The organism is Blautia caecimuris, from assembly GCF_024622975.1.
GTDB classification, from domain to species: domain Bacteria; phylum Bacillota; class Clostridia; order Lachnospirales; family Lachnospiraceae; genus Blautia_A; species Blautia_A caecimuris.
This window is the reverse complement of the sequence record NZ_JANJZT010000011.1, coordinates 57,672-101,128: the sequence shown is the minus strand read 5'-3', so window position 1 is coordinate 101,128 and position 43,457 is coordinate 57,672. Positions and strand designations below refer to the sequence as shown.

Genomic DNA, 43,457 nt, shown 5'->3' with positions numbered 1-43,457 from the left:
TTATTGGCAGCATCGACAGTTGCCTGAAGTGTTTTTATCATCTTTTTGAGATCGTTTATCATGTCCTTCAGCTCACGGAGCTTGATATCTTTGGAACTGTCTGCCACTGCTTTTTCCTCCTGTTTCTGATGTTTCCATTATACCAGAAAACAGTGGCTTTTCCCAGCAAAACAGCGGATTTACCAGACCTTGAAAGTGCCGAAAATACAGCAAAAAACAAGAGTTTTATGTGCATCTTTTTTACGTTGCCTTGATCGCTTTTGGCTGCTCAATATCAATGCCAGACATCAGCCAGTCGAACTCCCGCCATGTAAGATTCCGGACCTCAGATTTATTCCTGGGCCACCGGTAAGATCCCTGGGCGGTCAGTCTTTTGTAGATCATAACGATCCCGTCAGGTTCTTTTAAAATAGCTTTGATACGGTCGCATTTACGACCGCAGAAAAGAAAAAGTGCATGGTCGATCTCCATCGAAAACTGTTCCTGGATGATCGCACATAATCCATCAATGGACTTGCGCATATCTGTTCTGCCACAGACGATATAGATCGCATCAACACTTGAGATGTCCGCTAACATAACGACTCCTTAAGCGTATCCATAAGCATCTTCAGAAGTAATGGTTTGATCTCATTACTCATTCGTATAAGCAATCCGTCTGCTTCGATTTCAATCGTATGTGAATTGTCAAGGTGCATAGGACTGTTTCCATTATCTGGAATCAGTCCTGCCGGAGAATACTCCGGTTCTATAGCAATCTGGACTACATCCTGTTTATGGGACGTAAGGTCAAGAGTGCTGGCTTTTCCAACTGGATCCGGTATCTGACAGGCTTTTTTACGGAGACGGGTAACTGCATTGTAAAAACAGCTGGGAGATATCCCATGTTCATTACACCATGCAGCATCTGTCAGGCCACTTTGTCTGCATTCGGTGACCAGTTCCATCCATTCGTCCAGGGAACGTCCTGGAGCACGTTTATTACTCATAATGAAACCTCCAAATGTAGTAAATTTCTATCTCCTATCAAGCGGAGTGTAGTAAAAATCTATTTACTATCATTATGAGTTTAAAAACGTAGACAGTAAAGCTACCCAAGATTTAAGCGCTTACCCATTTCTCATTAAATTCTCTTAAAAAAGGGTATAGAAAAGGAAGCGGCAGGGGAACCGCCTCCTTAAAAACTAATGTTCTGATATTATTATTTACAATCAAACTAATCAGTAGTCTAATTTTCCCCAATAAGATTCATAATATCTTTTCAGTATTTTTTGACACTTTTTATTTTCGGAAAAAGCATCATAGAGCTTTTTATTTTTTAGAAGATATGACATATAAGTCAGCCATTCATTATCCTTTAACAGAATCGCCTGCTTTACCTGATAACCAACAGCATACACTAGCAACTGAGAATCCATTTTTTCCAACCTCTCCATGATCAAAAATGCTCCCGGCCAATTAAGATCCCGCAGCCACTTCAACATCTCGCATATGTATGTATCTAATTCTTTATCTGTTTTTTCACAGATTACTTTTGCGCAATTTTCCCATGACCATTTATATTCTATAGGTTGCATAAATACAGATAAGGATTTTATCTTTCTCGCTTCTCTAAGGGCAGCTTCCTGAACCTCTGTCGGTTGCTCCTCATCTAGCATTACAAATAAAGTATCTATATCTACTGTCATATCAATGTCCTCCATCCCATTTTACAACTACGCTTTTTACTGCCCGGGTCCAAATAGAATTTGAACCCGTGTCTATCCAAGTTTGTAACGGTACTCCCACCGGAAGTACTGTCACATGAGTAGGCTTATCTCTATATGCATATACTACTCCTGTTGCGTTCAACTTGTTTATGGTTGTAACTGCTGCTGCACGTCCAGGTCGTGGGGGAATTGTTGAAAACGAATGCCCTGTGTCCCAATCCTTCTTTTGGGGAGTTAAATTACCTGGGGTTGTTCCACCGTATCTATAAATTGGAAAATCTTTCCTCTGCTTCTTAGACCGCAGTATAGCGTCTGCGTCTATCTTGACTTCTTCTTTTTCTTTCGAAGCAAAAAATCAATTGACCCTACGAAATCTATAGCTTTATGTGCCACAAATCCTGCAACAAATCCCGCAACTGCTGATGCCACTTTTTAGCTACTGTTACTACAAATTTTTTACCGTACCAGCTAACAAAGCACCTATTGAAGCCGCAAAACATCCACTGTAATCCACAAGATTAGCCGGATTCGCAGTATGCATACATATTTTTCCCGTGGCTTCCGGTAATACTTAAACTCTTACTCCAGCTGTCATAAGTATAGTTTACCTCTGTGTTTCCATAAAAGAACTATCGTTTCGAACCTTTGGAAATCCAATTCTTTTGTCTCCTAAATTCTGAACCATTCCCTCTCCCTTTTTTTTATTTCCTCGACCTCTTTCTCAGCTTTTCTTTAGACTTTACCATTACAACATACATAAATGAAAACTCTTCAAACCTATCAAAAATTGGGGATTTCATCTTCTTATATTTGTCATAAACAAATCTCTTCTTCATCTACGGTAAACTTATCTATAACCTCCTCAAAAACATTTCTCATTCTTTGATAATTTTCTGTTTCCTGATTCTCCCCGCTTTTAGAAATGTATATTTTTTGTTCTTTTAATACAATTCCAGCTGTCAAAACACAAACAGATTCACTCTGACTATTCTGCTGAGTTATCATATCTATTAAAAATGGTGATAGCTTATCCACATAAAAAATGTTCGTTATACATATTGGCACTACAGGAAGTCTATCTATATGCTTTTTTACATATTTTTTTAACTCTTCTTTCAATAGTTTTATGTGCCTCTCTGTAAGCTCTGAAACACAAAGCTGTACTAATATCTGAGTTTTGTAGTTTTTTCTATCTTCATAAATATGTATAGATATTTTATTATGTATGTCATCTAAAAGTCTCTCTTTTGTTTCCACTACTAACTCATAATAATCCATAAACGCCCAACTGGCTATTTCCATTAAATCTTTATCCCTCAAAAAAGTTTTTATAATTTCTATTTTTTCTGAATGTTTTTTAGATGTCTGAAATATTTCACCATCAATAAATAACTTATAAAGTTGTTTTCTACTTCGATTTAAAATATTATTATATTTCCAGCTTACAAAACACCGAAAAACCGCTCCTAGTATCATCCATGCATATATAATTACATAACAAAATACTAACAATTTTGATATATACATTTGATTAAAACAGACCCAATGCACAGCCGTAACCAAAGATAATATAATTAAAGCTAAAATTTTTATTAAAGCCTGAACTTGTAAAACGTAAAAGCCTTTTAAATTCGACATCCATTTTCTTTTTCTGTGTTGTGCTATATACCCATACTGAAATAATGGATTAGACTTGTCTTCTCTTTCTGCAATCTGTGCATTCATACCAGAAAATCCTGGTATGTTACTATTACGAGCTGGACGCCAATTAACTGAGATAATCAGAATAATACTTAAATAATTATATGACATCCTCTTACTAATCATATTTGTTCCAATAAAACCAGTTATACATAAAAATGCACCAATGATACTTATAATTAGGATAAAAGAAAACAAACTATTTGTATCCATCTCAAATACCCTTTTTTTATTATCTTTTCTTTTCATACACCCTTTCCTTTCTATAATTTATTACGAAAAAACATATCTTCCAAAATATAATACTGAAAAAAATATCGAGGCTTTTCTTTCAGGTACAAAAATGCAGAAGTCAGATTTCCGTATTCTCTGTACTTAAATCTAAACACACGATCCATTTTTATAGGCTTTCTTTTATAAAACTCACCTCTTTTCATATTACCTACAAGCAGGTCAATTACAGGACTCGGTGTATGTGCTCCCAAATCTGCATTCCTATATTTCCCATATCTATCATATTTCATCTGAGTATCCTGAATCCGAAACAACTCACCACCAATATCCTGACACATTTTCTGTAAAATCAGATATACTGCACACTTTTTCATAAACTCTGAAATATATTTTTTCATCATATTTTTCTGCCTGACTATACTAAATACAGCTTACTACTATATTTCCAGCCCCGTCAATAAAAGTAACCATGTTATTCTAATACCTCTATATCCTCCATACTACCTCGCTCCACTTTCTGCTGTGTCCTTTAATATATCTACTGCCTTTTTTATCATGGAAGGCATAGGAACTCCCATCATCCCTGCATTCTCCACAATAGAAAGTACTTCATTTGCTATAAATCCGATGCACACTGCATTTCTTATGTATTCCACTCCCAGAACCATATCCAGACGAGCTGCGATCAGGACATACAATAAAGTCATTCCTTTCCTGCAAAGCCCTTTCCATCCGGCTCTGCTCTCCAACGCTCCGTTAGGCGACTTTGGACTTTTGCGGAACACAGCCGGAAGTATGATTCCGCCTGTAAGCCAGTCCAAAACCATAAAGATCAATAATGTCTTTAACGCGGTATCCCAGCCTCCAAACAGTTCCGCTACCGTACTGCCTAGAAAGGCAATTACTGTAAAAATCTTATATTTCATGCTTGCTTTCCTCCATTTCTCATGAAATCCCCTTAAAAAAGGTATAGAAAAGGAAGCGGCAGGATAAACCGCCTCCTTAATTGATTTTATAAAAATTACTGTAATTTTACATAATACCATAATGGATCGAGTTGCTTAATCTCTATTTGTTCATAATATAAATTATTCCTTATTATCTTTTTTAATTGGTTCTCTTCCTGACAACTATATATATACATTGTAGATCCGCTACTAACAATCCCTCTGGTTTCCCAAAATCCAAAAACGCTATCACTCAAAGGACTTTCCAAGTATAAAATATCACCGCCACTGGAAATTATTTTATACTTCTCGGGCAAATCAATTAACTTAGAACTCACTTCTTTTTTAATTTCTCCTTCTAAAATCATTTTCACTACTTCTTCTCGTTTTTCTTTGTATACTTGATACTTTAAATCATCAATTCCTCCATTTAACCACCAAATAAAATACCCTAAAGCCACAAGTAAAATAAACTTTTGCAAAATATTGTACTGTTTTACAAACATTCTTCTAAAAAGCATAAATATTAATCCCAAACTCATAATCAAGCAAATCAGAAACAGCAGTAAACCTAATATAAAGAACTTTTGTACAATATAATCTGAATGCCACATATAAATAAAGTGTCCTACTATAAACCAAAAACTGAACCTAATAAATTTATTATTTTTCATATATATACCCCGTCTTTCTGCGAAAGGCACCTATGAGGAGAATAAACCCCTTTGTCCGACTCTCACTTCCTAATCTACTTCCAATAGCCATACTAAATACAAGCTAACTCATTTCTTTTCCTTTACAAAAGGATTGCAGGAACTGTCTGACAGTCTTACAAAATTTCGCTGTACTGACGTTTGCATGGACTCTACCGGCAAGTACTGGATTTCTGTTTTAAATATCTTAGAGAATGATAATCTTTCGATTACTCTTTCTCAAACAATATACACGAAGCCCCAACAAAAAAATAAATCTGACCGTTACAAGTGTATAAAAGCACACCATGGTCGTAAGAAAACCATCCTTATAATCTGCCGTATACTCCTGAACTGCTATCTGGCACATACCCTCAGCTGTATAAACCATATACAACTGAGGGTTTTCTTAAATCACATCCTGAAAATGAATCAAAAATATCGACTACTTCACAGACTCTTAATTCACTATAGTAACGTGGGTATACCATCGAAGATAATATTATCCCCAATTTCTGATTAGGTATTGTGTCTATATTTACTTTTTGAATCCACCCACATGATGGTTTACTATACAGGTTTCTTTTTACTAATCACTATTTCTTTGTTTCAAACTTTTCCCTCTTAATCTACCTTCATAGAAGCTTCGATGCAGGTAAGCTACTATTTCTTATTAAAACCAATCTCTATTATCTCTATCCCACAAAACAGTTCCATATAAAACCATTAACTGGTCTTGCGGATCATCAAACGCTGCATAAAAATGATTCCATTGAATATCCGGAAAATCTGTCTTAATCTGATATAATCCGCCACCTAACACTAAGGTTATTGCTCCAAACAATTCACGCCCCACATAACCATAATGAATGTTACCTATATCATCCTGACGCACCGAATCTCCATTATAAATATAAGTACTATTTTATTACATACAGACTATTTGATCATAAATAAACACATAACGAACTCCCTTTTCTCTTTTTGGCTTAGTTCCAAGAATTTCATGAGTACCCCGTTGAGCAGTCAGGGAATTTTTCCCCGATGCCCAATAACTATCATACTGTCTAAAAGTTCAAGCAAGGAAGCGGCAGGGGAACCGCCTCCTTGGAAATTGATATTCACTTTACAATTTTTTAGCATTTCTTTTCTTTCTATATGTATGTGCCCAGCCACAAGGCAACATGATTCTGTCTTTCTGGGGATCTGTTTGTGACAGAATCTCAAAAATATTTTCTTTCATTCTTTCATATTCCTTATATCCAAATCCCTTCTGCATTCCGGGAATATACATTTTTTCTTCCTTTAAAACCACCCCAACAGGAAGGACAAAGAAACTGTTGCGCTGATGAATCTCGCCACAAAATATCTCTTCAAAAACTTGCGATTTTTCTTCTACATAAATAAAATATGTTACACAAGGAAATCCTAATGGCAAAGTTCTTTTGGAAGCATAGTGAACTTTTTTACGGACAAGCTGGTTCATCATTTCAATGTGCTCTTTTTTTAAACGGTGCTGGTACATTTGAACAAGTATTTGTACATTATTATTTTCACGGTCTTCTGCTGCGTCCAGTTTTATGTTATTCCCCATATTCCCGCCTGTTCCTAGCAGCAAATATTCCGTACCATGAAATCTTTCCTGAAAAGCCACCTCAGTTTCACCAAATATTTTAAAATATTCCGAGAATCTTTTATAAAAAAATATTCCATAATTATCATTGCGGAGGCATTTTCTGCACATTGCTTTTTCTTTAAAAAATGCACCTTGGTTCTTTTTTCTCTCAGCGTTAATAATTCCGTTATAGTATATATAAAATGCCAACCACAAAATCCTGCTAATCACTAGCGAAGAAAAAATCATAAGATCAGGCCATATAACAGAATAATACCTTCCCACATTTTCCAATTTGGTAAAAATAACAATAATATATATACTCCTTATTATCATTACAGGCATTTGAATCATTGCAATAATCTGGCAAAAATAATAACCTTTCAGCTTTGCCATTTTGCTGTTAGGATTCCTTTTATAATTCTTCCGAAAACATCCTTTTACATACAAAGGATTTGACGAATCCTCCCGCAGGGCGACCCATGATGCTTTATACCTATCACGTCCAAACTCATTGGCCTGTGACATACGAAATTCATATCCCCAATTACCAACCAATACCACAGGTAAAAAAACAACATCCAAAAAAAGTCCCAGATGTCCTCCCCAACTTCCCCGCATTACATAAAATACAAGTAAAATCACAAGCATCAAAAGAAATATAATATATTCCTTTAAAGTATCAACAACATCCCTAATAACCATTTTATAATGCTTCACTGTTTTTCTGCGCTTTACTACAGACTTCATTCACTTTCCCCCATAAATATGAGATATTCCCTCTATATAGATATCAAATATTTACAAACTCCATACCCCATACAAAGCTGTTTATATAGAATAATTCCTCTGATCTTCAGTCAAAATAATTTGGAGGGTATTTCCACCTCATAGCATTTTTCCCTGTATCTGAGCATTTTCCCCGCTGGATATGACATATATTTTGGCTACTTATCATTTTCTTTTGATCCAAATCCTGGCCTAAAGTATATCCATATATACATCCATTTTTATCATATTCTATTGTAAACAAATTCTGGCAAAATTTTCCTTCTTCTATTCCCAATCCTTTCTCCGGAAAAAGATATCGCTCCCACACCCATTTATTCAAAAAATTATCTTTATAAATATAATGTTCTCTTTCAATAGAAGCAATCATTGAATCTGATATACAGTTTACTTTTTCCAAATATTCCGGTTTATTTTTTTCATATTTTATAATGTACAAATACGATAAAAAGCTGATATCTTCTTCCAACATCCCTACAACTGAATATTTCAAATAAAAAATATATCTACCAAAATATAATACTGAACAAAAATATCGGGGCTTTTCTTTCAAATACAAAAATGCAGAAATCAGATTTCCGTCTTCTCTGTACTTAAATCTAAACACATGATCCATTTTTATGGGCTTTCTTTTATAAAGCTCGCCTCTTTTCATATTACCTACAATCAGATCAATTACAGGACTCGGCGTATGCACTCCCAAATCTGTATTTCTATATTGCCCATATCTATCATATTTCACCTGAGTATCCTGAATCCTAAACAACGCACCACCAATATCCTGACACATTTTCTGTAAAATCAAATATACGGCACACTTTTTCATAAACTCTGAAATATATTTTTCCTGTTTTTCATCATATTGTTCTACCTGACTATGTCCTGGTGAGTTGTTGCCTGCTCTGTATTTTCTCTTCTTGTCACACTGCTTCTGAACATCCAGCAACTCAAAGATTTTATTTTTTCGTCTGTTACATTCATCCTCATCTAAGTCTTTTGTCTGTTGAATTGCTATAATCTCAGGACACTCAAGAAAAGCATTCAGACAATTATAGGATTCCTGATTAAATTGACCCTGTGTATAAAATTCACTAACAAGCTCCTGCCAAAACTTATTTTCATTGATTTTCTTCATTCAATCCCCCCCTTCTCCACTACTATTCTCCCTGACTCTGCACCGCCTGTTCTTTTTAAAACGATATGAAAATAAGACAAAAAGCTTCTGCTGGATGAAACAACACTGATCTGATTACAAAGAAGCAATACTACATCCAAAATACCGCTGCTACTAAAAGCTTATCCCAACTATGCTAAATACAGCTTACCACTATATTTACAGCCCCGTCAATAAAAGTAACCATGTTATTCTAATACCTTTATATCCTTTTTTATAAAGAAAACGGCTGAATTTTCAACCGTTTTCTCTCACATCATAAATATCTGAATCTCCAGTCCTTATCATCTTCCAACCCCAGAATCACATTTACCGGAACTTCCAGAACTCTGGATAATCTCATTAAAAATTCCACGTCCATTTTTGTTATCCCGTTCTCAATCCGTGAGATCGTCATCGTTGACACGTCCATAGCTTCTGCAAGAGATTCCTGACAAAAATCACAGCGTTTCCGCAATTTTCGGATCCTTTCTCCCATTTCAATTCTCTGCTGATTAAATTCCTTCTGCATCAACTGTTACCCCCTTCAGATTTTTCTTCTGTAAAGTAAAATATAAACCATAGCCTCCTTCCTGATATACAAACATTTGTTTGTATATATTTTATAAGAAACATATGTTTGTGTCAACCCAATAAAACGGACTGAACTATATTTATTTATAAAATTTTTGTTCTGATATCTCTTTTTCTGCTTTTCCCAATTACCTTCTATGCCTCTGTCAGATTTTATAGCTTCGGTATATCCTCCATACTACCTCACTCCACTTTCTGCTGTGTCCTTTAATATATCTACTGCCTTTTTTATCATGGAAGGCATAGGAACTCCCATCATCCCTGCATTCTCCACAATAGAAAGTACCTCATTTGCAATAAATCCGATGCACACTGCATTTCTTATGTATTCCACTCCCAGAACCATATCCAGACGGGCTGCGATCAGGACATACAATAAAGTCATTCCTTTCCTGCAAAGCCCTTTCCATCCGGCTCTGCTCTCCAACGCTCCGTTAGGCGATTTCGGACTTTTACGGAACACAGCCGGAAGTATGATTCCGCCTGTAAGCCAGTCCAAAACCATGAAGATCAATAATGTCTTTAACGCGGTATCCCAGCCTCCAAACAGTTCCGCTACCGTACTGCCTAGAAGGGCAATTACTGTAAAAATCTTGTATTTCATGCTTGCTTTCCTCCATTTCTCATGAAATCCCCTTAAAAAAGGGTATAGAAAAGGAAGCGGCAGGGGAACCGCCTCCTGATTACTATTTATCACCTGTTTTCTAACAATTCTCTCCAATCTACTTCTATCTCATAATCATCAATGTAAAGTTTATAATCTGAAGGTACCTCTTTTAAATAAGAGTAGTATATGCTAACATTTAAGCCTTTGCCCAGTTTTGATTCAAAATAAATAAAATTACTATTCTCTGAATCTTTAACATTTCTCTTTTTCCATCCATTCTCTGTAGAATCCCACAGGAAAATATAACAACTATCTGTATTTCCATCCCATGTAATACCCGCTCTATAATCAGCAGTATTTTTGTCCATTGCTGAATTTCCTGCTGCATTTCCGTTTCCACCTAGTAAGAAGTCTTGGGGAAGTTTCCACTTATCTTTTCTTTTCTCATAAATGTTCACGTATATTATTCCCTCATCAGATTCAGGCACAAACGCTGTCTCTTCTCCAATAAGCGGATGTCCTTGTTGATTCGTCTTTCCATAAAATGAGATTGCTTTTTCCAGAGAAGTAAAAGATATTGTATTACGGACTATATTTGTAAGAAAATATGATGCCAACATAATAATAGAAATATACAGTATCCATTTTCTTACCTTTCCTGTTACAGCCTTTTTCTTCTTTCTGTTAATCAGCCAGACAGCGGCGCAGCAGACCACCCAGAAAAACATTATATTTCCGATTATCGTTTCAAATCGCTGAAAGTCCAATTCCCTTATCTCCTTTTCTTTTATTTCTCAAATATCTTTTCACGTCAGAATAATCACATTATTACTTATAGATTCCAGAAGAACAATCTTTTCCAGACCTTTTCACTGATTATCTTTTAGTAACTTTTCCCAACCTACTTCTATCTCATAATCATCAATATAAAGTTTATAATTTGACGGCGTATCTTTTAAATAACTGTAATAAAATTTATTTACTACACCTTCTACTGGTTTCGAACTAAAATATGTAAATCTGCTATTCTCTGAATCTCTTACATTCCTCCTTTTGCAGTCCTGGCTCCTTGTCTCCCAAAGTATTATATATCGACCATCTGTGTTTCCTTCCCATATTACACTAACCATATATTTGTTTGTATTTTCATCTATATCATTATGTATTGAATCTTCATTTAAAAGCCAACAGGGAAGTTTCCATTTATTTTGTTTTTTATGATAAATGCTTAATTCCAATCCGTCATTAAGTTGAGGAACAAGGGCAGTCTCTGTTCCTATAAGCGGTTGTCCCTGAGGCTTTGTATTTCCATAAAATGAAACTGCTTTTTCCAGAGAGGCAAAAGATATGGTACACTTGACTAAATTTGACATAAAATATCCTGCAAAAACAATAATCGAAACACATATCATCCTCTTTTTTAGCTTTCCTGCTGTGACTTTCTTCTTTTTTCTGTGAATAAACCAGATAACAACACAGCAGATCACCCAGAAAAGAGCTATCGTTTCCACTATCATTTCGAACTTTTGAAAATTCAATTCTTTTGTCTCCCAAATAATGTTATTCTATTTATAACTCCTCTGAATCCTCATATCCCCAATAACTTCTATGATTGTTACACTCCTTCAATCCCATTAACTTAAGGAAATCTGCCCGCATTTCTATATATTTTTTCCGTTTTCGTTTCATAATACCAGAGCACTCCAGAACTCTTAGGGACGGTTTTCCAGAGTATATCTTGCCATTATCAGAAATCCCCTCAAATCTAAGTACTGCAGCCAAACGGTTTCGCCTTTTTTGTGGATTTACAGATAAAACTTTCCAAAATCTCTCTTCTAGTTCCTGGTTTCCCTGTTCCACACAGAGTAAAAAGCTCAAAGAAACATTATCCGTTTTATACTTATTCTCAATACATCGCCCCCAGAAATCTGCAAAAATATCGTTTTGTCTTTCCATAATATCTTCTGAGTAGGTTTGTATATATACTACCTGAAATATCTGTAATTCCCCTTTTTTTACACGAAGATAACTGTCTGTATATCCACCATATGTTTTAACAGTATTTGTATACTGATATCCCATCTTCTGTGTAGCTTCCCTCAAATTTCCTCTTATTTTCTCCTTAGGAACGTAATAATTGCAATCAAAAGGTCGATAATAACCAAATCCATGAGGCTTTGCTATATATCGGAACGGCATCCAGGTTCCATGTGAATCCTCCATATAACTGAAGTCTTTATAGTATTGTCTTCCATAATAATTAAAAATTATTATCCAGATAATATTACAGATCCAAAACAATATCCCCATACTGTGGATCATAAGTTTCGAATAAAAAAACACTGGCATCCTAAACACTATATCCGAAGAAACAATAGTAGGTATCCTAAGCATAACAACACGCTCACTCCAATCTACAGGACAGAACTGATAAGTAAAAACAATAATCCAAATACTTGCCCAAAAAACAATAATAGCCACTTGACAATAAAATATCCCTTTTAGAAACGACCAATATTCCGATTTTTCTGCATCCTTCCTAAAATATCCTCTGACATATAACGGATTATAAGAGCTTAATTCTCGGTCAGTATTTATTATATTTTTGTCAATTTGTGGCTTTAAATATACACCTGACAAAATGCATCCTATACAATAAAAGTAATACTTATCATCATATGCAAACCATGTCATTGCCAAATTTAAATTTATAAAATATACTACAAACCACACAAATATGTATGTAACTGACCTTGGCTTTTTCATCTCCATCCCCCTTTTTAATATTGGCAGGTTTTTGTCCCTGCCAATATCAATTTCTAATACATATAAACTATTGTATCATCCATAAATACCATTCTAAAGCTTGTACGTGAAGGAGTTCTATACGTCTCTCTTTTTATCTTATTAGAAATCATTGTACTTGCTGCATAACTTCCTGCTGTCCATATAGTTGCTTTAAGCATGCCCCCTGCATATCGCCGATTCTCCTCTTCTAAACGAGGTTTTTTTCGAAATTCTGACAAATATTCTTTTTTTATCTGTATTTTTTTATTTGTATGATCTCTCGAAAATTTCAAATAATCATTTATTTTTAGTGTTTCTCCTAATTTGTCAAAACCTAAACTCAGCCCTAAATCTATTGCCGCATTATAAACTGATCTTCCAAAAGTCTCTTCATCTTCTATATAACTGCTTGCAAAAGATCCAACTGCACCAACTACTGCTTGAATCATCCCCCAATTATCTGCCAAAATTTTTGTTTGAGGAATAAATAGTCCCATAGTTGTTGTCAGCCCAGATACTCCCGCGGAAATCCAACTTACTTCTTTAAAGGACTTACCATCTAATTTCATTTGACTTGCAACAGATGCTATTGTACCAGCAGCAAATGTTACTGCTGCTAAAATCCACAGTTCCCCGTCACCATCTCTTCGCGTCAGTGGATTTCCATCACAGTATACATACAGATTTCGGTTATGCAGTGTCTCCATAGATGCCTTGGCTACTCCAGTTTTATCCGCACAGATAAACCTTCTCAACTCCGGATCATAATACCGGTTCTTCAGGTAGTACATCCCTGTTTCTTTGTCGTAGTAGTATCCTCTGTAACGGAACGGGTTCTGCTGGCCTACGGTGTCCTTCAGGCTTCCGGTAATGCTTAGAATCTTACCCCAGCTGTCATAAGTATAGTTTACCACCGTGTTTCCATCCTCGTCAATAAGAGCAATGATATCGTTCTGGAGGTTTCTTACATAGAAGTAGTTCTTTCCTCCAATGATAATGGAAACAAGGTTTGCGTTGGAATCATAAGTGTACCAGAAGGTCTGTCCATTGGTGATCTCTGATACCAGAAGTTCCCCTGCCATTCGGTATTCGGTAGCTGTACCATCTACAACTTTCTTTGTTCTGGAGCCTGTATGATCGTAAAAATACTGGATGTTCTTTCCATTGTTTACCCCGGCAAGCTTTCTGCCCATAATCCAGCGGTAAGTAATATTTCCTCTGGTCAGCATGTTTCCGATTGCATCATAGGTCATTGCTGTGCCGTTCCAGTTCACAAGCTGGTCTTTCCAGACAGAAGCATAAGATCCTGTTTCTGTTCTTTCCGGGAAAGCAGGAAGCTCTCCTGCGGTATATGCATACTCCTTCACCTCAGTCAGATTTCCTCCCAGATCATACTCGTAGACAAATGTCTTATTCTGGGTCTGGCTGTCTTCACGGATCAGCTGGTTCCTCTCGTCATAGCAGAAAGTATCTGTCTTTACCGCGCCGGAGCCTGAGCGATCCTGGATCCTTGTGATATTTCCGTTTTTGTCATACTGATAGGTAAGCTTTCTGTCTCCCACAGTCAGACCTGACGGCATGGCATGTTCCTGATTTCCGTTTGCTGCCGGATAAGCCACCTTTACTGCAAAAGCCTTTTTGGTGCTGAGAGTTACACCTGCTGCCCTTCCCAGCTTATCGTAAGTGCTGGTCTTTGTATAGCCTCCGCGTACCTTTGTGGTCTGTTCCCTGCCGTCTTTATCATAAGTATAAAGAGTCGTAGTATGGGAAACGCCTGCCTTGTGGATCAGTTTTGTCATGTGGTTTGTTGCATCGTAAGTATACTCATAAAAAGAACCTTTTTCATCTCTTACACGCATCAGGCGGTCAAGGAAATCATAATCCAGATCATAGGTTTTACCTGCCATATGGTTCACAACCCGGCAAAGATTTCCCTCTTTATCATAGGTATAAGTATTCAGCTTCTGCTCTGTTCCGCCGGAAGATTCTCTGAAATAGCTTTCTGTCATCCGGTCCTGACTGTCGTAGGTGTACCGGATCTCATTTCCATTTGCATAAACAGTCCTGCTGAGATTTCCGTTTCCACTTTCATAAATATACTGTACCACCTGACTGCCTGCAATGGATGCGGCTGTTGTGTTTCCAAAAGCGTCATATTCAAATCCATAGCGGAAGCCGTTGTGGTCAATGGACGTCAGTTTGTCCTTTGTATAGCTATAAGTATTTTTTACCACCTGCTTTGTTCCGCCTGCAGTTACTTCCTGAGAGACGGAAGTCATGCGGTCTGCAGAATCATACTTATAACTCAGCCTGTTGCCCTGTCCGTCTGTCAGAGAATTAAGAAGATCTGACTTCACATTCCAGTCATACAGGGTTCTGTTGCCCTCTGCATCTGTGACAGACGCCACATGGTTTTTGTCTGTGGTAAAAGATCTTGTGATCCAGATACCTTTATCCTGAGCATCAGGCTGCACAGTACCGCTTTTTGTGATGTTTCCGTTTCCGTCATAGACCAGACGGTTCACCACGCCCATAGCGGAGGTTCCTTTCGTCACGTTATGTTTTTTATCATACTCATACTTAAATTTATTTCCCTTGGGATCCGTGATCCCGGTCAGGTCGCTGTTTTCATTATATTCAAACTTTGTTGCATTTTTCTGGGAATCCACGGCAGAGATTACATTGTTTTTGTCATCATAGGTGTAGCTCTGTCCGAATTCTTCCCGGTACAGGGAAAGTCCGTCAAAAAATGCAAGGTTGGCATTTCTGCAGTAAGTATAGGAAACCTTAATGCTGGTGTAATCCTGTTTTGCCACATACACGTCACCCAGGAACTGCCAGTCAAGAATATCCGGGCTGAAATTTGTATAATGAATGTCATTTTTTCCGTCTGCCCCTACAAAAACTACTTCTACGCCAAAGCGGCGGTATTTATCATTATCTGTTTCCGGAAGACAGGTTCCCCGACCCCAGGCATTAACCATGTAAGTGTCTCCTTTTTTGCCTGTGAGATCAAGGAGTTTTGTAAGACGCTTATTTACCTGAGTATCGCCTATGAAACGGTATATATATTTATCCAGCCCGCCTACTCTTTCGGGAACTATGGATACCGCACGTTTATCAACTTCTGTTGTCATATTCAGCTGGCAGTAACGTGCATTCAGAAAACAGAAATTTCTTCCGCGCTGTACTGCATACCATTTCTGATTTCCTGTCAGGCAAATTCCACGCACTGCAATTTTCTGACCTGCTTTTAATGTAATAACTGCTTTTCCTGTCAGCGATGGAGTATCAAATACTTTGTCTTCCTGCTTCATGGTGCAGACAGGAGCATTTACACTGAGACGGATCACATGATCTCTTTTTATATAGCCAAAATAACGTTTTTTATCGATCTGCATGGCTACATAGTACCATTTTTGTCCTCTTGAATCTGTTGTAATGGAACGGATTACCACACTGGTTCCTCTGGGTATCACTTCTTCTACAATAGCTCCACTGTCAGAAGCTGAAGCCCGCAAAATTGCTCCTGTAACCGCAACTGCCCCACAATTATCTCCATCATTTCCGCCAAGGTATGCAAATGCTCTGCTTGCCGGAAAATATCCCCGTTTTCCTTCTGCATTTTCCACCCTGTACCACTGGCTGTTTTCATTTGGAAGGGAAACAGAAGCATAAAGATGTGTCCATTTCTGTACACTTGCGACTTTTTTTCCATTCAGGGATGGTCTGTCATAAATATACGAAGTTCCTGCTGCCGTTACTGTTACAGCACGGTTTACCGGTCTTACATTTTCAGATCCGACTGATGTCAGGCCATCTTCATAATATGCCTTCTTTTCAAAATCCGTGCTTCCCAGCTGGAAGTCCCCGTTGTCGATCAGATTACATCTGCTTACAGTTGTTCCCGTTTCCAGCTGAGCCATATCACCGTATAACACGCCTGCAGCATGATATAAATAAAGATATACACGTACTGTAGGATCTTTAGAATCAGAGGGCACAGTAAAGGTACGGTAAAGACGTACGAAACCGCCTGTTGTTTCTTTCAGAATTTCACTGTCCAGATAAATCCATTTTCCATTTTTGTCAATATATCTGATCCTCAGCCTTGCGCCTCCATCTTCTGCGGCCTGCTTCATTTCTGTTTTTACATACATAGAAAAGGTATACGTCATTCCTGCTTTCAGCTTTACATCCTGAGCCCAGCTTACATACCCTTTCAGGGAACTGCTCTCCGCTTTTAAGGATCTGGTTCCTACTTTGCAGTGCTTCTGATCCGTATTGACAGATGCTGTTCCTGATGCGTCTGTTCCGATAATCTTTCCCCATGCTGACTTAGCTGCCTGAATGATCGGATCCTTCAAAAGCTGAACTACATTGGTCTGAAGCTTTGTGGCGTTTTCCAGACAGTTCACATGATTTCCGCTGGTATTGAATCGTGCGCTTGCAGCATGGCCAAAGCCGTCATGAATGTGCAGAAGGTTTCCGCTGTTGTTAAAGCGATAGATTTCGCTTCTTTTTTTATTGTCTGTGAATTTTGTGCTGTTATAGCCGTAAGTCAGGGTCAGACTGTTTCCTTTCACATTCCCGCCGAACTCTGTGATTCTTTTTACACGATAAGGGCTGGAAGTATAATATTCGTAATTGACACGGTATCCGTCAACATCCGTCAGGGAAGTAAGCATATGATTTTTATCATATGTATAATTTACAGTTTCATTGTCAATATCAATGATTTTTACCAGATCTCCATTGTTGTACCCGAACAGCTTCTTTTTACCGGAAGGTGAAGTGATCTCATGAAGATAGGTAAGCTTGCCCTGACTGTTTTTCAGATAAGTAAGAACTGTCTTTCTGCCTGCGCCGTCTGTAACAGAGATGACTCTTCCTTCATTCCAGGCAACAACTAGAGTATTTCCATTTTTGTCCTTTACTTTTACCAGATATCCATTTCGGAACATCAGCTGATTGTTTTCCTTATCGTGGATCACAAGCTGTTCACTGGCATCTGCGTGAATAGTCACATAGGATTCCGAACCACCTTCCTCCAGCCATTTGGATTTTTTGGAATCATAGTAAAAATAATGAACGGTTCCGTCTCCGTCTGTGTGCTGATAATAGTCAGTTCCTGCAATTTTTACTTTTTTCAGAGTCTGATGATAACTGAGGGCAAATCCGTATCCATAGCCCAGGTTCACCTGCCTGTTATTGGAATTGTATACATGGGCAAGGCTCATGGGTACGCGGCTTCCGCCGGTTGCCATGGTATCATGGATCAGGATCAGGTTTCCGTTATAGTCATTTACATGAACATTTCCCGCTCTTCCCACATCCTGGCTGTGATAGCTCCAGTAAGCCTCCAGACCTGAATAATTCACATAGGAAAGCTCGATTCTGGGGCGCATATCCTGAAATCCGTTGTCGCAGTCAGAGGACAGAAATTCTGTATATCCGGAAAGCTCTTTGTCATTTTTAAACATCAGTCCGTAGTTGCCGCCGTTCTGATACCAGTCCTTTACCATTCTGGTAATATCCAGGGTAATGTATTTCTGCTGGTCTCCTTTGTATCTGCATATATCCTCCACAGTATCGGAATAAAGAGGCTTATTGTACCAGTTAATGGAATCTGAGTTCCACGCATGAAGCACCTTATGCACTGCCACAGTACGTTCTTTTCCGTCCTCAGCCAGTGAAACAAGCACCAGTCTGGCATTGATGACCATATCTCCTGTTTTGATCTCCGGAAGCGCAAATCTTACAAAGCTTCTCTGTACCTGATCGCCTCCCTTGTTTTTCAGAATAATACTTTTCTGGAAGTTGTCCTCCTCATATAAGGAATCCACATGGGCGTCATAGATCTCAGAAGCTTTTTTGGAGGTAGTTGTTACAGGATCAATGACTACCGGAAACAAGCGGTTCTCAGATCCCAGCCATTCCATATCCGGCAAAAATGTGATCCTGCACACATCTGTGTCTGTTTCTGTAAGGCTCAGACGGATTGCCTCTGATTTTTCGCCGCCGGCGTCTTTCATGCAGGGCGCATGAACACAGAACACTTCCTGTTCCTCCCTGTCTAAAAAAGAAACCACATTGTTGCGCAGTACAGGACGAAGATTTTTCATCTGATAAAGACAGCTGTAAGTATCGGAAACCGCTTCCGGTTTATGAAGAATCAGATCTTCCTTCACTCCTTCCCCGTGAATCCGGCAGCGAAGCTCTGCCCCGTCAAAAATGTCCTTATAAGAAACTACGCTTTTTTCCTGTTTCCGGGCTTCTGCATAAGTACCTCCCTCCAGCCCCCAGGAAAGAAAGCTGTCTTTTCGGCTCAGGTACACTGTGGAAGCCGGTTCTGCTTTTTTGTTCAGGAAAATCTCCAGATCCCCTTTTCTGTTCAGAAATCCCGGGATTTTATTTTCCTGCACTGAGCTTTCCATATCCATTCCCGAAAAAATTTCTTTTTCACGGAATCTCTGTAAATTCTGCGGCGTTTCTGTTTCCTGAAGGGTATCATCCATTTCCTTCCAGTTTCCGCCTCTGTCCTGGTAGTGTACGGGCTCCAGATAAATCTCTACTGTTCTGGAATGATCCTGGTTTTCAAATACTTTTCTGTTTGCAGTACGCTGATCCGCAAGCTCTGTTCGTTTCATGTGTTTCATCTGCTTCATAATTTTGTTCTCCTTTATTCTTTTATTATTTATTTATTCTTGTAATTCAGGTCCGGCTCTGTTTTACAATCAGGATTATAACAAACAAACGTTCTTTTTCTCCATAACACATCTGTATACCGAAAGAACATTTGTTTGTATTTTATTATCAGAATATTTCCTGTTGACAAATACCCTTGCAGGGTATATGATAATAATACAAATAATACCCATAAGGGGTATGTTTATAAACAGAATTTATTTTTAGCCATAAATGAATCAAAGGAGGAATTTACAGTGACTGAAACAACATCCTGCTGCTGCACAAAAAAAACAGTACGTCCGGAGGAAGACCGGAAAAAGCTTGTAAACCGTCTGAAAAGAATTGAAGGACAGGTTCGCGGTATTATAGGAATGCTGGAAAACGATGCCTACTGCAATGACATTCTGGTTCAGTCCGCCGCAGTAAACGCTGCAGTGAATGCTTTTAACAAAGAACTTCTTGCCGCCCATATTAAAACCTGTGTGGCAAGGGATATCCGGGAAGGCAAAGACGAAACCATTGATGAACTTGTGGTTACTTTACAGAAACTTATGAAATAAGACTGTGTACGGAACAGACAGTCTGTACACAGCAGAAGGAGGAAATATGGAACAATATCAGGTAACAGGAATGAGCTGTGCGGCCTGCAGCGCCCGGGTAGAAAAAGCTGTATCCCACGTTCCCGGGGTAACCTTCTGCTCGGTCAGTCTGCTCACCAATTCCATGGGAGTAGAGGGAAGCGCCTCCCCTCAGGATATTATAAAGGCTGTTGAGGAGGCCGGTTACGGAGCCTCCCTAAAAGGCTCTGACAGTCAGCAGTCCTCTGCATCCCAGGCTGCGGAAGCTCTTGCGGATCACGAAACTCCCATTCTGAAAAAACGACTGATCGCCTCTGTGGGCTTTCTTCTGGTTCTCATGTATTTTTCCATGGGACATATGATGTGGGGCTGGCCTGTGCCTCAGTGGTTTGAACACAATCATGTTGCCATGGGGCTTTTACAGCTGCTTCTTGCAGGGATCGTCATGGTCATTAACCAGAAGTTTTTTATCAGCGGATTCAAAAGTCTCTGGCACAGATCCCCCAATATGGACACGCTTGTTGCCCTTGGCTCCATGGCGTCCTTTGTCTGGAGCGTGTATGTGCTTTTTGCCATGACAGGCGCTCAGGTCAGCGGGGACATGGCTGCTGTGGAAAATTACATGATGGACTTTTATTTTGAGTCTGCGGCAATGATCCTTACTCTGATCACTGTGGGAAAAATGCTGGAGGCCCGCTCCAAGGGAAAAACAACAGACGCGCTGAAAAGTCTTATGAAGCTTGCTCCGAAAACAGCCGTTGTGATCCGCAGCGGACAGGAAACCACAATCCCTGTAGAACAGGTTCACAAAGGAGATATCTTTGTTGTCCGTCCGGGAGAAAACATTCCTGTAGACGGAGTAGTTCTTGAAGGGACAAGCGCAGTAAACGAATCAGCTCTCACAGGTGAAAGCATTCCTGTAGACAAAGCAGCCGGGGATATGGTATCTGCAGCCACGGTCAACCAGTCAGGATTTATCCGCTGTGAAGCTTCCCGGGTAGGAGAAGATACTACTTTATCCCAGATTATAAAAATGGTCAGCGACGCTGCAGCCACCAAGGCTCCTATTGCAAAAATCGCAGACCGGGTTTCCGGGATCTTTGTGCCTGCCGTTATCACCATTGCTGTAATTACAACTATTGTGTGGCTTCTTACAGGACAGACCTTTGGCTATGCTCTTGCAAGGGGAATTTCTGTTCTTGTTATCAGCTGCCCCTGCGCACTGGGACTTGCCACTCCGGTTGCCATTATGGTAGGAAACGGCATGGGCGCCAAAAACGGGATTCTTTTTAAAACAGCCGTATCTCTTGAAGAAACAGGAAAAGTACAGATTGTGGCTCTTGATAAAACAGGAACCATTACCAGCGGTCAGCCGGAAGTTACTGATATTCTTCCTGCAGAGGGATTTTCTGAAGAGCAGCTTCTGACTCTTGCCTTTTCTCTGGAACAGAAAAGTGAGCATCCTCTGGCAAAAGCGGTTCTGAAAAAAGCTGAAGAACGGAAGCTTCACGCTTCTGAAATTTCTGATTTTCAGGCGCTTCCCGGAAACGGACTGTCCGGCATTATGAACAGTCAGACGCTTATGGGAGGCAGCATGAAGTTTATCAGCAGCCGTGTTTCTGTGCCGGATTCTCTGAAACAGCAGGCCGAACATCTGGCTGAACAGGGCAAAACCCCTCTTCTCTTTGCCTCAGACAACAAACTGGCCGGTATCATCGCAGTTGCCGATGTGATCAAGGAAGACAGTCCGCAGGCTGTTAAAGAGCTTCAGAATATGGGAATCCAGGTTGTAATGCTTACCGGAGACAATGAAAAGACTGCCCGGGCCATCGGAAAGCAGGCAGGAGTGGACGAGGTGATCGCAGGAGTTCTCCCTGACGGCAAGGAAAGTGTGATCCGTTCTTTGAAGGAACAGGGAAAGGTTGCCATGGTAGGAGACGGGATCAATGACGCTCCGGCTCTTACAAGGGCAGATATCGGCATTGCTATAGGAGCAGGAACAGACATTGCCATTGACGCGGCAGACATTGTTCTGATGAAAAGCCGGTTAAGCGATGTGCCTGCAGCCATCCGCCTCAGCAGAGCTACCCTCAGAAACATCCACGAAAATCTTTTCTGGGCATTTTTCTACAATGTAATAGGAATCCCTCTTGCCGCAGGCGTGTGGATCCCCATCTTTGGCTGGACCTTAAATCCCATGTTCGGGGCTGCCGCCATGAGCCTTTCCAGCTTCTGCGTTGTCACAAATGCCCTCCGGCTGAATCTTTTTAAGGTTCATGATGCAGGCCGGGACAAAAAAATCAAACAGGCTGTTTCCATTCTGCCTGAAAAAGATTATAATGAAAGTAATAAAGAAAAGGAGACTACTTCTATGGTAAAAATCACAGTAAATGTTGAAGGAATGATGTGCCCCCACTGCGAGGCTCATGTAAATGAAGCGATCAAGGCTGCTTTCCAGGCAGAGGATGTTGTTTCCTCCCACGAAAAAAAGACAACTGTTTTTACTTCTCCGGAACATGTGGACGAAGATAAGATCCGGGAAGTTATCAAAAATGCAGGATACGAAGTAACCGGAATTACTGAAGAATAAACCGGATACTACAAAATGTATCTGCACTGCTACTGAAATACAAAAAACGGGTCATGGTCATTTTTGTCCGTGATCCGTTTTTTACAGAATAAGGGGGAAATCATGGATACGACACAGAAAAACAGAGAAAATAAAAGCCTTCGTCTGATTCGCTTCTATGCCAGACGAATATGGAGGGATGCGTCAAATCTTGCAAAATGGCTTCTTCTGGCTGTCCTTACAGGTCTGGCAGTAGGAGCCATAAGCAGCGTCTTTGCAAGAGCCCTGAAATTTGTCACGGATTTTCGTATGCAGAATCTCCAGGTATTTCTTCTGCTTCCAATTTCCGGTCTGTGTATTGTATTCCTGTATCAGAAATTCGGAAAGGATGACGGAGGCACCAACCAGGTGCTTTCTACTATCCGTTCACAGGATGATGTTCCTCTGCGGTCTGCTCCTCTGATCTTTGTCTCCACTCTTCTGACGCATCTTACAGGAGGATCCGCTGGACGTGAGGGCGCTGCCATACAGCTTGGAGGAAGTATCGGCAATCAGCTTGGCACCTGGTTCCGTCTTGATGAAGAGGACAGACATGTGATTGTAATGTGCGGCATGAGCGCCGCCTTTTCTGCTGTTTTTGGTACGCCCATGGCTGCCGCTGTATTTTCCATGGAGGTAGTAAGCGTAGGGGTTATGTACTATGCGGCTCTCCTACCCTGTGTGATCGCCTCTCTGGTTGCCGCCAGATTTGCAGTCAGCTTCGATATCCATCCGGAAAGCTTTCATGTATCCGGGATTCCTGAGCTTTCTGTTGCTTCCGGGCTGAAAATGCTTCTTGTGGCAGTTGGCTGCGGGATCGTAAGTATTCTTTTCTGCGTTGCCCTGAAAGGCATTGGACAGTTTTATTCCCGTTTCCTGAAAAATCCCTATCTGCGTATTGTCGCAGCCTCCGGAGCTATTATTGTGATCACCCTTCTTCTCCAGTCAGCAGATTTTATGGGCGCAGGAAACGGGCTCATTGAAAAAGCAGTGGAGGAAGGACAGGCCAGACCCTTTGATTTTCTGAGGAAGCTGATTCTTACTGCAATTACCATGAAAGCAGGCTTCCGGGGAGGAGAAATTGTTCCCTCCTTCTGTATCGGCGCTACCTTTGGCTGTATTATGGGACAGCTTGTAGGACTTTCGCCTTCCTTATGCGCTGCTTCCGGAATGGCAGCCCTGTTCTGCGGCGTTACCAACTGTCCCATTACCTCCATCCTCATTGCCTTTGAACTGTTTGGATTTGAGGGCGTTTCCTATTACCTGATCGCAGTCTCCATCAGCTATGCTGTTTCCGGGTATTACGGACTTTATAAGGATCAGACCATTGTGTACTCAAAATATAAGGCACGATATATTAACAGGCACACCAAGTAACAAAAAACATCTCTGCCGGAACCGGGATTTTACTCCCCTGTTCTGGGCGGAGATGTTTTTTATCTTCTCTTTATGTGCAGTTATTTCGCTGCCCGCCAGCTATCCTGACTTAACAGGAAAGACTATTTTACATCTGTCTCATCAGATGATTCCAGTCCCTGCGCCTGGATGAATTTCACGGCTTTTTTTACGTCGGCTACATCAAAACTTCTGCCGATAAAATTTTAAGATCAATACTCTCCTACTACTGTAGCCTTAATAAGATTCGTATTTCCGGAACGCCCCAGCGGAACTCCTGCTGTCAGAACGACCACATCGCCTTTTTCTACATAACCGGCTTTTTCTGCCGCCTCTGTAGCGTGGAGCAGAAGGATTTCCATGCTGTACTCTTCTTTAATATGAACCGGCGTGATGCCCCAGGACATGTTCAGCTGTCTGCATGTATGTTCCTCCGGCGAGCATCCTACGATCATGCAGCCCGGACGGTATTTGGAAACCATTCTTGCAGTGTTTCCGGAACGGCTGACTGTAATAATAGCTTTTGCGCCAAGATCAATGGCAGTCATACAGGTTGCATGGGAAATCGCTGTCGTCATGTTTGTGGTAGTTCCATGATCTCTGGAAAGAATGTTAAATTCTTTATTATATGCAATATCGCTCTCTGTACGAAGGGCAATCTTTATCATGGTCCGAAGAGCTTCTACCGGATATTTTCCTGCTGCAGTCTCACCGGAAAGCATGATCGCGCTTGTTCCCTGATAAATGGCATTTGCCACGTCTGTTGTCTCCGCACGGGTAGGTCTTGGATTTTTCATCATAGAATCCAGCATCTGAGTTGCTGTGATTACCTGTTTGCCTGCATTATAAACCTTATTAATGATCTCTTTCTGGATAACAGGAACGTCTTCCAGAGGAATCTCCACACCCATATCTCCACGGGCGATCATGATTCCGTCTGCCACTTCCATAATGCTGTCGATATTATCAACGCCCTGCTGATTTTCAATCTTGGCAATAATATTAATGTCACGACCGCCGTTTTCATCCAGAATCTTACGGATCTCCAGCACATCCTCTGCTGTTCTGGTAAAAGAAGCTGCAATAAAGTCAAAGCCCTCTTTGATTCCAAAAAGAATATCCTCTCTGTCTTTTTTGCTGATAAACGGCATGTTCACATTTACGCCTGGAAGATTCACGCCCTTTTTATTGGAAATCACACCTCCGTTTATTACCACACAGTGGATTTCTGTTCCCTGGATCTTTTCAACCTTCAGGCCGATCAGACCATCGTCGATCAGAATACTGTCGCCGGACTTTACATCCTTATAAAGATCTTTATAGGTCACAGATACCTTTTCTTCTGTTCCCTGGATATCCTCTGCAGTCAGAATAAACTTCTGGCCTTCTGTTACAGTAACCTTGCCTTTTGCAAATTCCTGAATCCGGATTTCCGGTCCTTTTGTATCGAGCAGCGCAGCAATGGGTCTGTTGATCTTTGTTCTGATCGCCTTTAATCTTTCAAGACGGCCTTTCTGTTCCTCATGGGGACCATGAGAAAAGTTAAATCTTGCAACATCCATACCTTCAATGGCAAGCTGTTCAAGTATTCCTTCTTTATCAGTTGACGGACCCATAGTACAAATAATTTTTGTTTTGCGCATATCACACTCTCCTTCTCAAATTTTTACGAAATATAGATTTATTTTATAACAGAAACCATATTTTACACAAGCAAATTTATGTAAAAAAATCGTAGAATCATCTAAAAATTTATAAGATCCTTCAGAACCTCTCCTGCAATGATCAGTCCTGCCACAGATGGAACAAATGCCACAGATCCCGGAACGGACCGTTTCTTAGGGGCTGTCTCGGACTGCTCCTCACTGTAAGAATTAAGCGCCTCCTGAGAAGGCATGACCGGAAGTTCCTGAGAATAAACCACTTTCAGCTTTTTTATTCCCCGTTTTTTCAGTTCACGGCGCATGACTTTTGCAAGAGGACACACGGATGTTTTATAAATGTCAGCCACCTGAAAGGCTGTGGGATCCAGCTTGTTTCCTGCTCCCATACTGCTGATAACAGGAACTCCCGCTGCATTGGCTTCTTCAACAAGCTGAAGCTTGGCTGTCACTGTATCTACTGCATCTACCACATAGTCATACTGGCTGAAATCAAATTCATCCTTTGTTTCAGGCAGATAAAAACACTTGTGCACATGTACCTTTATATCAGGATTTATATCAAGGATACGCTCCTTCATTACATCCACTTTATATTTTCCTATCGTACTTCTCAATGCTATGATCTGCCGGTTCAGATTCGTAAGACTTACCGTATCACTGTCAATCAGATCAATCTCTCCAATACCGCTTCTTGCAAGGGCCTCTGCCGTATATCCGCCTACTCCTCCAATGCCGAAAACCGCCACACGGCACTGCGCCAGTCTGTCCATTGCCGCTTCCCCGAAAAGAAGCTCTGTTCTCGAAAACTGATTTGCCATAATTCCTTTACCCCACTAATTTTTCGTAATCTTCTTTTATAAAACGATGATAAACCGTATGTCCCATTTCCATTTTTATACAGTAATAATAAGGATCGATCTCTTCATCCTGAAAGTACAAAACATAATCAAAATCATTATCCTGTATTTTACAGCACACATAATCCGGACTGAACTCAGCAAAGCAGGCGCAGACGTCATCCACGGAAGGATTATGGCTGGTCCCGAAAAGCTCAATCACAGCCTTCAGAAAAGGCGGGTCTGAAATCTCCCGGTGAACGTACTCCGCCCCTTCCGGGGGAATGGTAACCTCCACCCTTCCTCTGCTTTCCCGGAAAGAAACCTGTCCCAGTCCTCCGGTCCCAAACCCGGCTGAACCATTCAGCTCATTAAGGATCCTTCTTTTCTGCTTTTTCCTTTCTGTCTCGGAGCAATTCCCGTCAGCCGGAAATAGTTTATCCTCTGAATGTATGCCTGAACCTTCTTCCTCCAGAGTTTCTCCCAGAAGAACCATAAAGGAGTCCCAGGGAAAATACAGCCTGATACTTTCCCGGACAAATCCCAGTTTCATCTGCGCTTCCTTGATCTGATCTGTAATATTTTTTATAAGTCTTTGTTTTTTCATGATCGCATTCTCCATAAAATCAGTTTTCCCAGATTGACAGAAACTTATGAACCTCCTGTGTTCCATACCTGTGAAAACCGATATTTTTATCTCTCTTTCAGCCTATTATTCAGGTATGTATTATATCATATCTGTATTCCGTTCACAAGAATCCTGTAATTGTCGTATAGACAGCTGCCATTTTACATTGTTTTGACTTTTTCTTTTCAATATCTACAAATTTTCGTGCTATCCTGTAAGAAATCTGATAAAATATAAAAAAGAAACGGCAGCTTCAGCCGGCTACTGTCAAAGCGCTGCCCCAAGGAGGATATTTATGAAGTTTAAGCTGAACGATATGGAAAAGAAATGGATTCTCTATGATGTGGGAAATTCGGCATTTACCCTTCTGATCGCTACGATCATGCCTATTTATTTTAATTATCTGGCAGATCAGGCAGGCATTTCCGAAGTAAATTATCTGGCTTACTGGGGATATGCCACCTCTGCTGCTACCATCATTGTGGCAGTTCTGGGTCCTGTACTTGGCGCTGCCTCTGACACAAAAGGACGCCGGAAAAAAATATTCCTGGTTTCTCTTCTGATTGGAGCTTTAGGCTGTGTTTTTCTTGGATTCACTCAGTCCTGGATCTGGTTTCTGCTGCTTTTTGTAATTGCAAAATCAGCCTACTCTTTAAGCCTGGTTGTGTATGACTCCATGCTTCCGGATGTTACCACCGATGACCGGGCGGATCAGGTGTCTGCCCAGGGCTATGCCTGGGGATATATCGGAAGCTGCATTCCTTTTATTTTAAGCCTGATGCTTGTACTTTTTTATGATAAGATCGGACTTACCATGAAAACAGCCATGGGAATTTCCTTCCTTCTGGTAGCTGTCTGGTGGATCGTAATGAGCCTTCCTCTGCTGAAAAACTACCGGCAGAAGCATTACCAGTCAGTAGCTTCCGGCAACAACCTGGCTGCCAGCTTCCGCCGTCTGAAAGGAGTTTTTTCCGAACTGAAAAACAACAGAAAAATCCTGTTTTTCCTGATTGCCTTTTTCTTTTATATTGACGGTGTGTATACGATCATTGATATGGCAACTGCTTACGGAACCGCTCTTGGCCTTGACTCTACAGGACTTCTCCTTGCTCTTCTGGTAACTCAGATCGTAGCCTTTCCGGCTGCTCTGATCTTTGGCAGACTGGCGGGAAAGGTCAGCGCTTCACGGCTGATCACTGTTTCTATCGGAGCTTATTTTCTGATCGCCCTGTACGGGATCATTCTCAAGGAACAGTATCAGTTCTGGATTCTGGCTGTTGTTGTGGGAATTTTCCAGGGCGCCATTCAGTCCATGTCCAGATCTTATTTTGTAAAGATCATTCCTGCGGACAAATCCGGTGAATATTTCGGAATCTACGATATCTGCGGAAAGGGAGCCGCCTTTGCAGGAACTATGGTTGTTTCTCTCATAAGCCAGCTCAGCGGCAGCGTAAACCTGGGCGTGGGCGCTCTTTCTGTTATGTTTCTGATCGGAATTTTCTTTTTCCTGAAAGCAGATAAAACACCTTTGAAATAAGAATAAAAAAACGGGGGCGTTATGCCCCCAGAAATTCTGCCAGCTCTTCCAGTGTATAAACTACTTTATCCGCTCCTGCATCCAGAAAACGCTGTGCTGTTTTTTTGCATTTTTCCTGCTGCTCCTGCCAGGAAAGAGCCTCAAATTCTTCCTGAGAAAGTCCAAGCTCAGAGCTTCCGACAATTACTCCCACGGAAAATGCGCCCGCATTTTTTCCTTCTTTTATATCAGAAACCGTGTCTCCCACCTTTATTACTTTTCTTACATCCATAATTCCAAGCTTTTCCATATTTCTGTATATCATATACGGATAGGGGCGGCCCTTCTGTTCTGTGGAATCTGGGCTGAACCAGCAGTCCGGCTCATAACCCTTTTCTTTTGCAGCCGGAGCTACAATCTCCATCATTTTGTCTGTATATCCTGTTGTCGAACCAATGGCATAGCCCTTTGTACGAAGACGGCTTATTACCTCCGGCACACCCGGTTTCGGATCTGCAAACATATGAAGAATACTCAGAAGCTTTTCCTCAAAAATCCCAAAAAGCTCTTTCACATTCTCTTCTGCGGGCTCATTTCCATACTTTTCTGTCCAGCATTTTTTTATTCTGGGCATATTGAGCATGGTACGGATATGATCGATTTTCAGCATCCCCATTGGTTCACGAACCTCCTCCATAGTAGGTTCGATCCCATAATGTTTAAATACTTCCACAAATGCCTGAACCGGCGCAAAGCATCCATAATCTACCGTTGTTCCTGCCCAGTCAAATATCACACATTCAAACTGTTTCATCTTCATTCCTCCTGATGATTCTTATAAAATCTGATCCGGGAATGTCCGGATGCAGGATAATCCTGTCCCTGATATCCCCTGGATCTTATTTCTGTATGCCTCCGTACAGTCCTTATTTTCCTGTACTGTCCAGAAACTCTTTTACAAGATTTACAACCCTTTCAATATCCTCTTTATAGATTTCTCCAATGTTTCCGATACGGAAAGTTTCCGCCTCTGTTACCTTACCCGGATAAATTGCATAACCTCTGTCTTTGATATAAGTATACATATCTGCAAATTTAAAATCATAATTCTCCGGATAAAAGAAGGTTGTAATAATCGGTCCCTGATGCTCTCCGTCAATATACGGGTGGATTCCAAGCTCTTTCATTCCTTTGATCAGAAGCTGATTGTTTTCTTTGTATCGTCTGCTGCGCGCCGGTATTCCTCCTTCCTCTTTCAGTTCCTTCAGAGCCTGGGCAAAGGCCAGAACCACATGTGTAGGAGATGTAAAGCGCCATTTACCGTCCACTTCCATGGTTTTCCACTGATCATAAAGGTCAAGAGAAAGACTTCTTGCTTTTCCTTTACTTTCTGTCAGAAGCTTTCTGTCTGCAATGATAAATGAAAATCCCGGCACGCCCTGAATACATTTATTTGCACTGCTGATGATAAAGTCGATTCCCCAGTCCTTTACCGGAATATCCACTCCTGCAAAGCTGCTCATAGCGTCCACAATAAAGACTTTTCCCATGCTCTTTACTACTTTTCCTACCGCTTCAATATCATTAAGGATACCGGAGGTTGTCTCACTGTGTACCATGGCAACATGGGTAATGGAAGGATCTTTTTCCAGCATTTCCCGGATCACCTCTGCCTTTGGAACCTGATCATAATGTTCATTATAGATCACATAATCCATTCCTGCGTGCTCCGCAATATCTGCCATTCGTTCTCCGTATGCGCCGTTTGCCGCGATCAGAAGCTTGTCCTCTTTTCCGATCACACTTGTGAGAACAGATTCCACACCAAAGGTTCCGCTTCCCTGCATCAGCACTGCCGTATACTCTTCTTCTGATACGTGAGCCAGTTTCAGAAGCTCTTTTCTAATCTCCTGTGTGATCTGTTTATAATCGTCATCCCAGGTACAATGGTCGAACATCATCTCCCCTTTTACAGTATCTGTGGTTGTAAGAGGTCCCGGTGTAAGCAGTTTATAATTTTTCATTTTCAGTTCTCCTTTTATCTGTTGATCTGTGTTTATTTTTCACTGTCTGCCAAGATACAGACTTAGTGTAAGCTCTTTATTTTTTACATTCTTCAGACAGTTTCTGATGTTTTTCCAGAAGCTCAACTGTCAGTTTCTGATTAAATACCTCAGGATTGGCAGAAGCATTTTCAGGATCTGTTATCTCATCTTTATAGAGAGCATTGGGGTATGTTTCCTGAAGCTTCTCTCTCCCGTTCTCGATTATGCACTGTGCCATTTCCATGGCTGTTTTATCTCTTTTTGATCCCTTATCCAACACTGCGACGGACTCTGTAAGGGAAAAATTTCCTTCCGCCGGATCTATATAATCTACAGGAAGTCCTGCCTTCTTGTCTGCCACTGCCTGATGCCGCAGGCCGAAGCCGATGGCAACCTCTCCTGCCCGGACTTTTTTCAGTGGTCCTGATCCGGAATCCTCAATATGAGGCCCTGCATTTTCATAAATCCGGGTGAGAAGCTCTTTTGCCTCGTTTTCTCCGTATGCGTCAATGAGTGCCTGCAAAAGCAGCCAGGCAGTAGATGAAGAAGAGACATCTGTAACAGAAATCATGTCCTTGTAAACAGGATCTGCCAGATCTTTAATGGATTCCGGCACAGGAAGTCCTGATGATTCCATTACTTTTGTATTTATGATAAGCGCTCCCTCCTGAGCTGTTACAGGAGCACAGTAAGAAGGAAACTCTTCTGTTGTATTCACCGGAAAGGTCAGATCTTTAAACATCTGATTCTGCTCCTGAGCGCTGTCAATATAAAAGGTACTCATTGTGATCAGATCGGCTTCCAGATTCTTTCCTTCTGCCAGAAGCTTGCCTCCCAGCTCTGATGTACCAAAAGTCTGCATGATATATTTTCCCCGGTATCCATTTGCATCAAGCGATTCTTTCATGGCCTCAACCGCCTCGTCATCTCCATTGGAATAAATCACTACCAGGTCACTGTTGCGTCCGCCTGTTCCCAGAGAAACTGCGGAAATCACCAGAATCGCTGCCACAGCCACAGCTATGATCCTTTTTGCAGTTCGGATCCCCGACGAAACCAACTGAACATTTCCTGCTTTTTTTAATGAATATTCTGCAGTTTTTGACTTACGGGAAGCAAGGTATCCAAACAATGCCTTTGCTGCAATATTTGTAAAAAGAAGCAGCAGCGAAAGAACAAAAATTTCATTGTATTTATTGTAATACTGAAGCTGTTTGATCTTTGTTGTAATCACCATCGTGCGGGCTCCGGCAAGGAAAATCACTGCACTGATGGTTACCATTGCATTAATAAAGTAATAGCTGAACACCCGGATTATGGTTGAAATGGCGTTGGGTGTAACAACTCTCAGGATCGTTTTGATCCAGCTGTCGCCCATGAGCATGGCTGTAGTTTCCCAGGAGGCATTCATCTTTGCAAGAGATTCTTTCATCATCAGATACGGCGTTGAAAAGAAATGAATCATATTGCAGATCACCATGATCAAAAATGTATTCTGAATACCGGTACCGGAAAAACAGAACAGAAATGCAAGCCCCAGAACCATTCCCGGTATTGTGTTTGTTACCATTGCGATACCGTCAATAATCTGTTTAAACCTTCTGCTCACCTTGCTTCTTGCTGTAACCAGAGCGCTTCCATATACAAGCAGCGTTCCAAAAACTGCTGTATAAAAAGCCACATAAAGGGAATTCAGATACACATTCGAAAGCTCTTTATCCCGCAGCACATTCCGTACGTTTTCCAGTGTAAAATGAATCTCATAGGGCCATTCCTCCACAAAAGGAATTACAAAGATCACTGCAAAAACTGAAAGCACACAAATGCAGATCGCCACAGAAAGTATTCCAAAAACAACATCCCTTACAGGACTTTTTTTCAGATCTTCCTGAGAGATTTTGTTATATCTGACATTGTATTTTTCCAGATATTTCAAAACTCCGATACTGATCACAGAAGGGATCAGCATAACCATTGCAACAACTGCGCCATTATTAAAATCCGGTACACTTCCAAGCATCTGATCATAAAGAACGCTTGCAATAACCTCAAATTCTCCTCCCACCGCTGCAGGAATACCAAAATCTGTAAAGCTCAGGAAAAACGCCTGAACAAAGGATGCTGCCAGAGTTCCCATCAGAGGACGCATCACAGTCATACGGAAGGTGGCAAATGCCTTATCTCCCATAAGTCTGGACACTGTCATAAATTTTTTGTCAATATATGCCATTGCATTTGACAGAAGTACAAAAGATACCGGAAGAGTATAAATCACATAGCCGAGAAGCAGTCCCTTAAATCCATAAATGGAAAACAGCTGCTTTCCCAGAAGCTTTGTAAGAAGTCCTTCTCTTCCAAAGGAATAAATAATTGCAAATCCATAAGTAATGGTTGGCAGAAGCATGGGAAGCACTGCGGCAGCTTCAATGAGCTTCTTAAAGCATTTATTTACATTTGTATAATGAACGGTATAAGCCATCAGAAATGCAAGAAAAGTAGTGACCAGAGCGCTTGTTCCTGCAATCAGAAAGCTGTTTCCCATAGCTGTTATAAAGCCTCTGGAGCCAAAGACCTCTTTATAAAAAGCAGTTGTAATACCACTGTCTCCAAGAAAAGATTTCGCCAGAAGTCTTGCCACCGGAACCACAAGGAACGCTCCGAACAGCAGAGCTACTGCAAGAAAAATAAGCTTTGTTTCTTTATTTCTTCCGTTCATTTTTTTGCCTGCCCCTGCCATCAGGCCGAAACCTCCTGCTGGCTCAGCATGGTATTGGCAAACAGCATATAAATATTATTTCTTTTAATCTCAAGCTGATTAAGGATAAACTTTTTCACAAAAGGATTTTCCGGATGAGTAATGATTTCAGACGGCTTTCCATATTGGGAGATTCCGCCTTTCTCAAGGATCAGAACTTTATCGGAAATAGTAAGAGCCTCCTCCGGATCATGGGTAACAATAATCGTAGTCAGATTATAATCCTTTGCGATCGCCCTGATTTTATCTTTAATCGACTCTTTGATCACACCGTCAAGAGCGCTTAAAGGCTCGTCCAAAAGAAGGATTTTGGGCTTCATTACCATTGTTCTTGCAAGTGCGGTTCTCTGTTTCTGACCACCGGAAAGCTGATCGATTCTTTTGTTCAGATGCTCTTCCAGTCCAAGAAGTTCTATCAGCTCCTGAACCTCCTCTTCTGTAGAAATGCCCGGATTGTTCCTTAATCCATACGTAATATTTTCATATACATTAAGGTTCGGGAACAGGGCATAATCCTGAAAGACAATATTAAATCCCCGCTTTTCCATTGGAACGTCTGTAATATCCTGACCGTTAAAAACAATATGTCCTCCGTCTGCCTCAGCAATTCCCAGAATAAGATTTAATAAAGTTGTCTTTCCACATCCTGAAGGTCCTAATATAGAAATAATTTCTCCGTCTTCAATATTCAGATTGATATTTTCCAGGATTGTAACACCGTCATATACCTTTTTCAGATTCTCAAGTTTTAACATATTCTTCTCCTTCTCGGGACTGTTTTTCACCCGTTCTGCTATCGAACATTTACCTGTCTGTCCTGAAACACCGTCATTATAGCAACAGTATTACAGCCCTCTCAATCAAGAAAAAATAAAGACTTTGTTAAGCGCTTGTAAACTTAACAAAGTCTTTACACTGTCAAAATGTAGTAAACTTACAAAGAAGAATATGCCTTATCGCGGACCCCTCTGCTGCTTTTATCAAGAACTGTACAAAAACGGTCGTAATCGGAAACGATCAGGCCCATATAGATCATATCCACGATCATCATCTGTGCTGTTCTGGAAAAAATAGCGTCTCCGTAAAAAAGCTGCTGTTGACTGGTGCAGATTACCAGATCTGCGTATTTCGTAATCAGAGAATCCCTGAAATTTGTGATTACAATGGTAACTGCTCCGCTTTTTTTCGCCTCTTTCATGACCTCTACCGTATCTCTGGAATATCCGGAATAGGAAATCCCCACTGCCACATCCTGAGAAGTCAGATTTCCCGCACTGATCTTCTGATGATAATAATCATCGAAATGTCTGCAGGAAAGCCCAAGATACAAAAGCTTTGTCAAAAGATCAGACGCCACTGCATTTGAATTTTCCACACTGTAGATATCTATGATCCGGGCATTTTTCAATGCGCCGATCACCTTTTTAAACACCTCCGATGACAGATTTTTCAGCGTTTCCTCCATCATCATCTGAGATGTCACTGCCACTTTTCCCGGAATATCCTCCAGACGATCCTTTCTGCTGAGGTTATACCCGTACATAGGATTTGCCCTGCCGTCCTCTTTCCTGCTTCCTGCAAGCTGTTCTACCACTGCATATCGGAATTCCTTATAGCCTTTAAATCCCAAAGCTTTGGTCATCCTTACAATCGTAGGCTGGCTGACTCCGCTGTTTGCGGCCAGCTTTTCCAGAGAAAGCTCCCGAACCTTATCCATATGCGCCAGCACATAATCTGCCGCCTGCTTTTCCGACGAACGCATATCCCCGTATTTTTCTTCTATTAAAATAGCGATCCTGTTTTTCATTTCACAACTCCTTGTAGAAATTCTACAGAAAATAACGCTTTTCGCAGAATTTTCTTTTTTATCATTTTATCAGACCTGAAATAAAGGTCTCTTACACGGAGTTGTTAAATCTTTGTAAAATTGCCGGATTTTTATTTCTTTCTGCCTTTATTCGTCAAAATTTACTTCAAAAACGCCCTCCGGCAGACGCATGGTAAGAATACCAAGATTAAAGTCCTGATCCATCACAGTGATGTGGTACTCAAAAATTGCGTCATCTTCAAATTTTGACAATAAAACATAGGAACCATTTTCCTTACCGTCAATCTGATCGCAGATATCCTCATAAACCGCTTCTCCAGAAATCGCTCTGGGATATCCGCAGCTTTTTATTTTTTCTTCTATTGCTTTATATAATTCTTCCATGTAATTTCCTCCTTATATGATCAGACATTTTTATTTTTCATAAGGACAGCGGTAGCGTGGCTTTCCAAGTGATTTTTTCCCATATTCAATAGATTTTGCAGGACACTGCGTAATACACGCCATACAGTGAGTGCATTTGTCTCCCCACTGAGGCCGTCCATTCACAAGCTGTATATTATTCAGCGGACAGACTTTTACACATTTCCCGCAGCCGGTACAGCAGTTATCCACATTAAATTTATTTGCATGCACAAACAGTGGATAAAAGAGCAGATTTACGGGGCCGCTGCACACCGCACCAAGCATACTGACCGGTTCTTCTGTAAGAGGATCTCCTGCAAGTATCTGCTCTTCAACCTGCCGGATCTTCGGCTCCGCATCTGCAATGATATTTTTTGCCTCTTCCTCTGAAGGAACCCGGAACATGGCAAGATAATTTTCCGGCATCAGAATCCCCGCGCAGCCCATATAGGTAAAAACCTTATCCTCGCAAAGCTTTCTGGCATATTTTGCAGCATTTCCGATTCCGTCTCCACAGGTCATAACAAAATATGCTTTCATTCCTATGTCAAATTTCGACTTTCGAATCCAGGTTTCCACAATTTCCGGAATTCTCCATGCATAAGCAGGCACTACAAAAACTGCTGTTTCCGGCGTTTTTCCGGAGAAAATTTTTTTCTGTTTTATGGCTTCATTCAGAGAATACATTTCATCCCCTGTTTTCTCCTGGATCCTCTTTGCGATAAATCTGCTGTTTCCTGTTCCCGAAAAATAAAAAATCATCTGGACCTGCTCCTTTCTGTCCGTTCAGTTCCTCATGGAAAATTTTCTTTCATCCTCCACCAGAGGAAGCTCTTTTACATCCATTTGTTCTATGCTGATGTAGCGGTCATGAAACAGAGCCTGAAGGATCATGTCAATTGAAACCTCTTCTCCCTGAACCTGCGCCGTTACAGAGCCGTTACATTCATTCTGTACCCAGCCTGTTGCATTATATTTCTGTGCCAGATAATACATTTTGTATCGAAAGCCTACTCCCTGGACTCTTCCCCAAAACGAAAATCCCCTGCGTATTTTTGTCCCCATAGCATCCTCTCCATATTCCTCAACATTTATTTTCTGAAAAGCTGATACACCACCAGCGCTCTCTCAGTTCCTTCCACAGCACTTTTTGTACTTCTTTCCGCTTCCACAGGGACACGGATCATTTGGGTAAACCTTTTTATTCTTTTCCTCATTCACCAGTATATTACTCTGGAACGTTCCAGGAAACTGCGGATTTCGTTCTTCTTCCGGCGCATGTCCGCACAGCTGTACTTTTCTGGTTTTACTGTAAGCTTCCACCAGAAGCTCTGCCATTTCTCTTGCCTGATCCTTTGTTTCAAAAATAACTCTGTTTTTGTTCAGCTGTTCCATTGCCTCTGACATAAGTCCACCTGTATAATATACTCTGTAAATTTCACAGAGATAGGCTTCTGCCAGTTCTTCCGGCATTCCCAGTTCCTGTTCAAGAAACTGTCTGATTTTTTTATAAACCGGCTGCTTAGAAGGATAACCATTGAATGTACAGTCAACAATCTCCTCCTCTGAAGGAACATAAAACTCTCTGTCTCCCTGGTATTTCAGCAGCATCCGATAGATTTCTTTTTCTTCCAGCAATCCCTGAAGGCTGATCCTGTCGCCGTCAAGTACACAGATATTTTCCTCTTCCGGAACAGACCGGAATAATTCTGTAAATTCCTCAAAGCTTACTCTGCATTCTCTTCTTCTGCGGTACATTCTGTATACAACTCTTGCAGGAGCTGTGCCGTAAAGATATTCAACCATTACCAGACATGCGCTCAGCCAGCTTCTTTTTTTCTGAAGTTCACAAAACTCCGATGTACAAATCTTTTCAAAAACAGCAGAAACCTCTGAAGGAACCTCTGCATATCCATCGTCATAAACTGCCAGATATCCGATATCGCTGGCCCATTCCAGATCTGTCCATTCATTTTCCTCTACATGGAAAAGACCTTTTTTCATTGCTTTTTCAAAAGCCTGAAATTCCCATTCATTCAGTCTCAGAAGCTCCTTTTCCATAACCTCAGGCTTCAGGATCTCTTCGGCGATCCGTCCTGCCAGTTCCTGTTTATCAAGTTTCTCAGCCCCGGAAATCCCCAGCTCTCCGGCCAGAAAAACCAGATCCTCCTGTTCATATGCCTGCAGATACTCTGCAACCTTTGGATTTCTGCTTTCGGCTGTTTTTTTCATTTCTTTAAAAAGCGCTTTTGTTACCGTCTCTGCCATATCCTTTAACAGAGAATCGGTACATTTTTTATTATTTTCTGTTTTGCTTTCCGCATTTTCGCTGAAAATCAGAGATGCTTTTCCCTGACAGATGTCCTCATGAATCTCTTTACTGATTCTGTAATCCGGCTCTCCTGCCTCCAGTGTGAACAGCTCCGCCAGACGTTTATTTTTCTGCTCTGTATCCGACCAGAACTCTTCCTCTGCGCCTGTTTTTTCTTTCATAATCACAGGACAAAGAGCCCCTCCATCCTCACTGACTGCAGGAAGCTTTTTTTCCACCTCTGCCCTGTATTCCGGCAGTTTCTGCTCATTCGTCTTTACCCGGAAGGTAAACCATGTCATCTTATCCAACAGGTCATTTACAAATGTATTGGAAGCATTTGAAAAATCATACTGATAAGAAGTCACCTGAGGTTCATCTTCTCTGTATTCTCTTACATGAACCTTTTCCTGATAAAATTCAAATTCATATCTGTCAGTAAATGAATACTCAAGGATTTCTTCCAGGACTGCTGCCATCTGAGCAAAGGTAATATTAGAAGGAACAAGACATCTTCTCCAAACCGGCGGTTTTGTTCCCTTTCTTATAATTTTAAGCTGATAAAATTCCATGTTTTCTCTCCTGTATCTGTCTTTCTGGTTATCTTTTGTTACTGTTCATTCTATTTACAGCAACTTGGGCAAAATGCATTCCATATCGCCTTTGGCGATGGCATTTTGCCCTTTATGTCTCCTTCTCATTTTCTCTATTCTACTTCATATTGCCCAAACACACAACAGGGTTTTGCAGGACAACGCATAAAACAGGGATTAAATAAAAATACAGGGAATATCTATCCTTCCGAATAAATATCCCCTGTGTCAGTTATCTGCATGTTTTTACTGATTTTATGCCTTCCTTGTAAAGATTCTTTTTATCCTTGCTTTAATGACCGGATTGTCTTTCACTGCATCAATCAGTACAGCAATCAGAACTACCGCGCCTGTAACGATCGTCTCCCAGTAAGAAGATACACGAAGTAATGTAATACAGGTACTGATAACACTGCTTAAAACACCACCAATGATAGTTCCTACCACATTTCCAATTCCACCGGCCATAGATGTTCCGCCCAGAACAGAAGCTGTAATAGAATCCATCTGCCAGCTCTCGCCAATACTTGCCTGGAAGGATGCCAGTTTACATGCCATCAGCACACCTGCAATGGCAGAGAGAAGTCCGCTGAGACAATATACCATCATCTCAATACGTTCTGTAGGAATACCTACAATTTTTGCACAGCTTCTGTTTCCGCCCAAAGCATATACATAACGTCCGAACTTTGTTCTTTTTAATATGACTGTAAGAATCACGCAGATAATAACCATGATAATTACAATGTTTGGAAGAACGCCGCCAATCACTCCATTTGCAAGTTTTTCTGCTGATTCCGGCATACCCGTGATCGGCATACCTTTTGTAATAACGTATACAATACCTTTATAAATCTGCATAGTTGCCAGAGTTACAATAAATGGTGTCATTTTAAAATATGCAATAAAAAATCCATTTACTGCTCCCAGTACAATTCCCAGAAGGCTGGCGATCACAATGGCAAGATATGGATTGATTCCATAATTCACCATAAAGATAGCCCCCGCCATACCGCACACAGAACCGATAGTTGCCACTGACAGGTCGATTCCGCCAGTCAGAAGAACAATCGTCTGTCCAAATCCTACAATAATTACAAAGGATGCAGCTCTTGTCAGTGTACTGATATTATACGCCGTAAAAAAGTTTCCTGTGGTGGCATGTACGATAATGCCAACCAGAATCGTTACGATCAGAACCATGCCAGCCGTGGATTTAAAAAATTTCTTTATCCTGTCCATTTTGCTGTTTTACCTCCTATTGAAAAGCTACTTTCAGCACATCCTCCTGTGTGATCAAATCCACATCTGTGATGTAGCCGCTGATTCTACCCTGATGAACAACCATAATCCTGTCAGATAAAGCCATAACCTCTTCCATCTCTGAAGAAATTACAACAACTGATACTCCATTGTCTGCAAGATCACGGATAAGCTGGTGTATTTCTCCTTTTGCATTTACATCAATACCACGAGTAGGTTCATCAAGGATCAGCATTTTAATCCCCTTTGCCATCCAGCGCGCTACAATAACCTTCTGCTGATTACCTCCTGACAGATTCTTAATCAGTGTTTCTCTGGATGCTGTTTTAATTTTGAAGGAACTAATATATTTTTCAGCTGTCTCAATCGCCTGTCTGTAATCGATCAGACCGTGTTTTTTTATTTTGTCATAAGATGGAAGCATCGTATTTTCCATAACAGACATATCCGGAGCAATACCATCATGCCTGCGTTCTTCCGAAACATAGCCCATTCCATATCTGATCGCATCTATAGGGGATTTGATATGTACTTCTTTTCCCTCAATAAAAGTCTGACCGCCAGGTTCCTTTTCGGTAATGCCAAAAACACTCTTAAAAATTTCTGTACGGCCAGCTCCTACCAGACCGGCAACTCCCAGAATTTCTCCCTTATGGATTTCAAAGCTTACATTCTGGAACTCCCCTTTTCTGGAAAGATTTCTGGCCTCAAAAAACACTTCATCGGAAACTTTTCTCTGGACTCTACCCGTAATCTGTACCTTTTTCCCAGCCATCTGATTAATCATTTCTTCTTTTGTGATTTCAGAGACATGGACTTCTTTTACAAGGCATCCGTCCTTCATAATAGTGATTCTGTCTGCCTGTTCCATAACCTCATCCAGGTGATGAGTAATAAATACCATAGCTGTGCCGCCTTTTTTCAGCCTCTGCATGGACTGAAAGAGACTTTCTGTCTCACGATTGGTCAAAACCGCTGTAGGCTCATCCAAAATCAATACTTTTGGATCATAGGCAAGCGCCCGGGCAATAGAAACAAGCTGCTGATACGCTGCCGAAAGCAGCTTTACCGGCTGAGAAACATCTGTCTGAACATCCAGAAGCGCAAGAAGTCTCTCTGCCTCCTGACGGGTCTTTGTCCAGTTGATCAGCTTTTTTTCCATCACTTCATTTCCCAGAAAAATATTTTCCGCAATGCTGGCTTCTGGTACAAGATTCAATTCCTGAGGTACCAGAACAATATTTTTTCTCATTGCTTCTCTGGGAGAGGAGAACCTGACCGGTTCTCCCTCCATGATCATCTCTCCGCTGTCCATTGCAAACTGTCCGGTAAGAATATTCATTAAAGTACTTTTTCCCGCTCCGTTTTCACCTACCAGTGCATGGATTTCTCCTTTGCGGAGCTTTAAAGTCACACCGTCAAGAGCCTTTGTTCCCGGGAAGGTTTTTACAATATCCCGCATTTCAACCAGAAGCTTCTCTGTATTATTCTGCATCTGCACTTTCTCCATATAACATTTCAATATATTTATCTGCGCTGTCTGCATAAACGGAAGTGGATCCGACATTTGTAGCCTCTTCCTCTACTGCTTCTCCGTCAATTGTCTTTACTGCGTTATAAACCAGCTTATATCCCATGTCGTAGCAGTTCTGAACCTGTGCCACAAACAGTGTACCGTCTTTCAGATATTCCAGAGTACGAAGATCATGATCCATACCTCCGATTACAATATCCCCTGATTTACCGGCATCCTTCACTGCCTGACATGCGCCAACCGGATTCGACATGTTATTGCAGAGGATTCCGCCAAGATCCGGATATGCCTGAAGCCAGGATTCTGTAATGCTGATTGCTTTTTCTACTGCATCGTTATCTCTCTGCTCGTCTACAATCTCAATGTCCGGATATTCTGCAATCGTATCTTTAAATCCCTGGAGACGTTCTTCATGAGATGCGGCTCCCATTGTTCCGGAAAGGATCGCAATCTGTCCTTTACCGCCCATCTCTTCGCACACTGCTTTTGCAAGAGCGCAGCCATCGCCGTAATTATCTGTATTTCCTACAAAAAAGCTTCTGTCGCAGTCTTCAATATCACTGCTGGCAAAGGTTGCAACCGGGATTCCTGCTGCCACTGCTTCATCCACAGCCTTTGCTGTTGTCTCCGGCTGATTTACATCAACAGCGATCAGATCATATCCCTGTCCGATGGCTGTTTCAATGGAATTTACCTGATCCACTGCGTCCGGCTCTGCAGGTCCATACCATTCATAATCGATTTCCACGCCTTTTTCTGCAAAATCTGCTACTGCCGCATCAACGCCGCATTTAATTGCATCGTACCAGCTGTGGATATTTTTGTATGTACAGTAAATTTTGTAGCTATCCTTTTTCGGTTCATAACTTGTATCGAAATCTGCGTCTGCCAGTTCAGTTTTACCTGTAGCGCTGTCTCCTGCCTTTGCCGCATATACATTCACAGATCCTGTCATTGTTCCGATCATTGCTGCTGCCATTGCCATAACCATCATTTTTCTTCTTAACATCTTAAAATCCTCCCTGTACATTTATTTTTATATGCTGTTTTTCTTTACTGGAATTTAACTGCTGCCTTGATGACTTCATCCTTATGATTCAGGCTGTATTCAATAGCTTCAATACAGTCCTTAAAATCAAACTCATGAGACACAATGCTTCTGACCGGGATCAGACCGGAAGAAACTGCTGCAATCGCCTTTGGCCAGAGATTTCTGTAGCGGTATACAGAATAAATAGTTCCTTCCATTGCATTCAAAGTTGCAATATCCAGCTCCAGAACCGGTTCCGGAGAAACACCAACCAGTGTGACCTTTCCTGCACGTTTGATCAGTCTGCAGGTCTGAAGTGTTGTAATTCTGTTTCCCGCACATTCGTAAACCTGATCTGCGCCGCCTCCCGGAAGTGTTTTGGCAAATTCTTCAATGCTCTCACGTTTACTGTTAAATACTCTTGTAGCGCCTACTTCCAGAGCCTTTTCCAGACGTTTGTCCATTACGTCTGCAACATAAATCTCGCTGACGCCTCTTGCCTTAAGGCTCATAATAGTACAAAGACCAATACATCCGCTTCCCAGAACAATCGCAGTCTCTCCCACCTTTGCATTTGACAATTCTGTTGCATGCATTCCAACTGCCAGAGGCTCGATCAATGCCCCTTCCAGCGTATCCATATTATCCGGAAGCTTATAGCACATGCTTGCATCATGCACACAATATTCTGCATTTACTCCGTCTCTTTCTCCCGGAATTGCAAGCATCCTGATATTCTTACAGAGATTATAATTTCCTTTTCTGCAGTCTTCACATTCGCCGCAGGGTACTGCCGGTTCAATAGAAACTTTATCTCCTACTTTAAATCCTTCTACTCCTTCGCCAACTGCGCTTACTACTCCGCCCGGCTCATGTCCCAGAGCCAGAGGCCCATCCAGAGTCCAGTTAGCCAGCTGTCCCTCCTGATAAAAATGAAGGTCTGAACCACA

At 41.0% G+C, this 43,457-nt stretch carries 36 protein-coding genes (1 of these 36 only partly in view); 4 read left to right on the top strand and 32 right to left on the bottom strand.

Translation table 11 applies throughout. The features are described 5' to 3' along the window. Positions 1 to 240: 240 nt before the first annotated feature. From tnpB to NSA57_RS08835, 16 genes are all read right to left on the bottom strand, one after another. Positions 241 to 579 carry an IS66 family insertion sequence element accessory protein TnpB gene (gene tnpB, locus NSA57_RS08910; protein ID WP_117689872.1) on the bottom strand — a complete coding sequence of 113 codons (339 nt, stop codon included), beginning with the start codon at positions 577 to 579 and terminating at the stop codon, positions 241 to 243. Then, a complete protein-coding gene (gene tnpA, locus NSA57_RS08905) occupies positions 573 to 989 on the bottom strand; it encodes an IS66 family insertion sequence element accessory protein TnpA (RefSeq protein WP_257464621.1) in 417 nt (138 codons plus the stop codon). Before tnpA ends, tnpB begins: the two co-directional genes overlap by 7 nt. Before the next feature lie 231 nt (positions 990 to 1,220). Further along, entirely contained in the window at positions 1,221 to 1,688 is a 468-nt protein-coding gene (locus NSA57_RS08900) for a DUF5071 domain-containing protein (protein ID WP_171026645.1), read from the bottom strand. An 834-nt stretch (positions 1,689 to 2,522) separates the two neighbouring features. Continuing rightward, on the bottom strand, positions 2,523 to 3,659 hold the full coding sequence (locus NSA57_RS08895; RefSeq protein ID WP_257464620.1) for a hypothetical protein: 1,137 nt from the start codon (positions 3,657 to 3,659) through the stop codon (positions 2,523 to 2,525). 14 nt (positions 3,660 to 3,673) lie between these two features. Further along, complete coding sequence (locus NSA57_RS08890; protein WP_022067313.1) at positions 3,674 to 4,045, bottom strand: hypothetical protein; 372 nt, start codon at positions 4,043 to 4,045, stop codon at positions 3,674 to 3,676. Positions 4,046 to 4,144: 99 nt separating this feature from the next. Continuing rightward, positions 4,145 to 4,570: a phage holin family protein gene (locus NSA57_RS08885; protein ID WP_147600220.1), complete on the bottom strand. Its 426-nt coding sequence runs from the start codon at positions 4,568 to 4,570 to the stop codon at positions 4,145 to 4,147. A gap of 95 nt (positions 4,571 to 4,665) precedes the next feature. Continuing rightward, positions 4,666 to 5,265, bottom strand: a complete 600-nt coding sequence (locus NSA57_RS08880; RefSeq protein WP_173753423.1) for a hypothetical protein — start codon at positions 5,263 to 5,265, stop codon at positions 4,666 to 4,668. Between the two features lie 691 nt (positions 5,266 to 5,956). Beyond that, entirely contained in the window at positions 5,957 to 6,196 is a 240-nt protein-coding gene (locus tag NSA57_RS08875; RefSeq protein ID WP_147600284.1) for a polymorphic toxin type 44 domain-containing protein, read from the bottom strand. Between the two features lie 213 nt (positions 6,197 to 6,409). Further along, positions 6,410 to 7,648, bottom strand: a complete 1,239-nt coding sequence (locus NSA57_RS08870; RefSeq protein WP_147600285.1) for a hypothetical protein — start codon at positions 7,646 to 7,648, stop codon at positions 6,410 to 6,412. A gap of 106 nt (positions 7,649 to 7,754) precedes the next feature. After that, entirely contained in the window at positions 7,755 to 8,822 is a 1,068-nt protein-coding gene (locus NSA57_RS08865) for a hypothetical protein (RefSeq protein WP_147600286.1), read from the bottom strand. 295 nt (positions 8,823 to 9,117) lie between these two features. Continuing rightward, positions 9,118 to 9,372, bottom strand: coding sequence for a helix-turn-helix domain-containing protein (locus NSA57_RS08860; protein ID WP_138270964.1), 255 nt, complete (start codon positions 9,370 to 9,372; stop codon positions 9,118 to 9,120). A 240-nt stretch (positions 9,373 to 9,612) separates the two neighbouring features. Then, the gene (locus tag NSA57_RS08855; RefSeq protein ID WP_257464619.1) at positions 9,613 to 10,038 is read right to left on the bottom strand and encodes a phage holin family protein; all 426 of its coding nucleotides are present in this window, start codon (positions 10,036 to 10,038) and stop codon (positions 9,613 to 9,615) included. A gap of 89 nt (positions 10,039 to 10,127) precedes the next feature. Then, a complete protein-coding gene (locus NSA57_RS08850) occupies positions 10,128 to 10,808 on the bottom strand; it encodes a hypothetical protein (protein ID WP_257464618.1) in 681 nt (226 codons plus the stop codon). A gap of 102 nt (positions 10,809 to 10,910) precedes the next feature. Next, on the bottom strand, positions 10,911 to 11,579 hold the full coding sequence (locus NSA57_RS08845; RefSeq protein WP_257464617.1) for a hypothetical protein: 669 nt from the start codon (positions 11,577 to 11,579) through the stop codon (positions 10,911 to 10,913). Positions 11,580 to 11,610: 31 nt separating this feature from the next. Further along, positions 11,611 to 12,807 (bottom strand): hypothetical protein, encoded by a 1,197-nt coding sequence (locus tag NSA57_RS08840; RefSeq protein ID WP_147598802.1) that lies wholly within the window; start codon positions 12,805 to 12,807, stop codon positions 11,611 to 11,613. A gap of 53 nt (positions 12,808 to 12,860) precedes the next feature. Further along, positions 12,861 to 19,496: a DNRLRE domain-containing protein gene (locus NSA57_RS08835; protein WP_257464615.1), complete on the bottom strand. Its 6,636-nt coding sequence runs from the start codon at positions 19,494 to 19,496 to the stop codon at positions 12,861 to 12,863. 276 nt (positions 19,497 to 19,772) lie between these two features. On the opposite strand from NSA57_RS08835, the gene NSA57_RS08830 reads away from it, so the two are divergent. The 3 genes from NSA57_RS08830 to NSA57_RS08820 all read left to right on the top strand — a co-directional run bounded on the left by NSA57_RS08830 (position 19,773) and on the right by NSA57_RS08820 (position 24,081). Next, positions 19,773 to 20,078, top strand: a complete 306-nt coding sequence (locus tag NSA57_RS08830) for a metal-sensing transcriptional repressor (RefSeq protein ID WP_147598804.1) — start codon at positions 19,773 to 19,775, stop codon at positions 20,076 to 20,078. Between the two features lie 46 nt (positions 20,079 to 20,124). Next, on the top strand, positions 20,125 to 22,686 hold the full coding sequence (locus tag NSA57_RS08825; protein WP_257464614.1) for a heavy metal translocating P-type ATPase: 2,562 nt from the start codon (positions 20,125 to 20,127) through the stop codon (positions 22,684 to 22,686). A gap of 102 nt (positions 22,687 to 22,788) precedes the next feature. Beyond that, a complete protein-coding gene (locus NSA57_RS08820; RefSeq protein WP_257464613.1) occupies positions 22,789 to 24,081 on the top strand; it encodes a chloride channel protein in 1,293 nt (430 codons plus the stop codon). A 230-nt stretch (positions 24,082 to 24,311) separates the two neighbouring features. Here NSA57_RS08820 and pyk read toward each other — a convergent pair whose 3' ends face one another. The 3 genes from pyk to NSA57_RS08805 all read right to left on the bottom strand — a co-directional run bounded on the left by pyk (position 24,312) and on the right by NSA57_RS08805 (position 27,206). Next, positions 24,312 to 25,742: a pyruvate kinase gene (gene pyk / locus NSA57_RS08815; protein ID WP_257464612.1), complete on the bottom strand. Its 1,431-nt coding sequence runs from the start codon at positions 25,740 to 25,742 to the stop codon at positions 24,312 to 24,314. Between the two features lie 101 nt (positions 25,743 to 25,843). After that, entirely contained in the window at positions 25,844 to 26,581 is a 738-nt protein-coding gene (locus tag NSA57_RS08810; protein WP_022067731.1) for a tRNA threonylcarbamoyladenosine dehydratase, read from the bottom strand. A 7-nt stretch (positions 26,582 to 26,588) separates the two neighbouring features. Beyond that, positions 26,589 to 27,206, bottom strand: a complete 618-nt coding sequence (locus NSA57_RS08805) for a DUF3877 family protein (RefSeq protein ID WP_171026641.1) — start codon at positions 27,204 to 27,206, stop codon at positions 26,589 to 26,591. 316 nt (positions 27,207 to 27,522) lie between these two features. Here NSA57_RS08805 and NSA57_RS08800 point away from each other — a divergent pair, with 316 nt between their 5' ends. Then, the gene (locus NSA57_RS08800) at positions 27,523 to 28,764 is read left to right on the top strand and encodes an MFS transporter (protein WP_147598809.1); all 1,242 of its coding nucleotides are present in this window, start codon (positions 27,523 to 27,525) and stop codon (positions 28,762 to 28,764) included. Positions 28,765 to 28,783: 19 nt separating this feature from the next. Here the strand turns inward: NSA57_RS08800 and phnX are convergent, their stop codons facing one another. The 13 genes from phnX to NSA57_RS08735 form a co-directional block, all read right to left on the bottom strand. After that, a complete protein-coding gene (phnX, locus tag NSA57_RS08795) occupies positions 28,784 to 29,557 on the bottom strand; it encodes a phosphonoacetaldehyde hydrolase (protein ID WP_257464611.1) in 774 nt (257 codons plus the stop codon). 112 nt (positions 29,558 to 29,669) lie between these two features. Next, the gene (locus tag NSA57_RS08790) at positions 29,670 to 30,767 is read right to left on the bottom strand and encodes a 2-aminoethylphosphonate--pyruvate transaminase (protein WP_257464610.1); all 1,098 of its coding nucleotides are present in this window, start codon (positions 30,765 to 30,767) and stop codon (positions 29,670 to 29,672) included. A gap of 76 nt (positions 30,768 to 30,843) precedes the next feature. Beyond that, complete coding sequence (locus NSA57_RS08785; RefSeq protein ID WP_257464609.1) at positions 30,844 to 33,525, bottom strand: extracellular solute-binding protein; 2,682 nt, start codon at positions 33,523 to 33,525, stop codon at positions 30,844 to 30,846. Further along, entirely contained in the window at positions 33,525 to 34,298 is a 774-nt protein-coding gene (locus NSA57_RS08780) for an ABC transporter ATP-binding protein (RefSeq protein ID WP_022068300.1), read from the bottom strand. Before NSA57_RS08780 ends, NSA57_RS08785 begins: the two co-directional genes overlap by 1 nt. A 179-nt stretch (positions 34,299 to 34,477) precedes the next feature. Continuing rightward, complete coding sequence (locus NSA57_RS08775) at positions 34,478 to 35,350, bottom strand: MurR/RpiR family transcriptional regulator (protein WP_257464608.1); 873 nt, start codon at positions 35,348 to 35,350, stop codon at positions 34,478 to 34,480. Between the two features lie 147 nt (positions 35,351 to 35,497). Further along, positions 35,498 to 35,755, bottom strand: a complete 258-nt coding sequence (locus tag NSA57_RS08770; protein WP_138270902.1) for a hypothetical protein — start codon at positions 35,753 to 35,755, stop codon at positions 35,498 to 35,500. Positions 35,756 to 35,785: 30 nt separating this feature from the next. Next, entirely contained in the window at positions 35,786 to 36,538 is a 753-nt protein-coding gene (locus NSA57_RS08765) for an EFR1 family ferrodoxin (protein ID WP_257464607.1), read from the bottom strand. 24 nt (positions 36,539 to 36,562) lie between these two features. Further along, positions 36,563 to 36,841, bottom strand: coding sequence for an acylphosphatase (locus NSA57_RS08760; RefSeq protein ID WP_022068304.1), 279 nt, complete (start codon positions 36,839 to 36,841; stop codon positions 36,563 to 36,565). Positions 36,842 to 36,904: 63 nt separating this feature from the next. Beyond that, positions 36,905 to 38,659, bottom strand: a complete 1,755-nt coding sequence (locus NSA57_RS08755) for an IS1096 element passenger TnpR family protein (protein WP_257464606.1) — start codon at positions 38,657 to 38,659, stop codon at positions 36,905 to 36,907. Positions 38,660 to 38,935: 276 nt separating this feature from the next. Beyond that, positions 38,936 to 39,922 (bottom strand): ABC transporter permease, encoded by a 987-nt coding sequence (locus NSA57_RS08750; protein ID WP_022068306.1) that lies wholly within the window; start codon positions 39,920 to 39,922, stop codon positions 38,936 to 38,938. A gap of 16 nt (positions 39,923 to 39,938) precedes the next feature. Beyond that, positions 39,939 to 41,438, bottom strand: a complete 1,500-nt coding sequence (locus tag NSA57_RS08745; protein ID WP_257464605.1) for a sugar ABC transporter ATP-binding protein — start codon at positions 41,436 to 41,438, stop codon at positions 39,939 to 39,941. Further along, entirely contained in the window at positions 41,428 to 42,486 is a 1,059-nt protein-coding gene (locus NSA57_RS08740; protein WP_257464604.1) for a substrate-binding domain-containing protein, read from the bottom strand. Before NSA57_RS08740 ends, NSA57_RS08745 begins: the two co-directional genes overlap by 11 nt. A gap of 44 nt (positions 42,487 to 42,530) precedes the next feature. Next, a protein-coding gene (locus NSA57_RS08735; RefSeq protein ID WP_022068309.1) for an NAD(P)-dependent alcohol dehydrogenase crosses the window boundary here: on the bottom strand, positions 42,531 to 43,457 show its 3' portion. Its footprint extends 120 nt past the window's final position; 927 of the gene's 1,047 nt are visible here — the last part of the coding sequence; the start codon falls outside the window, past its right edge; its stop codon occupies positions 42,531 to 42,533.

Excerpts from the sequence above, each read along its gene's own strand:
- tnpB (WP_117689872.1), bottom strand. The coding sequence starts at position 579 with ATGTTAGCGGACATCTCAAGTGTTGATGCGATCTATATCGTCTGTGGC.
- tnpA (WP_257464621.1), bottom strand. The coding sequence starts at position 989 with ATGAGTAATAAACGTGCTCCAGGACGTTCCCTGGACGAATGGATGGAA.
- NSA57_RS08900 (WP_171026645.1), bottom strand. The coding sequence starts at position 1,688 with ATGACAGTAGATATAGATACTTTATTTGTAATGCTAGATGAGGAGCAA.
- NSA57_RS08895 (WP_257464620.1), bottom strand. The coding sequence starts at position 3,659 with ATGAAAAGAAAAGATAATAAAAAAAGGGTATTTGAGATGGATACAAAT.
- NSA57_RS08890 (WP_022067313.1), bottom strand. The coding sequence starts at position 4,045 with ATGATGAAAAAATATATTTCAGAGTTTATGAAAAAGTGTGCAGTATAT.
- NSA57_RS08885 (WP_147600220.1), bottom strand. The coding sequence starts at position 4,570 with ATGAAATATAAGATTTTTACAGTAATTGCCTTTCTAGGCAGTACGGTA.
- NSA57_RS08880 (WP_173753423.1), bottom strand. The coding sequence starts at position 5,265 with ATGAAAAATAATAAATTTATTAGGTTCAGTTTTTGGTTTATAGTAGGA.
- NSA57_RS08870 (WP_147600285.1), bottom strand. The coding sequence starts at position 7,648 with ATGAAGTCTGTAGTAAAGCGCAGAAAAACAGTGAAGCATTATAAAATG.
- NSA57_RS08865 (WP_147600286.1), bottom strand. The coding sequence starts at position 8,822 with ATGAAGAAAATCAATGAAAATAAGTTTTGGCAGGAGCTTGTTAGTGAA.
- NSA57_RS08860 (WP_138270964.1), bottom strand. The coding sequence starts at position 9,372 with ATGCAGAAGGAATTTAATCAGCAGAGAATTGAAATGGGAGAAAGGATC.
- NSA57_RS08855 (WP_257464619.1), bottom strand. The coding sequence starts at position 10,038 with ATGAAATACAAGATTTTTACAGTAATTGCCCTTCTAGGCAGTACGGTA.
- NSA57_RS08840 (WP_147598802.1), bottom strand. The coding sequence starts at position 12,807 with ATGAAAAAGCCAAGGTCAGTTACATACATATTTGTGTGGTTTGTAGTA.
- NSA57_RS08835 (WP_257464615.1), bottom strand. The coding sequence starts at position 19,496 with ATGAAGCAGATGAAACACATGAAACGAACAGAGCTTGCGGATCAGCGT.
- NSA57_RS08825 (WP_257464614.1), top strand. The coding sequence starts at position 20,125 with ATGGAACAATATCAGGTAACAGGAATGAGCTGTGCGGCCTGCAGCGCC.
- NSA57_RS08820 (WP_257464613.1), top strand. The coding sequence starts at position 22,789 with ATGGATACGACACAGAAAAACAGAGAAAATAAAAGCCTTCGTCTGATT.
- pyk (WP_257464612.1), bottom strand. The coding sequence starts at position 25,742 with ATGCGCAAAACAAAAATTATTTGTACTATGGGTCCGTCAACTGATAAA.
- NSA57_RS08810 (WP_022067731.1), bottom strand. The coding sequence starts at position 26,581 with ATGGCAAATCAGTTTTCGAGAACAGAGCTTCTTTTCGGGGAAGCGGCA.
- NSA57_RS08805 (WP_171026641.1), bottom strand. The coding sequence starts at position 27,206 with ATGAAAAAACAAAGACTTATAAAAAATATTACAGATCAGATCAAGGAA.
- NSA57_RS08800 (WP_147598809.1), top strand. The coding sequence starts at position 27,523 with ATGAAGTTTAAGCTGAACGATATGGAAAAGAAATGGATTCTCTATGAT.
- phnX (WP_257464611.1), bottom strand. The coding sequence starts at position 29,557 with ATGAAACAGTTTGAATGTGTGATATTTGACTGGGCAGGAACAACGGTA.
- NSA57_RS08790 (WP_257464610.1), bottom strand. The coding sequence starts at position 30,767 with ATGAAAAATTATAAACTGCTTACACCGGGACCTCTTACAACCACAGAT.
- NSA57_RS08785 (WP_257464609.1), bottom strand. The coding sequence starts at position 33,525 with ATGGCAGGGGCAGGCAAAAAAATGAACGGAAGAAATAAAGAAACAAAG.
- NSA57_RS08780 (WP_022068300.1), bottom strand. The coding sequence starts at position 34,298 with ATGTTAAAACTTGAGAATCTGAAAAAGGTATATGACGGTGTTACAATC.
- NSA57_RS08775 (WP_257464608.1), bottom strand. The coding sequence starts at position 35,350 with ATGAAAAACAGGATCGCTATTTTAATAGAAGAAAAATACGGGGATATG.
- NSA57_RS08770 (WP_138270902.1), bottom strand. The coding sequence starts at position 35,755 with ATGGAAGAATTATATAAAGCAATAGAAGAAAAAATAAAAAGCTGCGGA.
- NSA57_RS08765 (WP_257464607.1), bottom strand. The coding sequence starts at position 36,538 with ATGATTTTTTATTTTTCGGGAACAGGAAACAGCAGATTTATCGCAAAG.
- NSA57_RS08760 (WP_022068304.1), bottom strand. The coding sequence starts at position 36,841 with ATGGGGACAAAAATACGCAGGGGATTTTCGTTTTGGGGAAGAGTCCAG.
- NSA57_RS08755 (WP_257464606.1), bottom strand. The coding sequence starts at position 38,659 with ATGGAATTTTATCAGCTTAAAATTATAAGAAAGGGAACAAAACCGCCG.
- NSA57_RS08750 (WP_022068306.1), bottom strand. The coding sequence starts at position 39,922 with ATGGACAGGATAAAGAAATTTTTTAAATCCACGGCTGGCATGGTTCTG.
- NSA57_RS08745 (WP_257464605.1), bottom strand. The coding sequence starts at position 41,438 with ATGCAGAATAATACAGAGAAGCTTCTGGTTGAAATGCGGGATATTGTA.
- NSA57_RS08740 (WP_257464604.1), bottom strand. The coding sequence starts at position 42,486 with ATGTTAAGAAGAAAAATGATGGTTATGGCAATGGCAGCAGCAATGATC.